The sequence below is a fragment of the Peribacillus sp. NPDC076916 genome (assembly GCF_050269675.1).
Lineage (GTDB): Bacteria > Bacillota > Bacilli > Bacillales > DSM-1321 > Peribacillus > Peribacillus aracenensis.
In genome coordinates this window covers 115344-172316 of the sequence record NZ_JBNNIU010000004.1, presented here as the reverse complement: position 1 = coordinate 172316, position 56973 = coordinate 115344, and the positions used below count along the sequence as shown (strand labels likewise).

At 42.0% G+C, this 56973-nt stretch carries 61 protein-coding genes and 3 riboswitches (2 of these 64 running past the window's edge); of the genes, 45 read left to right on the top strand and 16 right to left on the bottom strand.

Annotation, left to right across the window (positions count from 1 at the left end):
• The 3 genes from ACQKFG_RS14520 to ACQKFG_RS14510 form a co-directional block, all read left to right on the top strand.
• A protein-coding gene (locus ACQKFG_RS14520) for a GerAB/ArcD/ProY family transporter (protein WP_342614785.1) crosses the window boundary here: on the top strand, positions 1–335 show its 3' end. It extends 766 nt beyond the left edge of the window; 335 of the gene's 1101 nt are visible here — the last part of the coding sequence; its start codon lies off the left edge, out of view; its stop codon occupies positions 333–335.
• Positions 332–1414, top strand: a complete 1083-nt coding sequence (locus ACQKFG_RS14515) for a Ger(x)C family spore germination protein (RefSeq protein WP_427560013.1) — start codon at positions 332–334, stop codon at positions 1412–1414. Before ACQKFG_RS14520 ends, ACQKFG_RS14515 begins: the two co-directional genes overlap by 4 nt.
• A gap of 85 nt (positions 1415–1499) precedes the next feature.
• Positions 1500–3179: a glycoside hydrolase family 13 protein gene (locus ACQKFG_RS14510; RefSeq protein ID WP_427560010.1), complete on the top strand. Its 1680-nt coding sequence runs from the start codon at positions 1500–1502 to the stop codon at positions 3177–3179.
• 39 nt (positions 3180–3218) lie between these two features.
• On the opposite strand, the gene ACQKFG_RS14505 is transcribed toward ACQKFG_RS14510, so the two are convergent.
• Both ACQKFG_RS14505 and ACQKFG_RS14500 read right to left on the bottom strand, forming a co-directional pair.
• Positions 3219–4670, bottom strand: a complete 1452-nt coding sequence (locus ACQKFG_RS14505; RefSeq protein ID WP_228467561.1) for an amino acid permease — start codon at positions 4668–4670, stop codon at positions 3219–3221.
• Between the two features lie 95 nt (positions 4671–4765).
• A riboswitch (Lysine riboswitch) is annotated at positions 4766–4951 on the bottom strand.
• Between the two features lie 255 nt (positions 4952–5206).
• Positions 5207–6169 (bottom strand): LacI family DNA-binding transcriptional regulator, encoded by a 963-nt coding sequence (locus tag ACQKFG_RS14500; RefSeq protein WP_192206999.1) that lies wholly within the window; start codon positions 6167–6169, stop codon positions 5207–5209.
• Positions 6170–6834: 665 nt separating this feature from the next.
• On the opposite strand from ACQKFG_RS14500, the gene ACQKFG_RS14495 reads away from it, so the two are divergent.
• The 5 genes from ACQKFG_RS14495 to rodA all read left to right on the top strand — a co-directional run bounded on the left by ACQKFG_RS14495 (position 6835) and on the right by rodA (position 11659).
• The gene (locus ACQKFG_RS14495) at positions 6835–7758 is read left to right on the top strand and encodes a metal ABC transporter solute-binding protein, Zn/Mn family (protein WP_427560005.1); all 924 of its coding nucleotides are present in this window, start codon (positions 6835–6837) and stop codon (positions 7756–7758) included.
• A gap of 12 nt (positions 7759–7770) precedes the next feature.
• On the top strand, positions 7771–8526 hold the full coding sequence (locus ACQKFG_RS14490) for a metal ABC transporter ATP-binding protein (protein ID WP_192206995.1): 756 nt from the start codon (positions 7771–7773) through the stop codon (positions 8524–8526).
• A gap of 7 nt (positions 8527–8533) precedes the next feature.
• The gene (locus ACQKFG_RS14485; RefSeq protein ID WP_427560001.1) at positions 8534–9460 is read left to right on the top strand and encodes a metal ABC transporter permease; all 927 of its coding nucleotides are present in this window, start codon (positions 8534–8536) and stop codon (positions 9458–9460) included.
• Positions 9457–10338 carry a metal ABC transporter permease gene (locus ACQKFG_RS14480; protein ID WP_427559998.1) on the top strand — a complete coding sequence of 294 codons (882 nt, stop codon included), beginning with the start codon at positions 9457–9459 and terminating at the stop codon, positions 10336–10338. Before ACQKFG_RS14485 ends, ACQKFG_RS14480 begins: the two co-directional genes overlap by 4 nt.
• 148 nt (positions 10339–10486) lie before the next feature.
• Positions 10487–11659, top strand: coding sequence for a rod shape-determining protein RodA (rodA, locus tag ACQKFG_RS14475; protein WP_342614779.1), 1173 nt, complete (start codon positions 10487–10489; stop codon positions 11657–11659).
• Between the two features lie 83 nt (positions 11660–11742).
• Here rodA and ACQKFG_RS14470 read toward each other — a convergent pair whose 3' ends face one another.
• Both ACQKFG_RS14470 and ACQKFG_RS14465 read right to left on the bottom strand, forming a co-directional pair.
• A complete protein-coding gene (locus ACQKFG_RS14470) occupies positions 11743–12078 on the bottom strand; it encodes a spore coat protein (RefSeq protein ID WP_192206989.1) in 336 nt (111 codons plus the stop codon).
• Between the two features lie 13 nt (positions 12079–12091).
• A complete protein-coding gene (locus ACQKFG_RS14465) occupies positions 12092–12370 on the bottom strand; it encodes a hypothetical protein (RefSeq protein ID WP_427559994.1) in 279 nt (92 codons plus the stop codon).
• Positions 12371–12519: 149 nt separating this feature from the next.
• On the opposite strand from ACQKFG_RS14465, the gene ACQKFG_RS14460 reads away from it, so the two are divergent.
• Positions 12520–13437 (top strand): proline dehydrogenase family protein, encoded by a 918-nt coding sequence (locus ACQKFG_RS14460; protein WP_427559991.1) that lies wholly within the window; start codon positions 12520–12522, stop codon positions 13435–13437.
• 48 nt (positions 13438–13485) lie between these two features.
• On the opposite strand, the gene ACQKFG_RS14455 is transcribed toward ACQKFG_RS14460, so the two are convergent.
• Positions 13486–13620 carry a YuzL family protein gene (locus ACQKFG_RS14455; protein WP_072273724.1) on the bottom strand — a complete coding sequence of 45 codons (135 nt, stop codon included), beginning with the start codon at positions 13618–13620 and terminating at the stop codon, positions 13486–13488.
• A 205-nt stretch (positions 13621–13825) separates the two neighbouring features.
• On the opposite strand from ACQKFG_RS14455, the gene ACQKFG_RS14450 reads away from it, so the two are divergent.
• The 21 genes from ACQKFG_RS14450 (at position 13826) to ACQKFG_RS14350 (ending at position 36600) form a co-directional block, all read left to right on the top strand.
• On the top strand, positions 13826–16210 hold the full coding sequence (locus ACQKFG_RS14450; RefSeq protein WP_427559988.1) for a 3-hydroxyacyl-CoA dehydrogenase NAD-binding domain-containing protein: 2385 nt from the start codon (positions 13826–13828) through the stop codon (positions 16208–16210).
• A gap of 70 nt (positions 16211–16280) precedes the next feature.
• The gene (locus tag ACQKFG_RS14445) at positions 16281–17459 is read left to right on the top strand and encodes an acetyl-CoA C-acetyltransferase (protein WP_192206981.1); all 1179 of its coding nucleotides are present in this window, start codon (positions 16281–16283) and stop codon (positions 17457–17459) included.
• Positions 17460–17526: 67 nt separating this feature from the next.
• Positions 17527–19314 (top strand): acyl-CoA dehydrogenase family protein, encoded by a 1788-nt coding sequence (locus ACQKFG_RS14440; RefSeq protein ID WP_427559984.1) that lies wholly within the window; start codon positions 17527–17529, stop codon positions 19312–19314.
• Positions 19315–19455: 141 nt separating this feature from the next.
• A complete protein-coding gene (locus tag ACQKFG_RS14435; RefSeq protein ID WP_192206978.1) occupies positions 19456–19812 on the top strand; it encodes an arsenate reductase family protein in 357 nt (118 codons plus the stop codon).
• A 95-nt stretch (positions 19813–19907) separates the two neighbouring features.
• Positions 19908–20291 (top strand): glycine cleavage system protein GcvH, encoded by a 384-nt coding sequence (gene gcvH, locus ACQKFG_RS14430; RefSeq protein WP_034310122.1) that lies wholly within the window; start codon positions 19908–19910, stop codon positions 20289–20291.
• 92 nt (positions 20292–20383) lie between these two features.
• Entirely contained in the window at positions 20384–20749 is a 366-nt protein-coding gene (locus ACQKFG_RS14425) for a toprim domain-containing protein (protein ID WP_048688210.1), read from the top strand.
• Positions 20750–20752: 3 nt separating this feature from the next.
• The gene (locus tag ACQKFG_RS14420; protein WP_427560782.1) at positions 20753–21061 is read left to right on the top strand and encodes a thioredoxin family protein; all 309 of its coding nucleotides are present in this window, start codon (positions 20753–20755) and stop codon (positions 21059–21061) included.
• Between the two features lie 145 nt (positions 21062–21206).
• A riboswitch (SAM riboswitch) is annotated at positions 21207–21313 on the top strand.
• Positions 21314–21412: 99 nt separating this feature from the next.
• Complete coding sequence (locus ACQKFG_RS14415) at positions 21413–22723, top strand: O-acetylhomoserine aminocarboxypropyltransferase/cysteine synthase family protein (protein WP_192206976.1); 1311 nt, start codon at positions 21413–21415, stop codon at positions 22721–22723.
• A 117-nt stretch (positions 22724–22840) separates the two neighbouring features.
• Positions 22841–22953: riboswitch (SAM riboswitch) on the top strand.
• Between the two features lie 153 nt (positions 22954–23106).
• Positions 23107–24141, top strand: coding sequence for a methionine ABC transporter ATP-binding protein (locus tag ACQKFG_RS14410; protein WP_192206974.1), 1035 nt, complete (start codon positions 23107–23109; stop codon positions 24139–24141).
• Complete coding sequence (locus ACQKFG_RS14405; RefSeq protein WP_260285733.1) at positions 24134–24802, top strand: methionine ABC transporter permease; 669 nt, start codon at positions 24134–24136, stop codon at positions 24800–24802. Before ACQKFG_RS14410 ends, ACQKFG_RS14405 begins: the two co-directional genes overlap by 8 nt.
• Before the next feature lie 15 nt (positions 24803–24817).
• Complete coding sequence (locus ACQKFG_RS14400) at positions 24818–25654, top strand: MetQ/NlpA family ABC transporter substrate-binding protein (RefSeq protein WP_427559978.1); 837 nt, start codon at positions 24818–24820, stop codon at positions 25652–25654.
• Between the two features lie 749 nt (positions 25655–26403).
• Positions 26404–27189: a Fe-S cluster assembly ATPase SufC gene (gene sufC, locus ACQKFG_RS14395; protein WP_034310141.1), complete on the top strand. Its 786-nt coding sequence runs from the start codon at positions 26404–26406 to the stop codon at positions 27187–27189.
• A gap of 15 nt (positions 27190–27204) precedes the next feature.
• Complete coding sequence (gene sufD, locus ACQKFG_RS14390; protein ID WP_342614773.1) at positions 27205–28506, top strand: Fe-S cluster assembly protein SufD; 1302 nt, start codon at positions 27205–27207, stop codon at positions 28504–28506.
• Positions 28506–29735: a cysteine desulfurase gene (locus ACQKFG_RS14385; protein WP_141992867.1), complete on the top strand. Its 1230-nt coding sequence runs from the start codon at positions 28506–28508 to the stop codon at positions 29733–29735. The genes sufD and ACQKFG_RS14385 overlap by 1 nt, the downstream gene beginning before the upstream one ends.
• Positions 29725–30153 (top strand): Fe-S cluster assembly sulfur transfer protein SufU, encoded by a 429-nt coding sequence (gene sufU / locus ACQKFG_RS14380; protein ID WP_342614771.1) that lies wholly within the window; start codon positions 29725–29727, stop codon positions 30151–30153. The genes ACQKFG_RS14385 and sufU overlap by 11 nt, the downstream gene beginning before the upstream one ends.
• A 55-nt stretch (positions 30154–30208) precedes the next feature.
• Positions 30209–31606, top strand: coding sequence for a Fe-S cluster assembly protein SufB (gene sufB / locus ACQKFG_RS14375; protein ID WP_076368170.1), 1398 nt, complete (start codon positions 30209–30211; stop codon positions 31604–31606).
• A 193-nt stretch (positions 31607–31799) separates the two neighbouring features.
• Entirely contained in the window at positions 31800–32648 is an 849-nt protein-coding gene (locus ACQKFG_RS14370; protein WP_192206964.1) for a DUF72 domain-containing protein, read from the top strand.
• An 83-nt stretch (positions 32649–32731) separates the two neighbouring features.
• On the top strand, positions 32732–33559 hold the full coding sequence (locus tag ACQKFG_RS14365; protein WP_192206962.1) for a sulfite exporter TauE/SafE family protein: 828 nt from the start codon (positions 32732–32734) through the stop codon (positions 33557–33559).
• A gap of 16 nt (positions 33560–33575) precedes the next feature.
• Positions 33576–34967, top strand: a complete 1392-nt coding sequence (locus tag ACQKFG_RS14360; protein WP_427559972.1) for a bifunctional metallophosphatase/5'-nucleotidase — start codon at positions 33576–33578, stop codon at positions 34965–34967.
• A 55-nt stretch (positions 34968–35022) separates the two neighbouring features.
• Complete coding sequence (locus ACQKFG_RS14355) at positions 35023–35325, top strand: YunC family protein (RefSeq protein ID WP_034310161.1); 303 nt, start codon at positions 35023–35025, stop codon at positions 35323–35325.
• Positions 35326–35502: 177 nt separating this feature from the next.
• Positions 35503–36600, top strand: coding sequence for an HD-GYP domain-containing protein (locus tag ACQKFG_RS14350; protein ID WP_427559969.1), 1098 nt, complete (start codon positions 35503–35505; stop codon positions 36598–36600).
• 22 nt (positions 36601–36622) lie between these two features.
• Here ACQKFG_RS14350 and yunB read toward each other — a convergent pair whose 3' ends face one another.
• Complete coding sequence (yunB, locus tag ACQKFG_RS14345) at positions 36623–37372, bottom strand: sporulation protein YunB (protein ID WP_192206955.1); 750 nt, start codon at positions 37370–37372, stop codon at positions 36623–36625.
• Between the two features lie 90 nt (positions 37373–37462).
• The gene (locus tag ACQKFG_RS14340; RefSeq protein WP_427559965.1) at positions 37463–38452 is read right to left on the bottom strand and encodes a M23 family metallopeptidase; all 990 of its coding nucleotides are present in this window, start codon (positions 38450–38452) and stop codon (positions 37463–37465) included.
• A 187-nt stretch (positions 38453–38639) separates the two neighbouring features.
• On the opposite strand from ACQKFG_RS14340, the gene lipA reads away from it, so the two are divergent.
• On the top strand, positions 38640–39554 hold the full coding sequence (lipA, locus tag ACQKFG_RS14335) for a lipoyl synthase (RefSeq protein ID WP_063234033.1): 915 nt from the start codon (positions 38640–38642) through the stop codon (positions 39552–39554).
• A 38-nt stretch (positions 39555–39592) separates the two neighbouring features.
• On the opposite strand, the gene ACQKFG_RS14330 is transcribed toward lipA, so the two are convergent.
• Complete coding sequence (locus tag ACQKFG_RS14330) at positions 39593–40255, bottom strand: YhcN/YlaJ family sporulation lipoprotein (RefSeq protein ID WP_342614769.1); 663 nt, start codon at positions 40253–40255, stop codon at positions 39593–39595.
• Between the two features lie 113 nt (positions 40256–40368).
• Here ACQKFG_RS14330 and ACQKFG_RS14325 point away from each other — a divergent pair, with 113 nt between their 5' ends.
• Positions 40369–40644: a YutD family protein gene (locus tag ACQKFG_RS14325; RefSeq protein ID WP_076368161.1), complete on the top strand. Its 276-nt coding sequence runs from the start codon at positions 40369–40371 to the stop codon at positions 40642–40644.
• Between the two features lie 31 nt (positions 40645–40675).
• Here the strand turns inward: ACQKFG_RS14325 and ACQKFG_RS14320 are convergent, their stop codons facing one another.
• Entirely contained in the window at positions 40676–40963 is a 288-nt protein-coding gene (locus ACQKFG_RS14320) for a cytosolic protein (protein ID WP_370662568.1), read from the bottom strand.
• 70 nt (positions 40964–41033) lie between these two features.
• The gene (locus ACQKFG_RS14315) at positions 41034–41300 is read right to left on the bottom strand and encodes a DUF3055 domain-containing protein (RefSeq protein WP_098371475.1); all 267 of its coding nucleotides are present in this window, start codon (positions 41298–41300) and stop codon (positions 41034–41036) included.
• A 278-nt stretch (positions 41301–41578) separates the two neighbouring features.
• Between ACQKFG_RS14315 and ACQKFG_RS14310 the strand changes: the two genes are divergently transcribed.
• The 3 genes from ACQKFG_RS14310 to ACQKFG_RS14300 are packed head-to-tail and all read left to right on the top strand — an operon-like array spanning position 41579 to position 42953.
• Positions 41579–41737, top strand: coding sequence for a hypothetical protein (locus ACQKFG_RS14310; protein WP_427559959.1), 159 nt, complete (start codon positions 41579–41581; stop codon positions 41735–41737).
• Positions 41725–42162, top strand: coding sequence for a DUF86 domain-containing protein (locus ACQKFG_RS14305; RefSeq protein WP_427559956.1), 438 nt, complete (start codon positions 41725–41727; stop codon positions 42160–42162). The genes ACQKFG_RS14310 and ACQKFG_RS14305 overlap by 13 nt, the downstream gene beginning before the upstream one ends.
• A 23-nt stretch (positions 42163–42185) precedes the next feature.
• Complete coding sequence (locus ACQKFG_RS14300; RefSeq protein ID WP_427559953.1) at positions 42186–42953, top strand: TIGR01457 family HAD-type hydrolase; 768 nt, start codon at positions 42186–42188, stop codon at positions 42951–42953.
• 58 nt (positions 42954–43011) lie between these two features.
• On the opposite strand, the gene ACQKFG_RS14295 is transcribed toward ACQKFG_RS14300, so the two are convergent.
• Positions 43012–43509, bottom strand: coding sequence for a phosphatidylglycerophosphatase A family protein (locus ACQKFG_RS14295; RefSeq protein ID WP_228467560.1), 498 nt, complete (start codon positions 43507–43509; stop codon positions 43012–43014).
• A 188-nt stretch (positions 43510–43697) separates the two neighbouring features.
• Here ACQKFG_RS14295 and yutH point away from each other — a divergent pair, with 188 nt between their 5' ends.
• The 5 genes from yutH to thrB all read left to right on the top strand — a co-directional run bounded on the left by yutH (position 43698) and on the right by thrB (position 49205).
• Complete coding sequence (gene yutH, locus ACQKFG_RS14290) at positions 43698–44699, top strand: spore coat putative kinase YutH (protein WP_192206943.1); 1002 nt, start codon at positions 43698–43700, stop codon at positions 44697–44699.
• Positions 44700–44802: 103 nt separating this feature from the next.
• A complete protein-coding gene (locus ACQKFG_RS14285; protein WP_427559949.1) occupies positions 44803–45717 on the top strand; it encodes a L,D-transpeptidase family protein in 915 nt (304 codons plus the stop codon).
• Between the two features lie 190 nt (positions 45718–45907).
• Entirely contained in the window at positions 45908–47206 is a 1299-nt protein-coding gene (locus ACQKFG_RS14280) for a homoserine dehydrogenase (protein ID WP_192206941.1), read from the top strand.
• Positions 47203–48264 carry a threonine synthase gene (gene thrC / locus ACQKFG_RS14275; RefSeq protein WP_192206940.1) on the top strand — a complete coding sequence of 354 codons (1062 nt, stop codon included), beginning with the start codon at positions 47203–47205 and terminating at the stop codon, positions 48262–48264. The genes ACQKFG_RS14280 and thrC overlap by 4 nt, the downstream gene beginning before the upstream one ends.
• Positions 48261–49205, top strand: coding sequence for a homoserine kinase (thrB, locus tag ACQKFG_RS14270; protein ID WP_349728799.1), 945 nt, complete (start codon positions 48261–48263; stop codon positions 49203–49205). The genes thrC and thrB overlap by 4 nt, the downstream gene beginning before the upstream one ends.
• 193 nt (positions 49206–49398) lie before the next feature.
• On the opposite strand, the gene ACQKFG_RS14265 is transcribed toward thrB, so the two are convergent.
• Positions 49399–49638: a NifU family protein gene (locus tag ACQKFG_RS14265; protein ID WP_076368151.1), complete on the bottom strand. Its 240-nt coding sequence runs from the start codon at positions 49636–49638 to the stop codon at positions 49399–49401.
• Positions 49639–49804: 166 nt separating this feature from the next.
• On the opposite strand from ACQKFG_RS14265, the gene ACQKFG_RS14260 reads away from it, so the two are divergent.
• Positions 49805–50134 carry a YuzD family protein gene (locus tag ACQKFG_RS14260; protein WP_144549471.1) on the top strand — a complete coding sequence of 110 codons (330 nt, stop codon included), beginning with the start codon at positions 49805–49807 and terminating at the stop codon, positions 50132–50134.
• An 81-nt stretch (positions 50135–50215) separates the two neighbouring features.
• Here ACQKFG_RS14260 and ACQKFG_RS14255 read toward each other — a convergent pair whose 3' ends face one another.
• On the bottom strand, positions 50216–51283 hold the full coding sequence (locus ACQKFG_RS14255) for an NAD(P)/FAD-dependent oxidoreductase (RefSeq protein WP_076368149.1): 1068 nt from the start codon (positions 51281–51283) through the stop codon (positions 50216–50218).
• Positions 51284–51570: 287 nt separating this feature from the next.
• Here ACQKFG_RS14255 and ACQKFG_RS14250 point away from each other — a divergent pair, with 287 nt between their 5' ends.
• Entirely contained in the window at positions 51571–51807 is a 237-nt protein-coding gene (locus ACQKFG_RS14250; protein ID WP_427559942.1) for a YuzB family protein, read from the top strand.
• Between the two features lie 53 nt (positions 51808–51860).
• Here the strand turns inward: ACQKFG_RS14250 and ACQKFG_RS14245 are convergent, their stop codons facing one another.
• Positions 51861–52568, bottom strand: coding sequence for a DUF2225 domain-containing protein (locus ACQKFG_RS14245; protein ID WP_342614766.1), 708 nt, complete (start codon positions 52566–52568; stop codon positions 51861–51863).
• Positions 52569–52780: 212 nt separating this feature from the next.
• On the opposite strand from ACQKFG_RS14245, the gene ACQKFG_RS14240 reads away from it, so the two are divergent.
• Positions 52781–53143, top strand: coding sequence for a HesB/IscA family protein (locus ACQKFG_RS14240; protein WP_241592743.1), 363 nt, complete (start codon positions 52781–52783; stop codon positions 53141–53143).
• 68 nt (positions 53144–53211) lie between these two features.
• Here the strand turns inward: ACQKFG_RS14240 and ACQKFG_RS14235 are convergent, their stop codons facing one another.
• Both ACQKFG_RS14235 and ACQKFG_RS14230 read right to left on the bottom strand, forming a co-directional pair.
• Positions 53212–53853 (bottom strand): SDR family oxidoreductase, encoded by a 642-nt coding sequence (locus tag ACQKFG_RS14235; protein WP_427559939.1) that lies wholly within the window; start codon positions 53851–53853, stop codon positions 53212–53214.
• A gap of 154 nt (positions 53854–54007) precedes the next feature.
• Positions 54008–55000 (bottom strand): NAD(P)/FAD-dependent oxidoreductase, encoded by a 993-nt coding sequence (locus ACQKFG_RS14230; RefSeq protein ID WP_192206934.1) that lies wholly within the window; start codon positions 54998–55000, stop codon positions 54008–54010.
• A gap of 466 nt (positions 55001–55466) precedes the next feature.
• Here ACQKFG_RS14230 and ACQKFG_RS14225 point away from each other — a divergent pair, with 466 nt between their 5' ends.
• Both ACQKFG_RS14225 and ACQKFG_RS14220 read left to right on the top strand, forming a co-directional pair.
• Positions 55467–56681, top strand: a complete 1215-nt coding sequence (locus tag ACQKFG_RS14225; protein WP_192206933.1) for an NAD(P)/FAD-dependent oxidoreductase — start codon at positions 55467–55469, stop codon at positions 56679–56681.
• A 232-nt stretch (positions 56682–56913) separates the two neighbouring features.
• Positions 56914–56973 carry the 5' portion of an NUDIX domain-containing protein gene (locus ACQKFG_RS14220; protein ID WP_427559934.1) on the top strand. 423 nt of this gene lie beyond the right edge of the window, so 60 of the gene's 483 nt are visible here — the first part of the coding sequence; the start codon lies at positions 56914–56916; its stop codon lies beyond the right edge, outside the window.

Below are 56973 nucleotides of genomic sequence, written 5' to 3'. Positions count from 1 at the left end.
TGACGTTATGGAAAATTGTAGACCTTCCATTCATTGAAAGGTTCGAATACATAGGGATTTCCGTTTGGCTGTTCATGGTGCTGCCGAATGTTTGCATAGGGGTCTGGGCAGCGAGCAGGACAGCTAAAAGAGTATTTGGACTAAGGCAAAGAAAGATGTTGGTCTTCATTCTGCTGATCATTTTAGTTTCCTGCATTTTCTTGGATAACCGCTATAGAATCGATAAGTTTAACACGATAAGTTCGGAAATTGGTTTTTATATCATTTATTTGTATCTTCCTCTCTTATTCATATGGCAGTCGATTGTCTATAAAGTCAGGGGGCATAAATCGTGAAAATCCCACTTATCTTGATAATATTGGCAAGTTTCCTGATGACGGCTTGCGGCGTGGAAAAACAAATATTAGAAGATATTTTAATTGCTGAAGTCGTAGGTTATGATGATGCCGAAGGCAAAAAGATCAAAGGTACGGTCGTTGTCAGCGTGCCTCAGCCTGGGAAGGAAGCAAATCTAGGTAAAGAAGTATATGAAGCGGTCTCCCATGATATAAAGGCAGCCCGTCAGCAGAAAAATGCAAAAACGCCATACCCGATTGTCGGTGGTAGACTGACGGTCATTCTCTATGGTGAAGAATTGGCAGGCAATGGGTTGAATGATTATGTCGATACATATAGGCGTGACCCAATGGTGGGAAGGAATTTGTATTTAGCGGTCGTTCATGGCAAAGCGGAGGATGTAGTTAAAATGGAGCCGAAGTTGATTAAAACTCCAGGGGTTCAAGTGAAAGAACTGATCGAACAGAATATAAAGACTAATTTACCTAATGTGGATCTTCACAGGTATTTATATGCGTGTCATGGTAAAGGAATCGATCCGGTCTTGCCCTTATTGGAAACGGCAGGGGACCAAATAAGGGTAAAAGGGATCGCCCTGTTTAAAAAGGATCGTTATATTGGTAAATATATTCCATATGAGGACGGATTTTTATTTAAAGTCCTTACTGAAAACTTTAGGATGGGGAGTTATGAAATTAAATGGAAGGAAAATGATTTTACAGATATCAATAACGTGGAGTCACGTGTCCATTATCATATTTCGGATGCAAATCAAGACCCTAAGGTCAGGATTGAAGTGAAATTAAAAGCGAGTCTGCTGGAGGTCCAAGGCTATGACTTGGGCAAAGAGGTCGACCTGAATAAAATAGAGGCCAGGGCCGAGCATGTCATTGGAAAAAAATTAAATGAGATGGTAGCCATGTTTCAGGAGAACAATATCGATCCGATTGCAATCGGTGATCATGCTAAAAGTAGTACAAGAAATTTCGATCAGGAACATTGGGAGAAGGCATATCCTTATATTTCAATCGAGGTAGATCTGGATATTGAAATGATTCAAACGGGAATAGCTGAATAAAAGGAGAATATTCTGAAGTTTTTCCCTTTATAATAGGGGTATTGGTGTAATGATCATATCAATGCGGCCAAAGAGGGGGAAAGACATGGACAAAGCATGGTGGAAAGAGGCAGTTGTGTATCAAGTGTATCCAAGGAGTTTTATGGATAGTGATGGAGATGGGATAGGGGATATAAACGGGATCTTGTTGAAACTCGATTATTTACAAGAGCTGGGTGTGAACGTGATATGGTTATCCCCTGTTTATCAATCTCCCAATGATGACAATGGGTACGATATCAGTGATTATAAATCGATCATGACTGAATTCGGGACCATGGCTGATTTCGATAGGTTGTTGAAGGCGGTTCATGAACGTGGAATGAAGATCATGATGGACCTGGTGATCAACCATTCTTCTGATGAACATCCGTGGTTCAAGGAATCCCGATCCTCAAAAGATAATCCGAAACGCGATTATTATATTTGGAAACCTGGAAGGAATGGAAAAGAACCAAATAATTGGGAATCCATTTTTAAAGGTTCAGCATGGGAATATGATGAAGGAACCGATGAATATTATTTACATTTATTCAGCAGGAAACAACCGGATTTAAACTGGGAGAACCCTAAGCTCCGTGAAGAGATCTACAGCATCATGACTTGGTGGCTGGATAAGGGTGTCGATGGCTTTCGGATGGATGTCATCAATTTCCTTTCAAAAGATCAAAGCTATTCAGATGGAGCCGTTCATCATGAGAAACAGTATGGCGATGGAAGCCCCTTTTTCCTGAACGGCCCGCGCATACATGAGTTTTTGCAGGAAATCAATCAACGGGCACTTTCTGGACATGACGTGATCACGGTTGGGGAGATGCCAGGCGTCACACCGGAGGAGGCGCAATTGTTCACAGGTAAAGATCGTGGTGAGCTACATATGGTCTTTCAATTCGAACATATGGATTTGGGGAGCGGACCGGCAGGGAAATGGAGTAATGATAAGTGGAAGCTTACCGATTTAAAGCGAATTCTCTCTAAGTGGCAGACTGGTTTGGAGGGGGATGGATGGAACAGTTTATACTGGAACAACCATGATCAGCCCCGGATTGTCTCAAGGTTTGGTGATGATGGAAAGTATCGTATTGAAAGCGCAAAGATGCTTGCAGCTTGCCTTCATATGCTTCAAGGGACACCCTATATATATCAAGGGGAAGAGCTGGGCATGACCAATGTTGCATTTGAGGGCATCGATGATTACTGTGATATCGAAACATTGAATTCATATGAAGAACTCGTCAATTCGCATGGCTGGTCAAAAGAGCGGATGATGTCAGCCATCCACGCCCGAAGCAGGGATAATGCGAGGACACCGTTTCAGTGGAATGACTCCCGGAACGCAGGATTCACGAAAGGGACGCCTTGGATTAAGGTTAATCCCAATTTTCCAGAGATTAATGCAGAAAAAGCCTATAATGATCCGAATTCCATTTTTCATTTTTATAAAAAGCTTATCCAAATACGAAAGAAACATGAAATCGTCGTTTATGGCCGTTTTGAACTGCTATGGCCGGATGATGAACGAATATTTGCCTACACGAGATCGTTTGAAGAAGAAAAGCTGTTGGTGCTATGTAACTTTAAAGAAGAGGATGCCTCCTATACTTTGCCTGAAGAGCTGCATGCATATTCAGCCACAAGGCTGATAGGCAATTATGATCAGGAAGAAGAAGGAATCTCCAGCAAACCTCTGCGTCCATATGAATGCCGTGTTTATCATTTGAAATGAAAAAAGGACCTGTTCTCCTTAGAACAGGTCCTTTACGCATTATTTTGATTTAAGATCACATTCCTCCAGGGGAATGATTTTCGTTTTATGCTTGATTTTATAGCCGAACCATAGGGCGAAAAATAAAATTAAGCCAATGTAGGAAACAAACATTGAATTCCAGTCGATTCCATCGCTGCTGAAAGCTTGATAGCCTTGTCCGATGATAATGATAAGGCAAAGGACGAGTGCGAATATAGGCCCGAATGGGAAGCCTTTTGCCCGGAATGGTAAAGCATTCATATCAAGGCCTTGAGCTGCGTAAGCTTTGCGGAATCGATAATGGGCAACCGCGATCCCGACCCAGGTGACGAATCCCGCCATGCCTGAAGCGTTCAATAACCAGATATAAACGACGCCATCACCGAAAAATGAAGCTAAGAATGCAACGCAGCCTACTAAAGAAGTCACGATAAGTGCATTCACGGGTACTCCTCTTTTATCTAACTTGCCTAGGAATTTCGGTGCTTTCCCATCACGTGCCAAGTCCCATAGCATACGGGTTGAAGCGTACATGCCAGAGTTACCGGCAGAGAGTACGGATGATAGAATGATCGCGTTCATGATGGATGCAGCAAATGCAAGGCCTGCCCGTTCAAATACAAGCGTGAATGGACTTACGGCAACATCTTCACTCAATAAACGTGAATCGGTAAACGGAATGATCATTCCAATTACAAAAATGGCAAGGATATAGAATAAGATGATGCGCCAGAAAACGGATCTGATTGCCTTTGGGATATTTTTTTCTGGATCCTCACTTTCACCAGCAGTCACTCCAAGCAATTCCGTTCCTTGGAATGAAAAGCCGGCAGCCATGAATACGCCCAGGATCGTGAAGAACCCACCGTTAAAGGGACCTTCGCCCATTGTGAAATTTGAAAAACCAATTGGGTCTTTCCCACCCATGATCCCGAGAATGATCAGTACACCCGTGATCAAGAAAATGACGACTGTCACGACTTTGATCATGGCAAACCAGAATTCTGCCTCCCCGAAACCTTTAACTGACATGTAATTGATAAGAAACATAGTGATTAATGCAATGGCACTCCAGATAATTGAAGGGCTATCCGGAAACCAGAACTTCATAATTAAGACAACGGCTGCCAATTCAGCGGCAATGGTGATTGCCCAGTTATACCAGTAGTTCCAACCAATCGCAAAACCGAAAGACGGATCGACGAATTTGGATGCATAGACACGGAATGAACCGGCCACTGGCATGAACGCTGCCATTTCTGCAAGACTTGTCATTAAGTAATAAACCATGATGCCGATGACTGCGTATGCCACCAAGGCACCGCCGGGACCGGCTGAATGAATGGCACCGCCACTTGCTAAAAATAAACCTGTTCCAATCGTTCCACCTAATGAAATCATCATTAAATGACGCGCTTTCAGGCTCCTTTTCAGTTCAGTAGGGCTTGATGCTGATTGTGAATTTGACAATTGATGTTACACTCCTTTTTATTGGAAGGGAACGAAAAATAAAAAACAGCAGTCGAAAAAGATCGACGGCTGTTTATAATAAACCCGTTTATCCTTCCGAAGATAGCTCCCCACGCTTTTTTGAAAAAGCGTGACAGTGGTGTTCCTGTTCGGTAACACCGCCAGCAAGAATATACATGGAATATACCCTTACTTCGGCAATTTATCCTTTCAAACGGAGTCTTGAATTTTCCAGAATCTCGTCCGTTTTACTTTTATAAGCTGCAGCCTCTAACTCATCGGTAAATGAGGAAGTATTCAATTTTCTAAAATCGTTGCGCCAGCTTGTAAGTGACGTCAGACGATAGTTCTCATGAAATTCATGCAATCGCTAATAGATTGCTAGTAATTGAGTAAACTTTACTATATCAAAATTATAAAATAATCTCATGAATATCGCAATGATTATTTTATGTGGTTATTTTTTCCTAGTTAATGAATGATGGCGGCAAGGAAGAATTCAAATGGCTATATACCAAAATAAAGCATGGAGATCATTAAACGGTCCTTCTTTTTATAAGGGCGTAGTCCAGTTTTACATGTTTGACCACCTCAGGATTCTCAAATAGGTCCACAGCCATTTTCCCAATCCATTCCAGCGGCAAGGAAATGGTCGTGATGTCGAGCATTTCACCCAGGCTATCATTATTGAAACCGAGAATGGCCACATCCTCCGGGACCCTTATACCCGATTTCTTAGCGGTGAGAATGAAGCCAGCCGCCGTGTCATCATTCGTGATGATGATGGCTTCAGGTTTATCCATCATCGAATTCCATTCCTGAAACAATTGCTCACCGTCTTTGATGTGATAACTGCCTTCAAACAGCCATTCTTTATTGTTTATCAGTTGATGTTTACTCATGATATCGTTAAAGGCCTTTGTACGATGGGAACTATTTCTGCTCTTTTTACGGCCGAGGCTGTATCCGATTTTCTTATATCCTTTAGCAATCACGTACTCAAGGGCACAGGAGAAAGCTGCATAATGATCAATGCTGATGGATGAGAATTCAGCCTGGGCCGTATCTTCACACAAAATGATTGGTCCGTATTTTTGATATTCCAAAAGGATTTTCATTTCCGAAATCCTTGAACAAACGATAATGCCATCGAGCTGCTTCATTTGCAGCATATTAAAAGCCTCGATTTCCTTCTCTCTGTCATAGTTTGTTTGAAAGATGACGATATGACAGCCAATTGCATTTGCCTGTTTAGTGATTCCGTTAACGATTGCCCCGTAATATGGGTGATTGTTGAAGGGGATGATGATGCCGATAAGATTGGTTTTACCTTTTGAAAGATGAATGGCATTTATGTTTCTCGTATAATTCAAACGATCGATGGCCTCCAAGACGCTCTTTCTTTTATCTGGGCTTACATATGGATGATCATTCAATACACGGGACACTGTTGAGACAGATACACCGGCACATTGAGCTATTTCTTTAATATTTGTCATGGTATCACCGTTTTTTCTTTTTTTATATTGTACAGTATGAAACCCATTTCAGGGCAAGAGAACAGTGTGGGGCTGCTGAAGATTTCTTCAAATAAGGTCTTGTTCTGGTATGGGTTTCATCCTTTAAGATTGTTTTAAGTCTTAGAGGAGGAGGAGACCATGATGTTCCAAACTTTAATCACCCTTTTTGTGCTTTGCGGAATCGAATTGGGATTTGCGTACTTGGCAATTTCCTTGAAAAAATGAGTGGCAATGCACATGGAATGCGTAAAATCAGCGTTTACTCGTGAATTTAGGCACTTTACTCGTAAAATCAGCGCATTTACCCGTGAATTTCACAACGTTCCGAAATAGCCCCCATAGTTTATATTCACCATTAGAACCCCACAATATAAATATAACTTCAGAGTTTGTTTCATGTACGGCATGACCAACTGTCAGGAAGCTCCCCAGTAGAGATTCCTGACAGTTTTTTCATGTGTGAAAGTCATTGTCCTTTTTGAAGTGTTTGAAAAAATAGTTGCACTTTTTTGTATATTTGTGTATAGTATGAAATAAGTTGTATAGAGGAAACTTTTTAGCGTTTACGACAATGTAAAAATTTTTACACTTATTTTTGCACATGGCAAACTATTTTAGAAAGAGGAAAAAGGGAGGGAGTATGGATGGGTTTTCTGAAATCTATTGGGAGCGTGATTGCTGCATTGCTGATTTTAGCGGGGTGTGGCAATGATACGGTTGGAAGTGATAAAGGCAATGGTAAGCTGAATATCATTGCAACAACGGGAATGATTGGAGATTTGGTTGAGAATATCGGCGGTAAACATGTCGAGGTCACCAGTTTAATGGGTCCGGGAGTTGACCCCCATCTATATAAAGCGACACAGGGTGATGTTAAGACACTGGATTCGGCTGATATGATTTTTTATAACGGTGTGCATCTTGAAGGGAAAATGACGGATATATTTGAAATGATGAGCAAGGATAAACCGACGATTGCCGTAACGGAGGGCTTCAAGGAGAACCAACTTCGCAAAGTGAGTGCATCGGAACATGATCCCCACGTATGGTTTGATGTAAAGCTTTGGATCGTTGCGGCGGAGGCAGTGGAGAAAGAATTGATTGCCAATGATCCGGACCATGAAACAGAGTTTCGCGAAAATTATGAAGAGTACGTTCTGCAATTGGAGGAACTCGATAAATATGTTCAAGACGAAATTAATAAAATACCAAAAGATCAGCGGGTGCTCGTTACAGCACATGATGCTTTTGGGTACTACGGTCGGTCATACGGCCTGGACGTAAGAGGGCTCCAAGGGATCAATACATTATCGGAATATGGATCAAAAGATGTGACGGATATGCGGAATTATCTTGTGAAGAACAAAATTAAAGCGATTTTCATTGAGTCAAGCGTACCAAGGAAGGCCATCGAGGCTGTCATTCAAGGAGCAGGTAAGCAGGGTCACAAAGTGGAAATCGGCGGTGAATTGTTTTCGGATGCCATGGGTGAAAAAGGGACGGAAGAAGGAACGTATATCGGAATGGTCCGTCATAATACCGATACAATCGTCCGTGCTTTGAAATAAGGGGGAGAAACTATGAATCTAGCAGCTTTGAAGGTCGAGAATTTAACGATTGCTTATCATAAGAAGCCTGTTATCGAAGATGTCTCATTTGAGGTGCCGGAAGGGAATTTAATCGGGATCATTGGCCCCAATGGAGCAGGGAAGTCCACATTGATAAAGGGGATACTTGAATTGATCCCCAAAATATCAGGGCAAATCACAATAAGGGGTTCTACTTATAAATCGATGAGGAAGAGTATCGGCTATGTTCCACAACGGGAGTCAGTGGATTGGGATTTTCCGACCAACGCACTCGATGTCGTAATGATGGGCAGATATGGTCATCTCGGATGGTTGAAGCGACCAGGAAAGTCCGAAAGGCAGAAGGGGATGGAGTGCCTGGAAAAGGTAGGGATGTCTGAATATGCTAACCGCCAGATCAGCCAGCTATCAGGTGGACAGCAGCAACGGATATTCCTGGCCCGTGCATTGGCACAGGAAGCGGATATTTATTTTATGGATGAACCGTTCGTAGGGGTGGATGCCGCAACAGAGAAAGCAATCATACAATTGCTGATGGAATTGAAGGAAAAAGGCAAAACCGTTCTAGTTGTGCACCATGATCTATCGACCGTGAAGGAATATTTCGACTGGACGATGTTATTGAATAAAAAGGTGATGAAAATAGGTCCGACGGAGGAAGTATTCATTCCAGAACACTTACAGGCAACATATGGAGGACGCTTAGCGATACTATCAGACACGAAATCCGGCCTTTTATTAAAATGAGGTGTACATGATGAACATACTGGATATTATTACTGATCCAAATACAAGGTGGATATTGCTTGGCACGATGTTCCTCGGATTAAGCAGCGGGGTCATCGGCAGCTTTGCCTACCTCAGAAAACAATCTTTGCTTGGCGATACCCTCGCACATGCAGCGTTACCCGGTATCTGTGTCGCCTTCATTTTAACTGGAGTGAAATCCACTTCTTATTTTCTAATAGGTGCGGCCCTAGCTGGCTTAGTGGCTGTCTTCTTGATCAGTGTGCTTACGAGATACAGTAAGATCAAGCAGGATGCGGCCTTGGGAATCGTCTTATCTTCCTTCTTTGGCTTCGGAATTGTCATGCTTACACAGATTCAGCAGAGTGAGTATGGAAACCAGAGTGGATTGGATACCTTTTTATTCGGGCAGACGGCGTCAATGGTCATGTCTGATGTATATATGATGATGACGGTTTCCTTTTTTCTCATTTTCACTTGTACCGTATTTTTTAAAGAATTCAAATTACTGTCCTTCGACCCTGGGTTTGCTAAGGGGATGGGATTACCGGTCGTTTTTCTGGATTATTTCATCATGATGCTGATCGTGGCAGCTGTGGTGATCGGTATCCAGGCTGTAGGTGTCGTATTAATGGCATCTTTACTGATCACGCCTGCGGTTTCTGCGAGGTATTGGACTGAGCGGCTTCATATCATGGTCATCCTGTCTGGCATATTCGGAATGTTGAGCGGTGTGTCTGGAACGTTGATCAGTACTTCGGTCAATGATTTGCCAACAGGACCGTTAATTGTCATATCCGCGACGGTATGGTTTTTCTTTTCCATGCTATTTGCACCTAAACGCGGAGTGCTTTCATCTATATGGAGAAGGGGATCGACGAAAAAGAAATATTCTCTCGAACAGAATAGAAGGAAAGGGAGCCACTCATCATGAATGATTTTTGGATTATTTTAGTCGGAGCATTGGTGGCGAGTGCTTGTAGTGTATTGGGATGTTTTTTGATAGTCAGGAAAATGACGTTGATTGGGGATGCCATCAGTCATTCCGTTTTGCCCGGAATCGTATTAGCATTTTTAATAACCGGGACTCGTGACTCTGTTCCGATGCTGATAGGGGCAGCTGCGCTCGGCTTGCTCACCGTATTCTTGATCCAGCTTTTCCAATCGTCGGGCGTTCAATCTGACGCAGCGATCGGGATTGTATTCACTTCCCTTTTTGCAACGGGGATCGTACTCGTGAGCTTGTTTACGCAACAAATAGATTTTGACCTGGAACATGTCCTTTATGGCGAAATAGCCTATTCTCCCTGGAACACGATGACAATCGCGGGAATCGAAGCTGGACCAAAAGCTGTTTGGATTGTCGGCAGTTGCTTTATCCTGAACCTCATACTGATCTTCCTTTTCTTCAAACAGTTTAAACTCGTGTCATTTGATCCATCACTTGCGGCTGCAATGGGAATTCCTGTACTGTTCTTTCATTACTTATTGATGAGCCTCATTTCACTGACAACTGTAGCTTCTTTTGATAGTGTAGGTTCCATTTTAGTAGTTGGAATGCTCATCATACCCGCGGCGACGGCTTATCTGCTGTCAGACCGTTTAAGCCGCATGATATGGGTCAGTATCGGGGTCGGGGTGCTAAGTTCCGTCATCGGCTACTTTTCAGCCACCATTTTGGATGCCTCGATATCAGGTTGCATGGTGGGATCGGCCGCCATATTATTCGGATTGGCCTTTCTCTTTTCCCCAAGCCATGGATTGGTCAGCAGATTGCTGAAACGAAGAAAATCAAAGGAATCACATGCATAGTTTCCCCTGCCCTACGGGCTTCATGGAAATAACTCCAAGAAGCCTTAAAACAATTCTTCGATATAGTTGTGATTTTATTTGTTTAAAGTATAATGAATAAGTGTATTTATAGATGTATTGCAGGAGCCTTTTTAAGGGAGAGTTAAGTATGGAAGAACAAAATAAATTTTCATCTCGAATAGATTTTTCTTTGGTCACAATATTGCTGTTATTATGCGTTGGAAGTTGCTTAGCAATCTATAGTGCCCAAACGACTGGACAGTACGCTGAAAACTTCTTAATTAAACAAATTTTTTGGTATATAGTGGGGGTTGGAATCGTATTAGGGTTCATCACACTGGATTCGGACCAACTGAAAAAAATTTCTTGGTACGCCTATGGATTCGGATTGTTTTTGCTATTTTTGCTGATCATTATGCCAAGTAGCATCGTACCTAATATAAATGGTGCAAGAAGCTGGTTCAAAATTCCGGGAGTCGGTTCGATTCAGCCATCGGAATTCATGAAGGTTTTCCTGATTTTGGCTCTAGCCAATGTCATATCGAACCACCATCTCAAAAACACGCTGAAAACGATTCAAACGGATATCTGGCTGCTAATTAAAATCGGTCTTGTGACCGGTGCCCCCTTAATGTTAATCATGCAACAGCCGGATTTAGGTACCGCGCTTGTCATCCTGTCCATCATGCTCGGAATGATTTTCATTTCAGGAGTAACATGGAAGATCCTCCTGCCGATCGTTTCGGGAGGAATTGTCGTCGCTTCAACGGTCCTGTACTTTGTCCTTTGGAAGCCAGAGATCCTGGAAAAATATCTAGGGGTAAAATCCTATCAATTCGGCCGTATCTATTCTTGGCTGGATCCGTATAATTATGCCAGCTCCGAAGGGTATCACTTAACCAGGTCCTTACTGGCCATCGGCTCTGGCCAGACCACAGGCAAGGGAATCGGTTCGAGGGAAGTGTATTTGCCTGAGAGCCATTCGGATTTCATTTTCAGCATCATCGGTGAAGAATTCGGCTTCATCGGATCAAGCATCATTATTTCCTTGTTTTTCCTGTTGATTTATCATATTACAAAAACGGGAATGGACACGAAAAATAACTTCTATACATATATCTGTGTTGGTGTTATAAGCATGTTGACGTTCCACGTCTTTCAAAATATCGGCATGACGGTAGGGCTTTTGCCGATTACGGGGATTCCGCTTCCATTCATCAGTTATGGAGGAAGCTCGCTAATGGGGAACATGATGGCCATGGGCTTAATATTCAGCATTCGGTATCACTATAAGAAGTATATGTTTTCAACGGATATCTAAAAATAAAGCCGGCCCCCCATGGGCCGGCTTTACTTGTAGCTCAAAAACAAAAGGAGCAGAACCCCCCCCCCCTCAATGTTTGCTTATTGAATATTCGTTCCAGATGGAAATTGATTTTTATAACCGGAAAATTGTTGATACGATTGGTTTAAGCTTGTTGCTTGCGCCTTTTCTAAACTATACCAGCCTTTTTCGAACATAATGTTATAGAGTTCTCGCTGCATTTCCTGATTTTCTTTGGAAACGGAGAAAATGTCTTGGAATAATGCTTGGTTACTCATCTCATGCAGGGCAACGGAAAGGGAGTTGCAAAAGTACTTTTCAGTTGTGAGCATATCATTTATAAAATCCCTGTCATTCATTTGCGGTGTCTTTGCCACGGGAGATTCAGGATTTTGGACTTTGTTTTCATTGGGCATCAAGAACACTCCTTTACTGGTATTGTTGTTGAACCTGGTTTTGGTCAGGATTCAAATGTTTCAAAATGGTATCGTAATGGCGTTGATGCATGAGTCCGCACCGATTTAACGCATCAATGATTTGCGGGTCCTTGCACTGTGTGGCAAAAAAATGTGCTTTTTTAACCGCATTAAGATTCCATGCAAGCATATCGGTTAAGTATAGGCTATCTTTCACCGAAACCATTTCCGGCGGCTGTTTCATAAAGCCGGTGGATTGCTGTTGGTTATTAAATGAATTTTGCTGTTCCATCATTCTACCTCCTTACTTGTTCTTTAAACGAGCTTAATTTTCCCTTTATGAATTTTTTTATTCTTGATTCTAAATATCTGAAAAATGAATTAAATGGTAAAGTAATCTTGTGCATCTATTTTCCAAAATGATTTGGGAGGGGAATGCAGATGGAAAGAATTTTGAAAAATCTATTCCTTTTTTTATCAAAGAATAAAGGCATGACAAAGGCAGCGAAAAAATACGGGCTGCGGTTTGGAGCATCTCGTTTCGTGGCAGGGGAATCCTTGGATATGGCATGTGAAGTGATTGCAGATCTTAACCGGAAAGGGCTTGCTGTCACCATTGATTATTTAGGTGAATTCATTGAGGATGAACAAGAAGCAAGGAAGATGGCAGATGAGTGCATCGAAGCGATCCGCATGATCGGCACAAATGAACTGGATTCACAGTTATCACTGAAGCTGACCTCGATGGGCCTAGATGTATCTGAACGAGTCGTAATGAATAACATGCGGAGGATATTAGAAGAAGCTAAAGCCCATCATGTTTTCGTGACGCTTGATATGGAAGATTTTCCGCGCTGTCAGCCGACTTTGGATGTATTCAAAAACCTTAAGTCTGAATATAATGAATTGGGGACTGTCATCCAAGCATATCTGTATCGGACTGAGAAGGATATCGAGGAATTGGATGCATACCAGCCGAATCTAAGACTTGTTAAAGGAGCTTATAAAGAACCGAGGGAAGTGGCTTTTCCCGAGAAAAAAGATGTGGATGAGAATTTCAAGAAAATCATCAAGAAGCATATGCAAAATGGCCATTACACAGCCGTTGCCACACATGATGATAAAATCATTGATTATACGAGGGACTTGGTCAAAGATCAGGGAATTCCCCTGGATCGTTTTGAATTTCAAATGTTATATGGCATTCGCACTGAAAAGCAGCTTGAACTTGCTAAAGAAGGATATAAGGTAAGGGTGTATGTTCCATATGGTACGGATTGGTATGGATATTTCATGCGCCGCCTTGCGGAGAGACCGGCCAATATTGCTTTCGTTTTAAAAGGCCTATTCAAGAAATAGATACGAGAGCCGCCTCGGAAAAGAGACGGCTGCTCAAATTAAGAAGGATTATCTTTTGAACTGATTGTTCTGGCTGTTCACTTTATTGATTCCATGTTGACGTTCGGCGCCAGGTCCGGCATTGCCTTTAACGCTTGCTGCGCTCACGGCTGCTTTAGAAGGATTATCTTTACGCTTCATTATATAAGTCACCTCCTGCCCGGTTATTTTTAGCTGAATGGAGGAGAAATAACCTTAAGAACCCGGAGAAAAAAATATTTTTTCCTGTTTAATCATTGCGGAATTTCCAAATATATTCTATATTAGTAATAAGAAAAAATATTCAAATTTTTTTGAATTAAAAATGAATGAGCATTCATTCAATAAAATGCGTAAGGGGGATATAAACTTGGTTCGACAAATACGAAAGGCTGCTGTTCTAGGGTCAGGAGTTATGGGATCAGGGATTGCTGCACACCTTGCTAACATCGGCATTCCGACTTTACTATTGGATATTGTACCTCGTGAACTCACTGAGGACGAAAAGAAAAAGGGACTGACATTAGATAATAAACAAGTGCGTAACCGCATCAGCCAAACTGCGATTACAAAACTTTTAAAACAGAAACCAGCCCCGCTTTCGGTTAAGGGAAACATTGCGTTGATCGAGGCGGGAAACCTGGAAGATGATATAAGTCGTTTAAAGGATGTCGATTGGATCATCGAAGTGGTTGTTGAGAAGCTTGAGGTTAAGCAAAGTGTGTTTGCCCAGGTTGATCAGCATCGTAAACCGGGAAGCATCGTTTCATCGAATACATCCGGAATTTCAATCGAAGCGATGGCAGAAGGCCGTTCGGAGGATTTTCAAAAGCACTTCCTGGGAACCCACTTCTTCAATCCGCCGCGTTATCTTAAATTATTGGAGATCATCCCTACTAAAGCAACTTCACCAGAAGTGCTCGGATTCATGAAACGATTCGGCGAAGATGTACTGGGAAAAGGTGTCGTCGAAGCCAAAGATACCCCTAACTTCATCGCAAACCGCATTGGAACTTATGGATTATTGGTCACTTTGCGTGAAATGCAAAAAGGCGGATACAGTGTTGGTGAGGTCGATTCGGTTACAGGTCCTTTGATTGGGAGGGCTACTAGCGCTACTTTCCGGACACTTGATGTAGTTGGATTGGATACCTTTGCACATGTTGCCAGAAACGTATATGACCAGGTGGATGGAGAAGAAAAAGAGGTTTTCAAAATACCTGATTTCATGAATGAAATGCTTAAAAATGGGTGGCTTGGAAGCAAGTCAGGCCAAGGTTTTTTCTTGAAAAAAGGCAAGGAAATCCTTGAACTGAATCCCGAAACCCTTGAATATGATGCACGAAAACGATTAAAAACGCCTTCCATTGAAATGGCTAAACAGGCCAAGGGATTGGAAAATAAAATGAAAGCGCTTGTTTATAGCGAAGACCGTGCCGGCCAATTACTTTGGAATGTTCTGAATCCGGCACTTGTGTATTCTGCCCAGCTGCTTGGGGACATCGCGGATGACATCGTGGCGATCGATCAAGCGATGAAATGGGGCTTCGGATGGTCCACAGGTCCCTTTGAAACCTGGGATGCGATAGGGATAGAAAAATCGGTAGCCCGAATGGAAGCGGAAGACATCGCCGTTCCACAATGGGTGAAGGATATGCTCGCTAAAGGCTTCACTTCTTTCTATAAAGAAGAAAATGGCATTGTTCACTATTATGATGATGGTGAATATAAAGAACTTGTCGAAAATCCTAAAGTGATCAATCTTAAAGCGACCAAGAAGCAAAAAGGCGTAATCAAGAAAAACAGTGGTGCAAGCTTGATGGATATTGGCGATGGAGTGGCTCTTCTTGAATTCACTTCACCGAATAATGCAATCGGTCTGGATATCATACAAATGATCAATGCGGCGGTCGACGAAGCGGAAGCGAATTTTAAAGGCCTGGTTATCGGAAACCAAGGAAAGAATTTCTGTGTAGGCGCTAATATTGCAATGATGCTGATGGAAGCGCAGGATGACAATATTCTTGAACTCGATATGGTCATCAGCCAATTCCAAAAGGCGATGCTGAAAATTAAGTACAGTGCAGTTCCCGTAGTGGTTGCCCCGTTTAATATGACACTTGGCGGGGGTGCTGAAGTGTCACTTCCGGCAGCGCGCATCCAGGCAACGACTGAAACATATATGGGATTAGTGGAAGCTGGCGTAGGGTTGATCCCAGGCGGCGGCGGAACTAAGGAGCTTTATGTGAAGACGTTGAAGAATATGCCGAAGGGCGTCGACTTCGACTTACAGAAAGTGGCCAACCAAGTATTTGAAACGGTCGCCATGGCAAAAGTTTCGACATCAGCCGAGGAAGCGAGAGAGAATAATTTCCTTAATATAGCTGATGGAATAAGCGTGAATGCGGATCATCAGCTATATGATGCGAAACAGGCGGTACTTTCCATGCATGAACAAGGTTATACAGCTCCAGCCCGCACAAAGATTCCTGTCGTAGGTGAAACTGGATATGCCACACTTCTATTAGGGGCGGAATCCATGCGCCTTTCAGGATTCTTATCAGATCATGACCTTGTCATAGCCAAAGAGCTTGCATACGTCCTGTCAGGAGGAAAACTCCCATTTGGCACGGAAGTAGATGAACAGTATATCTTGAATCTAGAAAAGCAGGCATTCCTAAAACTGATTTCGACTCCGAAATCCCAGGCAAGGATGCAGCACATGCTTGTTAAAGGTAAACCGCTCCGTAATTGATGAATAGATGATATGGCAAAAAACGAAGATTAATAGATCGATAGCTTAAAAATGAGTAAGGGGGATCCTCATGAAAGAAGCGGTAATAGTAGCTGGAGCAAGGACTCCGGTAGGAAGAGCGAAAAAAGGTTCTCTTGCTAGTGTACGTCCTGATGATTTAGGGGCTCTTGTTGTAAAGGAAACGTTAAAGCGGGCAGGGAATTATGAAGGCAACATAGATGACCTGATTATCGGTTGTGCAATGCCTGAAGCGGAGCAAGGATTGAACATGGCGCGTAACATTGGAGCATTGGCAGGATTGCCTTATTCAGTACCGGCCATAACGATTAATCGTTACTGTTCAAGCGGGTTGCAAAGTATCGCTTATGGAGCGGAAAGAATCATGCTCGGCCAAAGTGATACAGTCATTGCAGGCGGAGCGGAGTCCATGAGCCTTTTGCCTATGATGGGCCATGTAACACGTCCGAACGCGAGACTTGCGGAAACGGCACCGGAATATTATATGGGCATGGGACATACTGCTGAAGCCGTTGCGAAAAAATACGGAATTTCCCGTGAAGATCAAGATGCATTTTCTGTTAGAAGTCATCAAAAGGCTGCTAAGGCCATTGCAGAAGGAAAGTTTTCCGATGAGATCGTACCGGTTGAAGTGACCCTCCGTTCAGTGGGACCAGATCTTAAATTAAAGGAAAAGTCATTTGCTTTTACACAGGATGAGGGCGTTCGTCCAGGCACGACTGCTGAAGTGTTGAAAAAACTGAGACCCGCATTCTCTGTTACAGGATCCGTAACAGCAGGGAATTCATCACAAACGAGTGATGGTGCAGCCGCGGTCATGGTCATGGATAGGGAAAAGGCCTCTTCATTAGGGATGAAACCAATGGGTAAGTTCCTTTCCTTTGCTGTAGCAGGAGTACCGCCTGAAATTATGGGCATCGGACCGATTGCAGCCATTCCTAAGGCTTTGAAACTGGCAGGTCTTGAGTTATCGGATATTGGTTTATTTGAATTGAATGAAGCCTTTGCTTCCCAATCCATCCAAATCATTCGTGAGCTCGGATTGAATGAAGAGATTGTCAATGTAAATGGCGGAGCCATCGCTTTAGGCCATCCACTAGGATGTTCGGGAGCAAAATTGACATTAAGCCTGCTTCATGAAATGAAGCGCAGAAACCAACAGTTCGGAGTCGTGACAATGTGCATCGGCGGCGGAATGGGTGCTGCTGGAGTATTTGAATTATTGGCGTAATCCCACGCCTCCCGGAATCTCATGCTTCCGGCGGGCTTACCATCTTAAATACTTAGGAGGAAATAATATGTCAAATCAAACTACAGATAACCTCATTAAAGGCGGAGCTTTTTTAGTAGAAGATATTACGTATGATCAAGTGTTTACACCGGAAGATTATTCTGATGAGCATAAAATGATCGCCAAAACTGCCGAGGATTTCGTAGTGAATGAAATTCTGCCGCAGGTTGAACATTTAGAAAACCATGAATTTGACCGTTCCGTTAAATTACTGAAGCATGCAGGAGAAATCGGTTTACTTGGTGCTGATGTTCCTGAGGAATACAGCGGATTGGGTCTTGATAAAATCAGTTCGGCATTGATCACGGAAAAAATGGCGCTTGCAGGCGGGTTCGGAATTACACATGGTGCACATGTAGGTATCGGATCTTTGCCGATCGTATTATTCGGGAATGAAGAACAAAAGAAAAAATACCTCCCTTTACTGGCGACAGGTGAGAAGATTGCTGCGTATGCCTTAACGGAACCAAGCTCAGGTTCAGATGCCTTGGGAGCAAAAACGACGGCGAAATTGAATCCAGAAGGAACACACTATATTTTAAACGGTGAAAAACAATGGATTACAAATGCAGGTTTTGCAGATGTCTTCTGTGTATACGCCAAAATCGACGGCGAACAATTCTCGGCTTTCATTGTTGAGCGTGATTATAAAGGCGTATCAACTGGCGCTGAAGAAAAGAAAATGGGAATCAAAAGCTCATCAACACGTACATTAATACTTGAAGACGTACATGTACCAGTCGAAAACCTTTTGGGTGTAGCCGGAAAAGGGCATGTCATCGCTTTCAATATCCTGAATATCGGCCGCTATAAATTAGGCGTTGGTGCGGTCGGCGGATCTAAACGTGCTCTTGAGATTACAGCTGCTTATACGAATCAACGTCAACAGTTCAAAACGAAAATTTCCGATTTTAACTTGACGAAAGAAAAACTTGCAACAATGGCCGCTAAAATTTATGCAGCAGAAAGCTCTGTCTATCGTACCGTTGGCCTTTATGATCAGAGACAAAGCAAATTGACGGATGAGCAAGTGAAAGATGGGAAATCAATGGCGGCCGCAGTTGCTGAATATGCCATTGAGTGTTCATTGAATAAATTCTTCGCTTCCGAAGTATTGGATTATGTTACAGATGAAGGCGTACAGCTTCATGGCGGTTATGGTTTCATGCAGGAGTATGAAATTGAAAAAGCATATCGCGATTCCCGTATTAACCGGATCTTTGAAGGTACAAATGAAATCAACCGATTGCTTGTCCCGGGAACTTTCCTGAAAAAAGCACTTAAAGGGGAATTGCCGCTTCTTCAAAAAGCCCAAAGCCTGCAAGAGGAATTAATGATGATGATGCCGGAAGAGCCTGGCGATGAGCCACTGGCACAAGAAAAGATGCTTGTTAGGAACGCTAAGAAAATCGGTATTTTGGCGGCTGGCCTAGCGGCACAGAAATACGGCAAAACTCTTGATCAAGAACAAGAAATCCTCTCAAACATTGCCGATATCGTATCCCTTGCCTATGCAGCTGAATCCGTGGTATTGCGTACGGAGAAAGCTATTGCAGCTACAGGCCTGGAGAAGAACAAACAAAAAGTGCTTTACACTGAAATCTTCGTTCAGGAAGCTTTCAATGAAATAGAACAGCATGCAAAAGAAACGTTAATTGCGGTGGAAACAGGCGATACTCTTCGAATCATGCTTTCGTCGCTCCGCAAGCTGACAAGACACAATCCGATCAATGTCATTGCGAAAAAACGTGAAGCCTCCGTAAAAGTGATCGAAGCGGAAAAATATGCTCTATAAGCAATGAATCAGAATCTGTAAAGGGAATGCCCGTAAAGGCATTCCCTTTATTTCCTTTGATGAAATCGCAACGGAAATTCAAAAGACATTTCGTTGTATTGCGTGCTGAAAACGGGTATTCTATTGATAGGTGGTGAAATGATGGGCTTAACATTATATTGGTACCCAAAATGCGGCACATGCCGTAATGCGAAGAAGTGGCTGGATAATCATGAACTGCAATATGAAGCGATCCATATAGCTGAAAATCCGCCTTCGCGAACAGAAATAGAAAAACTATATAAAATCAGCAATTTGGAATTGAAGAAGTTCTTCAATACCAGCGGTCAAAAATATCGGGAGCTGGGCTTAAAGGATAAGCTGAAAGAAGCTTCTGAAGCAGAGATGCTTGATATATTGTCCACGGATGGAATGCTTCTGAAAAGGCCGATTGTTACAGATGGCACTAAAGTGACGGTAGGTTTCAAAGAAGAGCAATTCGAACAGGTTTGGAACTGAAATTTCACAAAATATTTGGTTAATTCCTTACTTAAACACACTATCTACCTTATAATGAAATAGATAAAATAAGATGTACATATGGAGGGTTAATAATGACGACAACACCAAAAGAACTTCGTTACACTAAAGAACATGAATGGGTCAAAACGGAAGATGGAACAGTGCGCATTGGGATTACAGCTTTCGCACAGTCCGAGCTTGGGGACATCGTATTCGTTGAGCTTCCGGAAATCGGCGATGAATTGAAAGCGAACGAACCATTTGGAAGTGTTGAATCCGTTAAGACAGTTTCTGAGCTTTATGCACCTATCAGTGGCAAGGTTGTTGAAGTAAACGAAGATTTAAGTGACAACCCGGAATATGTAAATGAGTCTCCTTATGAAAAGGCATGGATGGTCGTACTTGAACCATCTAATAGCAGTGATATTGAAAACTTGATGAGCGCTGAAGAGTATGAGAGTTTAATCAACGGTTAAAAAGAAGGAGAGGGGGGACTGAATGGGCCTGCTCTCTTTTTCATTTTATACAGCGGCAGTTGCGCACATAATTCATGAGATGGAGTGATGGCATGGAGTGGGGCGAATTCGATAAAGTGATTATTGTAGAAGGCAGTTCCGATAGAAGAAAAGTTGCCTCCGTTTTAAATGAAGATGTGGAAATAAGATGTACAAATGGGACCATATCATTAACTAAGCTGGATGAATTAGTTGATGAATTGATGGATCGTGATGTTTATCTCCTTTTTGACGCAGATGAATCAGGAGAAAAGCTGCGGAAGCAGTTCCGAAGGGAAATGCCGGAAGCAAACCACCTGTATATTAATAAAATGTACAAAGAAGTGGAAAGCTCACCCGAACATCATATCGCAACTGTGCTACTATCTGCCAATATGAATGTGAAAATGAAATTTTTAAGTCAAAGGGTGAACGACTAATTGATGCAGGAATGGAAAGAAGAAGAGTGTAAGCTTGCTGTTGAAAAAGGGGAAACCTTTTGCTTATATTTATATACGCCTTTATGCGGCACTTGTCAGGTTGCCTCCAAGATGCTGACGATATCCTTGGAGCTGTTCCCGGAATTGAAGGCAGGCAAAATGAATATGAACTATGTCCAAGCAATTGCCGAATCATATGAAATCGAAAGTGTGCCCTGTTTATTGCTTTTCAAAAAAGGAAAGCTGCACAAAAAAATATATGCCTTTCAATCCGTTCCTTATTTGTACGGATTGCTTAAGGAAATCAGCTAAGAAACCAATCAGAACCGTGGTTGGTTTCTTTGTTGCGGACATTTGAATGCGAGATTGGAATTAAACAAAGAATATTCTAACAATTCATTGACTGATTTATTCTAAAATGATATATTTTGAATTAAGTAATGGCAGAATTTAATAGTTCTTATCAAGAGTGGCGGAGGGACTGGCCCGACGAAGCCCGGCAACCGGTATAAATTTTATATACGGTGCTAATTCCAGCAGAGTGTTGGCTCTGGTAGATGAGGTGTGTTCTTGAGACCTCTTCTTGTTGAAGTGGTTTTTTTGTTTATAAAAGGCCAGATATCATAAAATTCCAACTAAATCCATAGAAAAAGGTGAAACCATATGTCAGGGAAAAAGTTGCGTTTTGAAACATTGAGTGTTCATGGCGGTCTGCAAACTGATGAAACAGGTGCCCGTGCCGTTCCTATCTACCAAAGCAATGCATACTTGTTCAAAGACACCGACCATGCAGCGAATTTATTTGGCCTAAAGGAGAATGGCTATATATATACACGGCTTCATAATCCCACGGTCAGCGTTTTTGAAGAAAGAATGGCCTTATTGGAAGGTGGCATCGGCGGATTGGCAACAGCAAGCGGAATGGCTGCCATCTCACTTTCAATCCTGAACATTGCCGGTGCAGGTGATGAGATTGTTTCAGCCTCTACATTATATGGCGGTACGTATAACCTTTTTGAAAATACTCTTCCTAAATATGGGATCAAAGTGAGGTTCGTTTCTCCCGATGACCCTGAAAATTTCAAAAGGGCGATTACGCCAAGAACTAAAGCCATTTTTGCCGAAACGATCGGTAATCCAAGTTTGAGGGTGCTTGATATTGAAGCGGTAGCGAAAATCGCCCATGAAGCCGGCATACCTTTAATCATTGATAATACCTTTGCAACACCATATCTTTGCAGACCAATTGATTTTGGCGCGGACATCGTCATCCATTCCGCTACAAAATGGCTTCTGGGAAATGGAACGACACTAGGCGGTGTCATCGTGGATGGAGGGAAGTTCGATTGGAACTCGCCAAACTACCCTGGCTTCACGGAGCCTGACCCAAGTTATGACGGTCTGGTATATGCCGAGGCAGTTGGACCTGCCGCATTCATAACGAAAGCCCGAGTCCAGTTACTTCGTGATTTAGGCCCTGCGCTAAGTGCCCAAAGTGCATTCCAGTTTACGCTTGGACTTGAAACGCTGCATGTAAGGATGAAAGAGCATCTATCAAACACCAAGTCTGTCATTGAATATTTAAAAAACCATCCTGCCGTGACTTGGGTTTCGCATCCTGGTGATGAGGATCATCCCGATAAGGCCCTTGCGGATAAATATTTGCCTAAGGGAGCTGGATCTGTCGTGACTTTTGGAATACAAGGTAATCGCGAAGCTGGGGCAAAACTTATCAATTCGGTGGAATTATGGTCCCATGTGGCGAATGTAGGGGATGCGAAGAGCTTGATCATCCACCCAGCCAGTACGACCCATCAACAATTGAATGAGGCGGGTCTTGCGAAAGCGGGTGTAAGTGCCGATCAAGTCCGTTTATCAATTGGGATTGAAAATGTAGACGACTTAATAGAAGATTTAGAGCAGGCAATTGAAAAAGCGACGAATATCGTCTCCTTGACTTCCAAAACGCTTTAAGCAAAGTTTCTGTTCATTCTTGAACTAGAAATAATATACATTGCGCTCCTTTTTTATCTATGATAAAATTTCTCCATACTAAAGAACTTAATGATGTACAAATATTCTATATATTAGCTCTTATCAAGAGAGGTGGAGGGATGTGCCCGATGAAACCCGGCAACCGACAAGGAGATTTCCTTGGAAAGGTGCCAATTCACACAAAGTTTAATTACTTTGGAAGATGAGAGAAAGGCCTGTTTCTTCACCTGCCTTTCTGCTCATGCAGAAAGGTTTTTTCAGTTTTAATGGGGAAAACATGTGCATGTTATGAGAAACAGACTAATAATGTAAAGAAATCAACTAAGTTCATAGGTTTTATTGGATAAAAGAGGTGAGGATTAATGATTACATTGACGAAAGTCAGTAAGCTGTTCCGAACAGGAAAAGGAAACAGTGAGACGATCAAGGCTGTAAATAATGTGAATGTTGAAATAAATAAAGGCGAGATTTTCGGTATCATCGGTTACAGTGGAGCCGGGAAAAGTACTTTAATCAGAATGCTCAATGGATTGGAAACTCCTACAGAGGGATCCGTTGTGGTGGCTGAGAAGGAAATTTCAAAAATTAAAGGGGCTCAGCTCCGTAAGGCACGTCAAGAAATCAGCATGATTTTCCAACATTTCAATCTATTATGGTCAAGGACCGTTCAGGATAATATTTCTTTCCCATTGGAAATTGCTGGTGTTTCTAAAGCGGAACGGATCAAGCGTGTGAACGAATTGATCAAGTTAGTCGGACTGGAAGGCAGGGAAAAGGCCTATCCTTCACAATTAAGCGGAGGGCAAAAGCAAAGGGTGGGCATAGCGAGGGCTTTGGCAAATGACCCTAAAGTGCTGCTGTGTGATGAAGCGACATCTGCCTTGGATCCGCAGACTACCGACTCCATACTCGAATTGCTTGTTGACATCAATCAGCGCCTAGGATTGACGATCGTCTTGATAACACATGAAATGCATGTAATACGTAAAATCTGTCATCGCGTCGCCGTGATGGAAAACGGGCAAGTTGTTGAACAGGGTCCTGTCCTGGATGTTTTCAAGAATCCTAAAGAACAAATGACAAAGCGTTTCGTGCAGCAGGTAACGGAACCAGAAGAAACGAAAGAAACGATGGACCATTTGCTCGAACGTTATCCTGCAGGTAAAGTGATTCAATTGACCTTTGTAGGTGATCATGCAGAAAGCCCGTTGATCACCAAGCTTGTGCGTAACTTCGAGTTGGATGTCAATATCGTTCAAGGTAAGATATCCCAAACAAGAAGCGGTTCATATGGAACATTGTTTATCCATCTTGATGGCACTGAGGATGAAATGCTCCGCGCAATCGAATTCATTAAAGCACAGCAGGTAGGCGTGGAGGTGATTACTCATGCTTGAAGAATTATTGCCGAATGTTGATTGGGAAGACATTATTGAAGCAACGAAAGAAACGCTTTACATGACAAGCGTCTCTGTAGTGGCAACCTTTTTTATAGGCATAATATTAGGATTGATCCTGTTCCTGACAGGGAAGGGTAATATGTGGGAAAACCGGGTAGTCAACGGGGTCATGAGTGCAGTCGTTAATATATTCCGTTCCATTCCATTTCTTATTTTGATCGTGCTGCTCATTCCTTTCACTAAAGCACTCGTCGGATCCATGATCGGAGAGAACGCTGCACTGCCGGCACTTATTATCGGTTCCGCCCCATTTTATGCGCGTATGGTTGAAATCGGCCTTCGTGAAATCGATAAAGGTGTAATTGAAGCCGCTAAATCCATGGGGGCAAAAACGAGCACGATCATTTGGAAGGTCCTTCTTCCAGAGTCGATGCCTGCCCTTATTTCCGGGATTACGGTAACATCGATTGCATTGGTTGGATATACCGCAATGGCCGGGGTCATCGGCGCAGGCGGACTTGGTAATCTAGCCTTTTTGGACGGCTATCAAAGAAATCATAATGACGTTACACTTGTGGCGACTATCGTTATTCTAATTATCGTCTTCATAATTCAAATTATTGGAGATGTAATTACATCTAAATTGGATAAAAGATAAAGGGAGATGAATAGGATGAAAAAGTTTTTAGGATTTGCATTAATTTTAGTGTTATCTATCGCTTTGGCTGCTTGTGGAAGTGAAAAGGATAAAAGCGGCAGCGATACGGAAAAAGAATCGAAGAAATTGGTTGTAGGGGCATCCAATGTTCCGCATGCTGAAATCCTTGAAGAAGCTAAGCCGCTTCTTAAAGAAAAAGGAATCGATTTGGAAATCGAAACATTCCAGGACTATGTTTTACCGAATAAGGCGTTGAATGATAAGGAATTGGATGCCAACTATTTTCAACACATACCTTTCTTAGAGTCGGCAATTAAAGAGAATGGATATGATTTCGTCAATGCGGGCGGGATCCACATCGAGCCTATCGGTTTATATTCACAAAAATATAAAAGCATCGATAAACTTCCTGAGGGAGCAACGATCATTTTAAGCAGCTCTGTCGCTGACCATGGGCGTGCTTTATCACTGTTGGAAAAGAATGGCCTCATCAAGTTGAAAGAGGGCGTCGATAAAACGACAGCTACAACGAAAGACATCATTGAAAATAAGAAAAACCTTAAATTCGACGCTGAATATGAAGCGGCATTACTTCCAAAAATTTATGAAAGCGGCGAAGGCGATGCTGTTTTGATCAACTCTAACTATGCAATCGACGCTGGCTTGGACCCATTGAAAGATTCAATTGCGATTGAAGATTCCGAATCACCTTATGTGAATGTCATCGCTGTAAACAAAGGCGATGAAAATAAAGAAGAAATCAAAGCGCTTGTAGAAGTGTTGCATTCTAAAAAAATTCAAGATTTCATCCTTAAGGAATACAAAGGTGCGGTTGTACCGGCGGATAAATAATTCAAGAATGGCGGCCTGATTTAATTCAGGCCGTTTTTTTATGTTTAATCATGAAAGTGAAGGGTATAGAGGTAATGAAGGAATTAAAATGATACACAAATTCGAAAGGATGGTTCACTATCAATACTCTAGATTTAAATGTAACAAGCGAAATGGAAAAGGCGATGCAGTCTTCACATGGGATTGGCTACAGTGAGTACAGTAGAAACTTAGACCTCCGTATCGAGGTTGAGAAAGAACGGGATAGGGAACATGTAAAGTGCAATAAAATGGTCCGAGACCTACAAAGCAAAATTCACGGATAAGCATATAAAAGAGTTCTTTAAAAGATCGGTCTGTAGAGGTAAAATGGAAAGTGGTCCATAAATAAGGGTTTCCTTATTGGATAAACTTACATAGTGCCTGTCAGTCCGATTTTTTCTTTTAAAGAGAACGTTCATACCTTGCAATCGAATTCCTTGAGCATATATTAATAAGGATGATTGCTGAATAATAAGATAATTTTAACAAAAACTAAAATAAGTATAGATATGCAGTAAACAGGCCATATCTGTTAGTATTGTAAGAATAGGAAGGGTTTTAAACATGGCGGAAGTGAAAACCCCTATCTATTTAGTTGATTCCAAATTGGATTTGTTATAAAATTGGAATGAGAATAAAGTGAGAATGCTTTTACGCAAAATTATAGTAAAGAAAGTAATCCTTACTTTCTGGTAATAAAATTGGAATTAGTTCACGGAGGTATTATTATGTCAGCTTCTACATTAACGGTTAAAGATCTTCACGTATCAATTGAAGGTAAAGAGATTTTAAAAGGGGTAAACCTTGAAGTCAAAGGTGGAGAAATCCATGCGATCATGGGACCAAATGGAACTGGTAAATCCACTTTATCATCAGCAATCATGGGTCACCCTAAATATGAAGTGACTAGCGGAAGCATCACATTCGATGGCGAAGATGTATTGGAAATGGAAGTAGACGAGCGCGCTCGTGTAGGCCTATTCCTAGCTATGCAATATCCAAGTGAAATCAGCGGTGTTACAAATGCTGACTTCTTGCGTTCTTCCATTAATGCACGCCGTGAAGAAGGCGATGAGATTTCATTGATGAAATTCATCCGTCAAATGGACCAAAAAATGGAGTTCCTTGAGATGGATGAAGATATGGCGCAACGCTATTTGAATGAAGGATTCTCAGGCGGAGAGAAAAAACGTAACGAGATTCTTCAATTAATGATGATCCAACCTAAAATTGCAATCTTGGATGAAATTGATTCAGGTCTAGATATCGATGCACTTAAAGTCGTTTCAAAAGGAATCAACGAAATGCGCGGAGAAGACTTTGGATGCTTGATCATCACTCACTACCAACGTCTATTAAATTACATCACTCCTGATTTTGTACATGTTATGATGCAAGGACGTGTCGTTAAATCAGGCGGTCCTGAACTTGCTGCCCGTTTGGAAGCGGAAGGTTATGACTGGATTAAACAAGAATTGGGCATTGAAGACGAAACTGTTGGCGAAGAAGCGTAAGTAGGAGGATTTGCAATGACTACAGAAACGAAATTACCGTTTGAACAAGAGGATATAAGCTCCTATTCAACTAAAAATAATGAGCCAGCTTGGTTATCCGAGCTTCGGATTCAAGCGTTTTCTGAATTAGAAAAGCTCCCGATGCCAAAGCCGGATAAAACGAAAATCGATAAATGGAATTTTACTTCATTCCAGACTCATACGGTTGAAAGTGAAGCTTTTGCTTCTTTAGAGGAGCTTCCGGAAGAAATTAAATCCATCATTGAAGAAAATGAAAACTTATACATTCAACGCAATAATACGCCGGCACATATCAATCTGTCAGCAAATGTGAAAGAACAAGGCGTCATTTTCACGGATATTTTAACAGCGGCTCGCGACCATGCTGAGCTCGTGCAAAAATATTTCATGAAAGACGGCGTTAAGATAGATGAACATCGTTTAACGGCGCTTCATGCTGCATTAGTTAATGGGGGAGCATTCCTTTATGTTCCGAAAAATGTAGAAATCAAAGAGCCGATCCAGTCTGTATTCCTATTGGATAATCCAGATGCTACACTTTTCAACCATGTCTTGATCGTAGCGGAAGATAATAGCTCTGTCACATATGTAGAGAACTACTTCTCAAGCGTTGAGTCTAACGAAGGGGTTGCCAACATCGTAACGGAAGTATTTGCAAATGCGAATGCCAAAGTGGAGTACGGAGCGGTCGATACCCTTTCTAAAGGCTTCACGACGTACGTTAACCGCCGTGGGGTGGCAGGGCGTGACGCTCGTATTGAGTGGGCACTTGGCATGATGAACGATGGAAATACGATATCAGATAATACAACATATCTAATGGGCGATGGCTCTCACGGTGATACTAAATCCGTTGTAGTCGGACGCGGGGAACAAAAGCAGAACTTTACGACAGCGATCATTCATTATGGCAAACGCTCTGAGGGCTATATCCTTAAGCACGGTGTCATGAAAGACGCTGCATCCTCCATTTTTAATGGAATTGGGAAAATAGAGCATGGCGCTACAAAGTCAAATGCCGAACAGGAATCACGCGTATTGATGTTAAGTGAAAAAGCACGCGGAGACGCCAATCCAATCCTCTTGATTGATGAAGATGATGTAACGGCTGGCCATGCTGCTTCCGTCGGTCGTGTCGACCCGCTTCAACTGTATTATTTAATGAGCCGTGGTATTACTAAGAAAGAAGCAGAAAGACTTGTCATTCACGGATTCTTGGCCCCTGTTGTTAACCAGCTTCCAATTGAGGGAGTTAAAAAACAATTAGTAGCGGTCATTGAAAGGAAAGTACAGTAATGAACCCATACGAAATTCGTAAGCTTTTTCCGATATTAGATCAAGAAGTCAATGGTCAGCCATTAGTTTATTTAGATAGTGCTGCAACCTCTCAAAAACCGGCTGCAGTGATTGAAGCGATTGAGCAATATTACCGCGGATACAACTCGAATGTTCACCGCGGGGTGCATACACTTGGAACAAAAGCTACGGATGCGTATGAAGGTGCACGTGAAAAGGTACGTAAATTCATTAATGCTTCTTCTACAGAAGAAATCATCTTTACAAGAGGCACAACGACTTCTTTAAATACTGTAGCAAGAAGTTACGGTGGTGCAAATATTAAAGAGGGTGACGAAATCGTCATCTCCTACATGGAGCATCACAGTAATATCATTCCGTGGCAGCAGCTTGCCAAAGAAAAAGGCGCTGTACTGAAGTATATTCCGCTTCAAGAGGATTGCACGATTTCCCTTGATGATGTCAGGGCAACGATTACGGACGCAACGAAAATCGTTTCCATCATGCAGGTTTCGAATGTACTTGGTGTCATCAATCCTGTGAAGGAAATCGCGAAAATTGCCCATGAACACGGTGCTGTAATGGTAGTCGACGGGGCGCAAAGCACGCCGCACCTAAAAGTGGATGTCCGTGATCTGGATTGTGATTTCTTTGCCTTCTCAGGTCATAAAATGGTCGGTCCAACAGGTATCGGCGTATTATATGGCAAAAAAGAACTTCTGGAAAAAATGGAGCCGATTGAATTCGGCGGAGAGATGATTGATTTTGTAGGTTTACAAGAGTCTACATGGAAAGAACTCCCGTGGAAATTCGAAGGCGGTACCCCAATCATTGCCGGCGCCATCGGCCTTGGTGCTGCAATTGATTTCTTGGAAGAAATCGGCTTGGATAATATTGAACGGCATGAACATAAGCTTGCCGCTTATGCAATGGAAAAAATGTCAGCAGTCGAAGGGCTGACCATATTCGGTCCTAAAGATGCAGAAAAGCGTGCGGGTGTAATAACCTTTAATATTAATGACGTACATCCACATGATGTCGCTACCGTTCTTGATGCAGATGGAATTGCTGTCCGCGCCGGTCATCATTGCGCACAGCCATTAATGAAATGGTTGGACGTATCATCGACGGCAAGAGCAAGTTTCTATCTATATAACACGGAAGAAGATATTGATAAGCTCGTATCCGGGCTTGTTAAAACGAAGGAGTATTTCAGTAATGTCTTTTGATAACCTAGATACACTTTACCGACAAGTCATTATGGATCACTATAAGAAACCACGTAATAAGGGCATGCTAGAGGATGGCAGCATGACTATCGATATGAATAATCCAACTTGCGGCGATCGGATTCGTTTAACGATGAAGATTGAAGATGGCAAGGTCAGCGATGTTAAATTCGATGGTGATGGTTGTTCGATATCCATGAGTTCGGCTTCCATGATGACTCAAGCCATCAAGGGCAAAGACGTTGATACTGCCCTAGCGATATCCGAGACTTTTTCCTTAATGATCCAGGGAAAAGAATACGACGATGAGATTGACCTTGGGGATATTGAAGCCCTTCAAGGTGTCTCTAAATTCCCAGCCCGAATCAAGTGTGCTACCTTAGCTTGGAAAGCCATGGAAAAGGGATTGAAGGAATAATTAAATTAAAATGAGCTGTTGTCATTCAGCCATTTGAAATGGAGGAATACGAGCTATGGCAAAGAAAATGCCTGAAATCGGCGATTATAAATATGGCTTTGCGGATAAAGATGTTTCCATCTTCCGTTCAAAGCGTGGTCTGACAAAAGAAATCGTGGAAGAAATTTCTCGAATGAAGGATGAACCGCAATGGATGCTTGATTTCCGTTTGAAATCATTGGAGCATTTTTACAATATGCCAATGCCTCAATGGGGCGGCGACATGCAGAGCCTGAATTTTGATGAAATCACATACTATGTTAAGCCATCAGAGAAATCAGAGAAATCTTGGGATGAAGTTCCTGATGAAATCAAACAGACTTTTGATAAATTGGGAATTCCTGAAGCCGAACAAAAATATCTTGCCGGCGTTTCTGCTCAATACGAATCAGAAGTGGTTTACCATAGCATGAAAGAAGAATTGGAAGACTTGGGTATCGTCTTTAAAGATACGGACTCAGCACTTCGTGAAAATGAAGATATCTTCCGTGAGCACTTTGGAAAAACGATCCCGCCTACTGACAATAAATTCTCTGCATTGAATTCAGCAGTTTGGTCAGGCGGATCTTTCATCTATGTACCAAAAGGCGTAAAAGTGGATACTCCGCTTCAAGCTTATTTCCGGATTAACTCTGAAAACATGGGGCAATTCGAGCGTACGCTTATCATTGTTGATGAAGGCGCATCCGTTCACTATGTCGAAGGTTGTACAGCACCTGTTTATACGACTAACTCCCTTCATAGTGCGGTTGTTGAAATCGTCATCAAAAAAGATGCCTACTGCCGTTACACGACGATCCAAAACTGGGCAAACAACGTGTTTAACCTGGTTACGAAACGTGCGGTTTGTGATGCCAATGCAACAATGGAATGGGTCGATGGTAACATCGGTTCTAAATTGACAATGAAATATCCTGCTGTCATCTTAAAAGGTGAAGGCGCTCGCGGTATGACATTATCGATTGCCATTGCCGGCAAAGGCCAACACCAAGACGCTGGAGCAAAAATGATTCACCTGGCTCCTAATACATCTTCAACGATTGTATCAAAATCAATTTCTAAACAGGGCGGTAAAGTAACATACCGTGGTATCGTTCATTTCGGACGTAAAGCGGATGGAGCTCGTTCCAACATTGAATGTGATACATTAATCATGGATAATCAGTCTACATCTGATACGATCCCTTACAATGAAATCTTGAATGATAATATTTCCCTTGAACACGAAGCGAAGGTTTCCAAAGTATCTGAAGAACAATTGTTCTACTTGATGAGCCGCGGAATTTCTGAGCAAGAAGCAACGGAAATGATCGTAATGGGCTTCATCGAACCATTTACAAAAGAACTTCCAATGGAATATGCGGTTGAAATGAACCGTCTGATCAAGTTCGAAATGGAAGGATCCATCGGGTAATAACCGACTGGCCTGCCTGTAAGGCGATTCAGGATAACCATTCATACAAAAAGCCTGCCGGGTCTGTCTGGCAGGCTTTTTGTTTTTGATTCACGCCCTTATACCAAAGATTAGATATGGCTCCATAAGGGTAAAAAATAATAAAAGAAGAAGTCCAGTAATTGGGGCCTGTCCCAAAGGAGTGATGATGCAGATGATTTATGTTGGTGTGACCGGTTGGGGTGATCATGATAGTTTGTATCATGGCGGTGTGTCCCAGCGTGATAAACTCAAAGAGTACGGTGCTCATTTTCCCGTTGTGGAGGTGGATGCCTCATTCTATGCAGTCCAGCCAAAGAGGAACAGTGAAAAGTGGGTATCCGAGACGCCTGCATCATTCCAGTTTGTCGTTAAAGCCTATCAAGGGATGACTGGACATCAGCGTGGGGAAATCCCATTTGAAAGCAAGAAGGAAATGTTCAAGGCATTTTGCGACTCTCTGGAAGCTTATCAGAAGTCCGGTAAGCTCGCGATGGTCTTATTTCAGTTTCCGCCATGGTTTGATTGTAAACGGGAAAATGTGAATTACCTGCGATGGTGCAAAGCTGAAATGGGCAATATTCCAGTTGCCATTGAATTTCGGAATCAAAGCTGGTACAGGCCCAATGTATTTCAGCAAACTTTGGACTTTATCGAAAAGGAAGGCTGGATCCATACTGTATGCGATGAGCCGCAGGCTGGAGAGGGGTCCATTCCTGTCGTTCTGCATGCCGCCGATAAAGATAAAACCCTGATACGCTTTCATGGCCGTAACCTGCATGGTTGGCAAAGGCCTTCTTCAGGTGATAACTGGCGTGAGGTCAGGTACTTATATAGATATAATCATCAGGAATTGACAGAATGGGTGGAGAAAATCAGGAAATTGGAAAAGGAATCCAAGGAGATATATGTCCTATTCAATAATAACTCTGGCGGAGACGCTGCTGATAATGCCAAACAAATGATTGAGTTGCTTGGTATAGAATATGAAGGACTGGCTCCTAAGCAGCTTGGTTTGTTTTAAGGGGCATTATATAATTAATAAAGAGATGATGTGACAAGCTAGAGAGGTAATATCCTCACAAACAGGTAAAGGCGGATTTCTTCATGGTATGGTTAGTATTAGTTGGGATTGGATTATTAGCGGGAGCAATAGGCGCTCTAGTCGGTCTGGGCGGCGGCATTATCATTGTGCCTTCTCTTTTATATTTAGGTACATCTACGAATATTATTGATGAGCTGACTCCTCAGGTCGCCGTAGGTATTTCAACAGTCATCATGATTTTTACCGGCCTTTCTTCTACTTTATCTTATTTAAAACATAAAGTGGTGGATTATAAGGCCGGCTTAATCTTTTTTATTGGCAGTGCTCCTGGTGGAATAATAGGGGCTTATGTGAATAAAAATCTTAACGCCGAAGCTTTTTCATTGTACTTTGGAATTTTCATGGTTTTCATGGCTATTGTGTTATTAGTGAAAAATCGTTTGAAGCCAATGCTTTTCAAGCCTGGAAAAGGGAAAATTGTAAAGACGTATAAAACTGAAAATGGACATTCATTTTCCTATGGTTACCACCCCCTGTTGGCTGTATTGATTTCTTTTGTCGTGGGATTCTGCTCTGGGTTATTTGGAATTGGCGGTGGGGCCTTAATGGTTCCTGTCATGATGCTTCTATTCTTCTTCCCTCCGCATATGGCTGTAGCGACTTCGATGTTCATGGTATTTCTATCTTCCATCACTAATTCGATTACGCATATTTCCCTTGGAAATGTAAATTGGCCATATGCTTTTGCCCTGATTCCTGGTGCTTGGTTCGGTGCTAAATTGGGCGCATTCATCAATACGCGCCTAAAGAGTGCGACGCTGGAAAATATGTTGAAAATAGTGCTGATAATCATTGGTTTGCGTCTTATATATCAAGGTATTACAGGATAAACGAGGAGGAGAAATGATGTCAGAAATCATCCATTTGTATCACACCAATGATCTCCATAGTCATTTTGAGAATTGGCCTCGTATTGATAAGTTTCTTAAGGAAAGAAGACAACTTCATCAAGAAACGGGAGAAGAAGCGATCATACTGGATATAGGCGATCATGTGGACCGTTGGCATCCATATACAGAAGGTACGTTGGGTAAAGGAAATATTGAACTGTTAAATGAAGCGGGCTACCAATATGTGACCATCGGCAATAATGAAGGAATCACTTTACCTCATGAGGCGTTAGACTCCTTGTATGATCATGCAAAGTTCAAGGTCTTGGCAGCGAATATTTATTACGATGATTATGAAAGGCCGGAATGGGCTCTGCCATATTGGATACATACGACGGTAAAAGGCACCAAAGTTGCCATGATAGGTTTGACAGCCTTTTTTCAAAAGTTTTATTCTGCGATGGGGTGGGAAATAACAGACCCATTCGTGGAGTTAAGGGCACAGCTCGAAAAGGTCAAAAAAGAGGCGGATGTAATCATCATCCTTTCCCACCTGGGCATCCATGATGATGAGAGGATGGCAGAGGATTTTCCGGAGATCGACATCATACTTGGCGCGCACACCCACCATATCCTCCACCAAGGTAAATTGATCAATGATACACTCCTTTGCGGTGCAGGGAAATATGGTTTCTATATTGGACAGGTGGAAATGACCGTCAATCAGGAAAAGAAAATTAGCCAGAAGAGAGCCATTCTTTATGATACCAATGACTTTTTGGAATTGGAGAATGAACGATCATGGATTGAAGAGATATACCAGGCCGGTGGGGAAACGCTAAAACAGGTTGCAGTGGATTTACCCGAAGCACTGGATAATGATTGGTTCAAAGGAAGTCCTTTGACTGAACTCCTTGGGGATGCCCTAAGGGAGTGGACTCAGGCGGATTGTTCCTTTTTGAATGCCGGTCTTCTGCTCGAAGGGCTGCCAAAGGGACCTGTCACAAAAGGGGATATTCACAGAATCTGTCCACACCCCATCAATCCTTGCGTCGTTGAAGTTAATGGGAATGAATTAAAAGAAATCTTAATGCAATCGAGAAATGAGGAGTGGCCTCATGTACAGGTGAAAGGTTTCGGTTTCCGCGGAAAAATCATGGGAGTCATGCATTATGATCAAATTGAATTTAACGTAATGGAGAATGGGATCGTAAAAGGGATATTTATAAAAGGGGAGAAACTGCAGACGGATAAGTCCTATAAACTGGCAATACCTGATATGTTCACGTTTGGGCACTTCTTTCCAAGTATCCAGCGTTCCAATCGCAAGGAATACTTACTACCGGAATTCTTACGGGATATCCTTTTATGGAAGCTGGAAAAAATATACGCAAACACCAAACTCTAAATCACGGTTTCGCCCTTTTTTTCATAAAGTATGGGGAAGAGAGGGGCGAAACCATTTGATTAACATGATACCAATCATTCTTGATAATCATACATTCCTTGCCATTTCTGTCCGACTTCCCAAAACGAATTTACTTGCTGTCGCGTCCGAAAAAGGGTATATAATGTGCGGTGCGTTAGATGTTGGACTGCTGAATGATAAATTGAGAGATCGAAAAATCCTTGCAGGAAGGGCCACAGGAGTTAAATCGATTGAAGAACTATTGGAAGCGCCGCTTGAATCAGTTACCTGGGAGGCTGTGGAAAAGGGCATTCATCCAGGAATGATTGGTAAAGAGGCATTAATCAAAATGATTTGAAAAGGGGGGCTTTCTTTTTTTTGAAGGGGGCCTTATTTTTTTATCAAAGAAAATGCTGATAATTTTTCAATAAATGCGTTCAAACAGATTCATTTATCAAAATATTTTCCGATAATCCTTATAAAGGAAAGAAACGGATTGATTTACAAATATTGAGTGGGGGAATGGAGTACAAGTATGAGGCTAGCTATTACAAAGTCCCTAAGCCCTGGAGCGATGCTCGGTAAAAACATCTATAATGAGCGGGGCCATATCCTATTGTGCGAGGGTCTTACATTAACGCAGAAAATGATCAATCGACTGGTGTCCCTAAATATTCCCTTTGTTTACATTCAAGATTCCAGGACGGATGACATTATTCCCAGGCCTCCAGTGTCAGGTAAACTACGAAAAGAAGCCATTAATACGATTGAAACCACTTTCCTGGACATGAAGAACAAAATGAACCTTGCTGGGTCATTCACGATAGAGCAGGCTAACGTCAAGTTCACTCAAATAGTTCGGAACATCATGGGCGAGCTGAAAAGGAATAAGGAGTTAATGACTTTATTGGCCGACGTTTATACATACGATGACTATATCTTTACTCATTCCTTTAATGTGACCTTATATACCCTGGCGATCGGGATGGAATTGAAAATCAATGATAAGAATCTCGAAATTCTTGGGCTGGGAGCGATTCTACATGATGTCGGCAAAATGCTCGTGCCTTTGGAAATCCTCCATAAACCCGGTAAGCTGACGGAAAAGGAGTTTGAACAAATCCAAAAACATGCCGATTACGGTTTCCATCTAATTAAAAATGTTCATACCGTGTCCCTTTTAGTTGCGAATTGTGCCTATCAGCACCATGAACGGTTAGATGGATCAGGATATCCCCGTGGGATAAAAGGAGATAAAATCCATTATTTCTGCAAGATCATTGCCGTTGCCGATGTGTTTGATGCCGTGACTTCCAACCGGGTTTACCGTAAGGCCATGCTGCCGCATCAAGGATTGGAAGTCCTTTATGCCGGAGTAGGGAAAAAGTTCGACAATACGGTCATCGAGGCTTTCCGCCGGGCGGTTGCCATTTATCCTAATGGTCTATCCGTTGAATTGAATGATGGGAGGAAAGGGGTAGTATCCGCTCAGAACGAGGGGATAGGAGACCGGCCCATGATAAGAATTCTTGAAGAAGATGGGGAGCAAATCAAAGAGCCGTATGAAGTGGACTTGAAAGAAAACCTGCATTTGCTTATCATGAAATGTCTTAATATACAAGAACCAGCCTAACCTCAAGGATAAGCTGGTTTTTTCATTCCTTGTTTTCCTTCATGATGGGAGGTGCCACCGAACCGTTTCCGTTACTAAAATAACTTGGAACATCGCCTTCGATCAGCAGGCTTCCGACTGTCACTTCTTGACTCACCTTGGTCTCCTTTGTGAATGAGGGGATGACGATTTGAATATTGACATCGAAATCCACAATCAATTCATAATAAACATTATTGATGCCTGCGTTTGTCAGTTTTGTCCTCAAATCCGATTCAACATTCCCGATGACCGACATTTTCACTGGGATTTCAGGGCCGTAATTGGAAAGGAGGTTATTCCCGGTCACGACACCAAATGGTATATAATAGACCACACTTTTATATTGTTCATCATTTATTTTGGCTGAACCTGTTTTAAAAGGGTTTCCTTGTTTGATGCCAAGTTTTTTTTGAATATCATTCGTAATGTTAGCCCGCAGTTCACTGTATATGACCGGATTGAAGCTATAGGAAGAGCTGGAGTCCTTACCGCCCTTGGTGCTGGTGATGATTTTGTTCATATCAACCTTCGCTATATTCTCATCGACAGATTCATGAATCGTTTCCGTTGCAATCCGCTTGATTTCATATTCGGCTACACTCATGATCACGGGTTCGATGGATTTGTCCACGTACCAAAGGGTCATGATGCTTGATATGATAAACAGGATAAATGAATAGAGAAATACTTTTCGGGTGGGAAGAGGCCCCTTTTTTCGGAATTTCTTCGTTCGAAATCTTTTTCGGAACACGCTTTAGCCCCCTTTACTAATAACTATGCATCAAGTTTGGGGGTTTATGTTATGTTCGAATCAAAAAAAGCAGCGTAAAATTCACGCCGCTCACTTTTGTTTTTTAGCCAGATCCTTCCTTTCCCATAATCTTAAATAGGGGTAAGGGTCAAAGCTCCATTCTGTTATTCCGTTGTCTTTGTACATTCCGTAATGAAGATGTGGAGGGAATTTTCCGGAAGTTCCTGGAGGGCCGTAACCTGTACTGCCGACACCTCCGATGACTTGTCCTGGCTCGACGATTTGTCCGACTTTCAACCCCTTGGCAAAGCCGCTTAAATGGGCAAAGTAATGATAGGTATTATTTAAATCCCGTATCCCAATCCGCCAACCGCCGAATTTATTCCAGCCTTTCATTTCAATGATCCCATAGCTCGTGGAACGAACGGGAAGGCTATAATCCGCAAAAATATCAGTGCCCTCATGGATTCTCCTTCCGCCCCATCCACGAGCGCTTCCCCATGTATTTAAGTACGTATAATGAGTGCGTACTGGAACCGGGAAGGCCTTTTCATGCAGATCCAACCGGCCATATTTTTTATAGATCTCGGCATTGCCGATAATGATGCTGACGGCTTTATCTCGTTTATAATAATTCCACAAGCCGATCCGGATATTATCTTCATCAGCACCATAAGATTGGAGATGCCTCGAAAACGCATACAATCGATCTGTATCATTCGTGATATCAGCTTTGCCATCACCATTACCATCGTGTCCCAACCCATCAAAAAATGCGATCGTGAGCGGGTTCACGTCGTTTAAATCAGGATTGAGGGCCCCGCTCCACTTTGAAGGCTCAATGTGGATGCCTATTAAACCCTTTGCCGGCTCTAAATCCCTTCGTGCGGCCCTGAGGCTGTGCTCATATTGATCAGCTCCAGCAAGGTAATACCACGGGATTTGAAGGGTGGCCTCCATATTTTTATATAACTCGATCCTCCCGGCATATACATCCGGGGTATCGGCAGCGTCAGCCACTTGGCCTGGTGCATTCAAAATAAACAAACATGTTATGGTAATAAGGAATAATTTTTTCAATGGGGCAGGCTCCTTTCATGACATTTTCCGTATTTAAAAGACATCAGTCCATCCATCTTTTATAGTTTTGCTGATTTAGCTATAAACATGAAAAATAAATAATGGGAAACCAACTATAACTTGTATAAATGCTTTTTTATTGTTAAAGTAGGGTGTGTTAATTTCTATAGAATGGAGTGGCATTTTCATGTCTTCTACAAATAAAGAAATTCTTCGTAAACCAGATTGGTTGAAAATAAAGCTTAATACTAACGAAAATTACCTCGGTTTAAAAAATATGATGCGCGAGAAAAATCTTCATACCGTCTGTGAAGAGGCAAAATGTCCGAATATTCATGAATGCTGGGCAGTGAGAAGGACGGCTACTTTCATGATCTTAGGTGAGATTTGTACAAGGGCATGCCGCTTTTGTGCTGTTACAACCGGACGTCCAAATGAATTGGACTGGGCTGAACCGGAGCGTGTTGCCGATTCCGTTGTTTTGATGAATTTAAAGCATGTCGTCATTACAGCTGTTGCCCGTGATGATTTAAAGGATGGAGGCGCTGAAGTTTTCGCTGAAACCGTCCGTGCCATCCGACGCAAAAATCCTTTTACATCAATTGAAGTATTACCGTCCGATATGGGCGGGGTGTTTGAAAATATCAAGACTTTGATGGATGCTAAACCTGATATCCTGAACCATAATATAGAGACTGTCAGAAGTTTATCCGACCGTGTACGGGCTCAGGCCAAATACGAACGTTCATTGGAGCTTTTAAGAAGAGCCAAGGAACTGTATCCGGAAATCCCGACAAAGTCCAGTTTAATGGTTGGTTTGGGTGAAACGCGGGAGGAAATCCTCGAGACCATGGATGACCTAAGGGCTAATAATGTGGATATCATGACGATCGGCCAGTATTTGCAGCCGACGAAAAAGCATTTAAAGGTGCTGAAATACTACACGCCTGAGGAATTTGCCGAGCTGAAGGAACGTGCATTGGAAAAAGGCTTCAGCCATTGTGAGTCCGGTCCGCTTGTCCGTTCATCCTACCATGCGGATGAACAGGTTAATGCTGCGGCAAAACATAAGCAAAACAAAGGTGAAGAATTATTGAAATAGAGTGAAATAAAGGACCGAAAAAATTCGGTCCTTTTTTATTAACGGTTATCCATTTTTTGATGGATGTTATCGTGATGATCTCTTTTATCGTTAACCATTTCCCCGTTTTCATTTTCTTCGTCACTCATTTTGTGTCCTTGAGGCGACTTCAGCATTCGTTTGATGGTTTGTTCGATCGTATAGTCGATCCCTTTGCTGCCGGATTTCAAAGTAGAGAAGTTCTCGACATCTTGGGCAAGGGTTTGATAATCATCACTGACGTAAACATGATAATAGCGAGGCACGACGGACATGGCAGTGCGTTTAACTTGATCTGCGGTTTCCGTCCGATCCTTGGTATTGGTATCATATACGACAAGCACTTCCTCATCAGTAACGAGGGTAGCGGCATCATTGACATTTGGAATTTGAACACTCAGTTTAGAAATGACATCAGATAGTTGTTCACGGTCAATGGAAGCAGCTTTGTTGGAAATGTTACGGCCATCAATGGTTGCACTATTTGTGCGTGTAAAACCGAAATCATCACTTTTATTGTCATTATTACGATAATCCTCATCATAATATTGAGTTGGATTATTTACGTTTGTTGGGTTACCGGCATTGTTTTTTGCGCCGAGCCCCTGATCTTTTGCTTTATCGGCACATCCGGTCAGTGCAATAATCGAACTTAAACCTATCGTTATTATTGTTTTTTTCATCAATAACACCCCCATAACTTTAGGATGAACATATTTCTCTATTTTTCGCTTAGTAATTGATGGGGAATCAGTTATAATTTAAAGAAGGAATGTATATATGAGAGGTGAAAACAATGATTAACATCAATAACATGACCTATGAAATAATTGAGAATGAAAGGGAAGGCTATAACGAAGAAGCGTTTAAGGCCAGATACAGTGAGATTTTAACGAAGTATGATTATATAGTGGGTGATTGGGGTTATGGGCAATTGAGGCTGCGTGGATTTTTTGACGATAATAATCAGAAAGCTACCTTTGATACGAAAATAAGCACGCTTAGTGAATATTTATATGAATACTGCAATTTTGGCTGTCCTTATTTCGTCGTAAAGAAAATAAAGAAATAAAAAGGCCAGAATTCTCTCTGGCCTTTCCGTGTTAAGAGCTGCCATATCCTTTATATGGAGGCTGTTCATCTTTTTCTGAATCATCATGTGTCGGATGAGCACCAGGATATTTTCGAGGTAAATTTTCGTGCAACGCTTTATTTTCATAATTAAAGGCACTTTGATATCGTTGCCCTTCCTGCCAAGGGGTGTTTTTATTCTGAACTGGTGCATCTTTTGCTATGGCTGATCCAAAAGGCCCTTCGGGAAATTCTTCAGGAATTAAATAATCCCTCTGTTTTTCGACATTGGAAAAATCGTGGTATTCTTCTTTGTCCAAGATAATCCCCCCTCATGTAATCGATCTTACATTCAGTAGGTTTCCCGTTTAAGATAAAAAACTTCAGCTCTCAGACGATTTCCATTAAAAAGTGACGCAGCTCTTCGGCTTCCGCTTCTGATAACTGAAAGGCATGCTCAAGATAGCCTTCCTCTTCTAAATCATCAGGCCCAATAATCGCGAAACGATTACTCTGCATATTTAAAACAAGCTTCTTTCCATAAAAACGATCGGTGGTCGTAATGGCCAGATCGAATCTTGATTCCTCTCCCATGAAGCTTATGAACCGGGTTTTTGAATCAACGACGTCATTGTATAAATAAAAACGATCTTCCATAGTATCATTCCCTTCTTATCTTCACTTTTGTAGTTCCATCATAACAAAGTGACTTCAATAGGGGAACAGACATTTTACGAGGCTTCTGCCTGAGAACCGCTTTGCTCCTCATGAGCCTTAGGAACCTCCGGCAAACATAAGTGTTCATCGATTAAATGAAAATGGTAAGAATATAAATGGGATCGTGAGTTGTTTTTCTTGGAGTTGATCTCGGGAAATGCACCCATAGAAAAGGCAATGTGTAACACACCCGCTTCTGTTAGTTATTGGATGGTACAATGGTTGTGGTTGAAGGAATTGAGAGTAAGGGAGAAGCTATGGTATTATCAAGGAATAAGGTTGGTTCGGCACAGGGTTTTATTATGCCGCTTATTCAACCAATGATTCCCTATATCATCTTAGATCAGAAAGGATCTGGAAAAAAATGTACTTTGTAGACCGCCAAAAGATTGAACAAATATTAGGTTTTCTTGAAAAGCAGCTTGGACTTTTTGAAGGGCATGATAATTGGGATGGAGATCTTTCGGAACTTATCGTTGAAAGGCTCATACAAACTTCCATCGATTCCGTATTGGACGTAGGAAATGCGGTAATTGATGGTTTTATTATGCGTGATCCAGGAAGTTATGAAGATATTATCGATATCCTTCAAGATGAAAAAGTCATTTCTGAAGAAAAAGCGATACAGTTCAAAAAGGTTTTGCCGCTAAGGAAAATGCTGGTTCAAGACTTCATTGAAGTGAATCACGAAGAACTGTATGCCGTATTTTCGGAAAATATCGAGGCATTCAAGCAATTCCCGGATTTGGTGAGGAACTATTTAACAAATGAATTGGGACCTGTATCAGCTTTTAAAAACTAGCAGCGTTAGGAAGGCGAATTCAAATGAAGTCGTATAAAGGATATTTAATTGACTTGGATGGCACCATGTATCGCGGGACTGAACAAATTGCGGAAGCCGCAGGGTTTATTAATGACCTAAGGGAAAGGGATATCCCTTATTTATTCGTCACAAATAATTCATCCCGGACTCCGGCACAGGTGGCTGATAAATTGAGAAGCATCGGCATATCGACGGAAGATGACCAGGTTTTCACGACAAGCATGGCCACTGCCAATTACATAGCTGAACAAAAGAAAGATGCATCGGTTTATGTGGTGGGTGAAGAAGGCATCATCGAGGCTCTTAAGGAAAAAGGAATGAAGCTTGTGGAAGAGCATCCAGACTTTCTGGTAATGGGCATCGACCGCGGGGTCAATTATGAAAAGTTATCAAAAGCCTGTCTTGCTGTAAGAAATGGCGCTGTTTTCATTTCGACCAATGGTGATATTGCCATTCCTACAGAGCAAGGCCTTTTACCGGGGAATGGTGCCTTGACCTCAGTAGTTTCCGTTTCGACCCAGGTACAGCCGATTTTCATCGGAAAACCTGAATCCGTCATAGTCGAGCAAGCACTAAGAGTACTAGGGGTACCTAAAGAAGAGACAATCATGGTTGGAGATAACTATGATACGGATATCCTTGCCGGCATCAATGCAGGGATTGATACACTGCTTGTACATACTGGCGTAACGACAAAAGAACGCTTAAAGCAATATAAGAAGCAGCCGACGCATGTGGTGGACACCCTCGACTTATGGCGCTTCGAATGAAAAAAACCAGGCCTGCGAATGCAGCCCTGGTTTTTTTGTCATGAATATCATTAGTTCACTATTCCGCATTTTCGGTTCTATGGGCAAGCCGGCTTGAAGCGGCAGCTGCAATTGCCCCAACGATATCATCTAAAAAGGTGTTCACCTTACCCGTGCTTTTATCATTTAAATATTTTAAGATACCCGGCTTTTGTTTATCGATGAAACCATAATTGGTAAAGCCGATGGATCCATAAACATTCACAATTGAAAATGCCAATATTTCATCGACCCCATATAGGCCTTCATCTATTTCAATGATGCTCTGCAATGGCTCCTCGAGCAGTTTTTTCTCAGCTAGGATATCCAACTGAATGCCGGTAAGGATGGCATTTTGGACTTCGCGTTTTGAAAGGACCCGTTCGACGTTGTGAAGGCAATCGGACATTTGGAGATTTTCATGGTAGCCTGATTGTAAATACATGACAAGCTCAGCGATATCCTCCAATTTCACTCCTCGGTCAATTAGCCATTTTCGAGCCGTTTTTTCAGACATTGATTGTTCGATATTAGCCATGTCATCACCCATTTCTCTATATTTTAAAGGGAAGGTTCTAATGCAGATAGTTTGATTTGATTAAACGTTTTGATTGGAATTTCTAATAAGGTTTCGATAATCATTCAGAAAACGGGTTATTCCACATATATATAAGAGTATGATGTCCAATATTTCTATTATATCCATTTGATGAAGGGGGCCATTCCATGATAGAAGAAATCATTTTTAATAATTATGGGATACAGGTGGAGCTCCAAGAAACCAATGTCAGGTTTCCAAGCTTCCGTTCAGGAAATATGGTGTACAGTATCGTTCCCATTGAAAATATGGAGCAGGAGGAATTAGTGGAACGTTATAAAATGTCTCAACATCTGATTTCACAAGGTGATCGTCACGTATCCGCCTTTGTCCTTGCCAATCATGGAAGCTATGTTTCGGAAGCGGATGAACAATTATTCGTCCTTCTTGCCAATCAGGCATTGGAAGGTCCGAGAAATTTCAACCCAGGAAGGCGTCTGGCAAGATTCCATCAGCGTGGGAGAACGATTAATGATACGATTCGAACATGTTCAAGGATCGGTAAATGGAAAGAACTCTGGGAACAAAGGATCGATCAGTTAGAAAAGATTTGGCGGGATAAGCTCATCGCCCATCCTGATAACCAGTTTGAAAAATTATTTATAGAAACCTTTCCCTATTATATGGTCCTAGGTGAAAATGCGATTCAATATTTAGTCGACACGGAAATCGATGATACCCCGCAAATTGTCGATAGTGGAACGGTATGTTATGAACGTTTTTTACATGATACGTGGAAAAGCAATAAGTGGATGAAAAATCCGTTCGATTGGGTATTTGACCACGGAACCAGGGATGTCGCGGAATGGGTGAGGGAACATTATTTTCAAAATGTGCACACCCATCAGCGGGGAATTTCCCATTTCTTTCACGAATATCAGTCCATAGAACCGTTCTCCAGCTTTTCGGCCCGGTTATTATATTCAAGGATGCTATTTCCCATTCATTATTTTGAAACGGTGGAAGAGTATTTTTCAAAAACGACGGAATCAAGGTCGAATCAATTGGAGGATAAAATATATTCGATCACGAAATCCTCCCAACAATATGAGTCTTTCCTCAAACATTTTTATGAATTGGCAGAGGTCCCTGCCAAGCAATATGATTTGCCTAAAATTGACTGGATTTAGATAAAACGGGAAAGAAATATGATTCATTCTTACTTACTATGTTATGATGATAACAAGATTTTTTAGAATAATTAGATATTGATCACTACGGAAGGATGGGACCATGAAAAAATTGATGATGGCCGCCTTTATAGCCCTTTTAATCATCCAAACGGCAAATTTTGCGAAAGCTGAAACGAAAACAGGCTGCGAAGCAACTCTATTCAAGATTGTCACGAAGTCTGATGCGGATGTGAAGGAAAAGGCGTCGGCTGCAAGTAAAACGTTAAAAACTTACAAGAAAAATAAAGAATTATCGGCAAGCGGAAGAACCGGTAGTTGGTATAAGGTCTGTCACTCAAATAGGACTGCATATATCAATATGGCAGATGCAAAAGAGGTTTTCAGTTCCGGCGAAAAAGCCATTTTGAAGAAAATCGATGGGAGAAAAGGCGTTAACCAAATTGTATCTGTGACAGGTAAAGCGATGAGTGATACGAAGGTCACGATCCAAACTTATGAGAAGAAACAAGGGGAATGGCGCCGGGCATTGAAGAAGATGGAGGGTGTCATTGGGAAGAATGGCTTCACGAAGAGCAAAAAAGAGGGTGATGGGAAATCCCCGGTCGGGATTTATTCCTTTGGTACGGCCTTTGGAAGCGAAACGAAGCCGGCAGGAGTGAAAATGAGTTATAAGAAAACGACTAAATATGACTACTGGGTTGATGATCAGACATCCACGGATTATAACAAGTGGAAAACCTACAAAGGAAATCCTGCAGTTAAATGGAAGTCTTTCGAAAGGATGAATCATGAACTCTATAAGTATGGGGCAGTCATCAATTATAATACGAATCCCATCGTAAAAGGAAAAGGAAGTGCAATCTTCCTTCATATATGGAGAGGGAGTACAAAACCGACGGCTGGATGTACAGCCACGGCCGAAAAGAATGTCGTCAGTATACTGAAATGGATGGATCCAGTTCAAAAGCCACATATTGTAATGGGCACTAATGATTCATTGAAGAGTGTTAAGTAATAATCATCAAAATGGTTTCCTATAAAAAATTTAGCTTTACCCGTCCTTACTCGTTCAAGGGATGGACGAAAAAAGTTCGTGCATCCATCTTTTCTAACTATTGATAATTATATGAATTAAACTTATAATGTCTACTATACAAATACAAACGTCTTCTTCAGGCAAACAGTTTTTAAGGGGGAACAGAAATATGAAAGCCATCTCGATCGGTTTATTGGGGTTAGGTACAGTTGGATCAGGAGTCGTACAAATCATTGAAAGCCATCAGGACAAGCTCATGCACCAAGTGGGCTGTTCCATATCCATTAAGAAGATACTAGTCAAAGATACGACGAAGGAGAGGCTTATCGAGATCGATAAAGGTATATTAACGGACAATCCTGAGGATATCCTTTCGAATCCCGAGATTGATGTTGTAATAGAAGTGATGGGTGGAATCGAAGAAACACGCGGTTATCTGATAGAGGCAATAAAGAATAAAAAGCATATCGTTACGGCCAATAAAGACCTAATGGCTTTATATGGACCGGAATTGCTGGAATTGGCCACCGAGAATCAATGTGATTTGTTCTATGAAGCAAGTGTTGCAGGGGGAATCCCGATTTTACGCGGACTTGTGGATGGATTATCTTCTGACCGCATCACGAAAATGATGGGAATCGTCAATGGAACGACAAACTTCATTTTAACGAAAATGAGCAAGGAAGGCAGAGCTTATGATGACGTATTGAAGGAAGCTCAGGAACTGGGATTTGCTGAAGCTGATCCGACAGCCGATGTAGGCGGTTTGGATGCGGCCCGTAAAATGGCGATCCTTTCCACACTTGGGTTCTCCATGAATATTGGCTTGAATGATGTTGAGGTACAGGGCATTACCGAGATATCCGAAGAGGATTTGAGATATAGCAAGAAGCTTGGTTATACAATGAAATTGATCGGTGTCGCTTCCAGGGCAGGGGATAGGGTCGAAGTAAGTGTCCAGCCTGCACTGCTTCCTGAAGCACATCCGCTAGCATCGGTAAATAATGAGTATAATGCTGTATACGTTTATGGGGAAGCCGTAGGGGAAACGATGTTTTACGGACCGGGGGCTGGCAGTCTTCCTACTGCGACTGCAGTCGTTTCGGATATGGTGACGGTCATTAAGAATATGAGGCTGGGCGTAAATGGCCGCAGTGCCGTTTCACCTCAGTACCCGAAACAATTGAAAGATGGTACTGAGATTTTCGCTAAATTCTTCATTCGATTACATGTTCAAGATGAAGTCGGCGTTTTAGCCAAAATCACGAATTTATTTGCCGAGCATGGGGTAGGATTCGATAAAATCCTTCAATTGCCCCTGGATGAAAAGGAATCTTCCGAAATCGTATTGGTTACGCATACTGCCACAAAGGCTGCATTTGAGCAAATAATACAGAAACTAAATGATTACAATATGGTAAGAGAAGTGAAAAGCACATACAGAGTTGAAGGAGAGGACATCAAATGAGCTGGCAAGGACTTATAAGCACGTATAAAGATTTTTTACCCGTTAATGAAAACACACCTGCACTAACTCTTTTGGAGGGTAATACTCCTTTAATCAGACTGAATCGATTATCCGAAGAGTGGGGAATCGACTTACATGTAAAGTATGAAGGGGCAAATCCGACTGGATCATTTAAAGACCGCGGAATGGTCATGGCTGTCGCCAAGGCGATAGAAGAGGGCAGCGACACGATCATCTGTGCTTCCACCGGGAATACATCAGCAGCAGCAGCAGCTTATGCGGCCCGTGCCAACCTGCGCTGTATCGTTGTCATCCCGGAAGGTAAAATAGCCATGGGCAAGCTTGCCCAAGCCGTTATGTATGGAGCGGAAATCATCTCGATCGAAGGGAACTTCGACCAAGCTTTAAAAATCGTTCGTTCACTTAGTGAGAGCTCACCGATAACTCTTGTGAATTCGGTCAACCCATACCGGATTGAAGGGCAGAAGACAGCGGCATTCGAAATTTGTGATGCTCTCGGCTCGGCACCGGATATTTTGGCGCTTCCTGTCGGGAATGCAGGTAATATAACTGCTTACTGGAAAGGCTTTAAAGAATATAACGAATCGAAACAAACGGGCCTTCCTGAAATGAGAGGGTTCGAAGCTGAAGGTGCGGCTGCAATTGTCCGGGATAGCATCATTGAAAATCCAGAAACGATTGCAACAGCCATCCGGATTGGAAATCCCGCAAGTTGGAACTTTGCTGTGGAAGCAGCAAATGAATCCAAAGGCAAAATTGATGAGGTGACAGACGAAGAAATTCTGGAGGCCTATCATTTCCTTGCTAAAAAAGAAGGGGTATTCGCAGAACCGGCATCTTGTGCTTCCATTGCAGGTATCTATAAACAACTTAAAAACGGTGAAATCAAAAAAGGAAGTAAGATTGTTGCTGTATTGACTGGAAATGGATTGAAAGATCCGAATGTGGCTGTCGATACAAGTACGATTCAGCCGACATTGCTGCCAATGGACGAAGAAGTCATTTTAGAACATCTGCAGGGTGTGAAGCAGGCATGAGTGCAGAATCGGAGATGTTCTTGATCCGTGTACCAGCAAGTACGGCCAACTTAGGCCCAGGATTCGATTCCATCGGCTTGGCGTTAGGGCTTTACCTGGAAATACACGGATCTTCATCAGATCATTGGGAAGTCGTTCCGCTTTCAGAGGAAATGTCTGTTTTTCCAAGGGATGATCGTAATTATATCGTCCAGATTGCCAAGGAAACGGCGGCTTACTATGGAAAGGAACTATCCCCATGCCGGCTTTTCGTCTCTAGCGAAATTCCGCTGGCGCGGGGTCTTGGAAGCAGTGCCTCTGCCATTGTGGCGGGGATTGAATTGGCGAACATCGTTGGTGAACTGCACTTATCCGATGATGAGAAGAATAGGCATGCTTCCCTCTTTGAAGGGCATCCGGATAATGCGGGGGCATCTGTTTATGGTGGATTGGTCGTGGGCCTTCATACGGATGAAAGAACGGATGTCGTGTCGTTTCCAATCGAGGGAGTTAAGGTGATTGCTGTCATTCCCAATTTTGAATTGCTTACTGAGGATTCAAGAAATGTCCTTCCGAATTCGCTTTCCTATAAAGATGCAATAAGTGGAAGTGCAGCCGCAAATGTTTTGCTGGCGGGTGTTCTATCAAAAGATTGGAAGCTTGTTGGTGAAATGATGCAAAGTGATCGTTTCCATCAACCATATAGAGCGGAGTTAGTCCCTCATTTAGCGCTTATAGAAGAAGTTGTCCTTAATGAAGGCGGATTTGGTGCAGCATTAAGCGGAGCGGGACCAACTGTTTTATGCTTGGCATCGGCAGAAAAAAGTGAAGGATTGCTCACTGGAATGAAGGAAAGGTTTCCGGAATTTCTTGTGAAAGAATTGGAAATCGATAATGATGGCAGTTATACGGCAATCCTTTCAGAACAGGAAAAAAAGGAATTGAAATTTTTGAAATCGTAAGCCATGTTCATTTGCCGTCCAAATAAAAAAGCTGACTCGCGTCAAGCCGTATCAATTCATTTGATAGGGCAAAAGCCGAGTCAGCTTTATTTTTATTACAGCCCGAAAAAATTCCGGCCTGCATGAAAAAGGTTGAACGTTTATAGATGAAGTGATCCTTCATCCATACGCTGCATGTTATTTTAAAGGGCTATTAGAAAACTTGTTCAACTTCCACTACACCGGGAACTTCTTCAAGAAGGGCACGCTCAATCCCAGCTTTTAGCGTAATGGTCGAACTTGGACAGCTTCCGCAGGCGCCTAGTAATCGTAATTTTACAATTCCATCTTCTACGTCAACTAGTTCACAGTCACCGCCATCACGAAGAAGAAACGGACGAAGCTTATCTAGAACCTCTTGAACTTGGACTTCCATTGTTTGTTGGTCGGACATTGCAATCGACTCCTTTCCTAATCATATTATAATGCGAAGGTAATAAAAAATCCAACTGTAACTTTGCGGAAATATAATCTATATTATTCTGGTATGATGGAAACAGGTGAATGTTTCTAAAAAGTATTCAAAATGAAGTATATATACTAAAATGAAGGAGGAAGAGATGGTAATGAAAGAAATCGAAATAGAAGTGTATGGAGCGGAGCAAATTTGCGCGAGTTGTGTGAATCTCCCTTCTTCGAAAGATACTTGCGAGTGGCTAGAAGCCGCTTTAACGAGAAAGTTTCCTGAGCAGAAATTCAAAATATCCTATATAGATATGTATAATCCCCCAGAAACGTTGAAGCAAAAGAGCTTTGCCGCGAAGATGATCGAAGAAGATTTATTTTATCCATTGGTCCTCATTGAAGGCGAGATCATTGCAGAAGGAAATGTGCGTCTCAAAAAAGTGGTGGAAACTATGGAAAAATACGGATATACGATGCAAGTGTGATATATAATGGAAGAAATAAGAAAAACTGACCCATGAGCTGCATGCAGCTCATTGGGCCAGTTTAATGTAGCATGGTTGGAATCAACCGTTATGGTATTTATACATCCAGAGGATGCCTGATTTCATTAGGCGTGCCACTCTGCCTGTGATTGGGCGATTTGCAACAAGACCAAAACCTTGCTTCTTCCCAAGGGAACCTAATGTTCCTTTTAATTTCATTGTAGGGAAGCTTTCCGGAAGTGGTTCATTTGCCCATTTCTTCACAAGAACTTGGACGATTTGCTCTGCTTGGGACTCCGCTAATTGAGCACTTGGCGCATGAGGCAGGCTCGCACAGTCGCCCACGACAAAGATGCTGTCATCATTAGGTAGGAAATGCTGAGGAGTCAGGACAGCTCTTCCTTGACGGTCCTTTTCAATATCCATATCGCGGATGATCTTACTTGGCTGAATTCCAGCTGTCCATACAATGACGTCGCTTTGAACGGCTTCGTCGCCATTATAAAGAAGGTTTGGCTCAACTTTCGTTATATTTGAATGATGGACGATTTCGATTGTATGTTTATCGAACCATGATTCAACAAAGGTGCTTAATCTTTCTGGGAATGCAGATAGAATATGCGGTCCACGGTCGAATAGCTTAACGTTTAAATCTGAACGGCTTTCAATCAATTCACTTGCAAGCTCAACACCACTCAATCCTCCACCAACGATAGAAACGGTTGCACCGGCACCTAAATTATTCAAAGCTGAATATGTGCGGCGTGATTTATCGATTGTTTGGATACTGTAAGTATGTGTGTCTGCACCAGGAATATCGTGGTATTTATCTTCGCAGCCAAGGCCAATGACTAAATCATCATAAACGACAGGATCTTGATTTTCTATAATGACTTGTTTATTTTCCATATCGATGGAAAGTACTTCTCCGTATACGTTCTTCAAGCGAGGATGTTCAGGAAATGCAACACGGATGTGCTGATCTGGAATGGTACCTGCTGCTAAAGCATAATATTCCGTTTTTAAGCAGTGATAAGGATTACGGTCGATAAGCGTGATGCTCACATTTTCAGGAAGCTGATTAGGCAGCAATCTTTGCAACATGCGCATACCACCATACCCGCCACCAAGTATGACTAGATTCTTCATATGATTTTTCCCCTTTATTTGATCTCTTGAAAATTTGACTAGCTTTTAACGATAGGATTCCCCCAAATGGTCCCCTTTAAAGTGTAAATAAATATATATACCCCAATTAGTAACAAGAATAAAAAAATTAGATAATTTTCTTTTTTTACGTACCCCGACAAAAGTATAACGAATATAAAAGGAAATCACAACCGATATCTTGAAATCGGATGATTTTTTATGCGTAAATATTGACTGTTTATGGGAAAAGTAATAAGATGGTTTGTTAGTAACTGTGAGGTGAAACAATGTACCCGATTATTGAATTTTGTATAAGCAATCTGGCCAGTGGCGCTCAGGAGGCTCTGGAAAGATTAGAGCAGGATCCGAATTTAGATATCATAGAATATGGTTGTCTGGGATATTGCGGTAGGTGCTCCAGTAACTTATATGCACTTGTAAACGGTGAAGTGGTTTTTGGTGACACTACGGATGAATTGGTGGATAAAATATATAAGTACATTGATGAATATGAAATGTTCTAATCATCAACGGCGAATAAAAAAGCTGTTCCTCAATGGAACAGCCTTTTTAATTTTCAGTTATGCAGCATCGGACGGGATGTTTCATGTTTCTGCTTGAGTTCCTGAAAGCGATCCCTGGCCATCTGGATGATGGAGGCTTCCCGGGCATTTTTTTGTCTTTCGAACACTAATGAAAAATACTTGATGGCTGCCTTTTCATTTCCTATCCTTCTAGAAATGTCGCCAGCGAGATAGAGGAGCCTTGCTTCAGATACCTGGGTGCCGCTGAAGTCCCCTGTTGAATAGGATGCTTCATACTCCTTCAGGGCGAACCTCAAAAATCTTTCTTCTTGTTCCTTGGTTTGGTTGATCCTGTATAACCAGGCTATCCGTAAACAGATTCCGGCAAGGATAATATGTTTTTCCTTTTTTAAAGCTCCGCAATAACTCGCCAACTTGTATGTATTGATCGCATCTTTAATGGATCTCTCCTTGCTGAAATGATGTGGAACCCACTGGGAGCTGACTTTTTCCATAATGGTTTCCATTGTCGTTGGGGGGAAGTACCGGGAGAAATCCTCGGAATAAGAAAAGCCGCAGTGAGGGCAAACAAAAATATTATAGTAAAGTGTGTTAACGGTTGAATCTTCATAAATGGGGTGAAAGTCCGTGTCATACTTAGCTACTTTTACAAAACGCGACCGTACCTTTTTAGTGGTTGATTTTTGCTTGCATAAAAGGCATTCCATGCTTTTGTCATATAGAGGATGTATACCTTCCATGGTGATTACCCCCTTTATTGTAATTTGGGATTGGGTCCAATAGATTGGTTCATTATACCCATTAATCTTATTATAAACTAATTTTTGTTGGTAAAATAGGTGGAGGAATATGAATTTTTCCAAGCTGGAAAATTGAGCGTGGGAATTTCTTTGGTATATACTATAAAGAGGAATAGTTCTATCTCACATATCAGAAGAAGGAGGGATTTATTGTGAGTGAAGTTGTTCAAATAACGGAAGCTGCCGCTTTTCAGATAAAAGAAATGATGAAACATAATGGCGAAGAGGGTTCATTTTTAAGAGTCGCCGTTAAAGGCGGAGGTTGCAGCGGATTGTCCTACGGAATGGGTTTTGAACAAGAGCCTGGGGAAAAAGATAGCCAGCTGGAACAGTTTGAAATCAAGATCCTTGTTGATGCCGAGGATGCAGATATATTGAATGGAACGGTAATTGATTATAAACAAACGATGATGGGCGGAGGCTTTACGATCGAAAACCCAAATGCTATCGCTTCATGCGGTTGCGGGTCTTCCTTTAAAACGGCAAAAAACGCCGGTACGCCGGAGAACTGCTAAGAAACTCCAAAGCATAAAAAAAGGGAGCACTTTAACAAGTGCTCCCTTTTTTATGCTTATTTACTGCCTTACATATTGTAAAGGGCCTCTTTGATTGGGAGGGTGCCGCTGAAAATCTCGAATGTTTTATTGAATGTTTTTTCCTCTGTGACTGATTGGGCAAGAACGGCGGCGACATCGGCCCTTGGAATGGATTTATTAGTATGATCCACTTTCTCATCCGCAAAGATTTTTCCGATGGCTTGTTCATTTGTCAAAGCAGCCGGCCGGACAATCGTGTAGGTCAGTCCGCTTGCTTTTAAATGTTCATCGGCATCATGCTTTGCTTCGAGATAATGGCGCATTCCTTCTTGGGCTTGTTCCGGATCATCGGAACCGACAGAGCTTAACATGACAAACCGCTCGATACCCTTCTTCTTGGCCGCATCAACCAGTTTAATGGCCCCATTCTTATCCACAGCTGTCGTTTTATCCGGACCTGTTTTTGGTCCAGATCCGGCGGCAAAAATGATGGCTTCCATGTTATCCACTGCTTTATCCACATTTCCCTCTAAATCGGCAAGGATTGGATGTCCGCCGAGTTCTTTTATCGTTTGAGCCTGTTCCTCTTTCCGGATCATCCCGTATACATTCATTTGCGGATTTTTTGATAATTCCCTAATGATCTGTTTCCCGGTCGTTCCGTTGGCTCCTGCAATTAAAATATTCATATATATGCATTCCCCTTTCTTGGCTTATCACACTCTTTACCCTTAGAATGACAATGATAAGCACTGTGGATAACTAATGGAAATAAGTTATCCACAATCATCGAATTGGGGACAACAAAAAACCCGGCTGTGAAAGCCGGGTTTTTGCGTGATTTTAAAACATGGAAGAGCTGTGCATCGGCTGGACTTTTGCTTTTGGGTCAATATATTGTTTGGCGTGATTGACGGCAGTGGGAGCCTCACCAAAACCACTTGCAATCAATTTTACTTTGCCATCATATGTTGCAATATCACCTGCTGCATAAATTCCAGGGATATTCGTTTCCATTCTGGAATTCACCAAAATACTGTTCTTCTGGATATCGAGTCCCCATTCCTTAATGGGACCAAGGGAAGAAACGAAGCCGTAGTTGACGATGACTGCATCTACCTCCATCGTCTCTGTATCTTCACCATTTGTATCCTTGATGACTATTGTATGGATGCGTCCGTCTGTACCAATCAACTCTGAAGGTATGTAAGGAGTCTTTATTTCAACTTTTGAATTCTTAAGTGTTTCTACACTATGTTCGTGGGCACGGAATTTATCCCTTCTGTGTATGATGCTCACTTTCTCGGCGATTGGCTCCAGCATCAGGGCCCAGTCCACCGCCGAATCTCCACCTCCGAAAACCACCACTTTTTTGCCGGCAAAATGATTGAGGTCATCGATGAAATAGTGAAGGTTACTGCTTTCATATTTTTTTGCATCATCAATCTCGATGCGGCGGGGTTGGAAAGCCCCATTTCCAGCTGTGATGATAATTGTTTTGGAGTAATGGATTTCTTTATCAGTCGTTAACTTGAAAACTCCATCGGCTTGCTTTTCCACTTCTTGAACGGCCTGCTCCAAGACAACATCCTGTTCGAACTTTGCCATTTGTTCTTTCAAATTATTCACTAGCTCCTGTGCGCGCACTTTGGGGAAACCGGCGATATCATAGATGAATTTTTCAGGATAAAGGGCAGACAATTGTCCGCCTAATTGTGGTAGGCTCTCGATGATTTTTACGGATGCCTGTCTCATTCCCCCATAAAATGCAGTGAATAATCCAACTGGGCCTCCGCCAATGATGGTAATATCATAAACTTTTTCATTAACTTCCAACGTTATCCCTCCGATATACTAGGTTTGCTGAAATTTATTCTCTTATTTTAACATAGATGATCTTTTAAAAAACGGGTAAAGTTAGAAAAGTGGGAAAGTTTCGACTATATATGGGCGGTTTTACGATGAATGTTCTTCATTCTCTTTCAAAAGTGGGTAAAATTACTCTTTAAGCATTTCGTATAAATATGGTTCGGAACTGGGTGAAAAGTAATGCTTTTCGGCTTAATTTTAACCCGAAATAGTTCGGTTTGTTACTTGAAAAAGGTATGGAAAAAGACTAATATTTACTTAGACATCATTTGGTAAAATTTTTATGAATTTTTTATGACATTTATGAAGTGTTACGTGAAATACGTCACAAATGTATAAGAGTGCTTTTTATAATGGAAATTAATAAGATAGACAATATATTTTAGTTATGGAAAGCACCACAAGAAAATATCGTAAAGGTGGACGAATACTTTTGAAAAAGCCAACTATCGTTGTTTTGGGAGCAGGTTATGGTGGATTGATGACTGTTACTCGCTTACAGAAGGCATTAGGTCAAAATGAAGCAGAAATCGTATTAGTTAACAAAAATGATTACCACTATGAAACAACATGGCTACATGAAGCATCCGCTGGAACTCTACATCATGATCGTGTGCGCTATCCAATCAAAAGTGTCATTAACAGCAAAGTTAAATTCATCCAGGACTCTGTTTTGGAAGTGAAAACAGAAAACAAAAAAGTCATCCTTGAAAACGGCGAAATTTCTTATGATTACTTAGTGATTGGACTTGGACCTGAATCGGAAACATTCGGAATCCAAGGGCTAAAAGAATATGCTTTCTCTATCTCCAACGTGAACACTGCACGAAAAATCCGTGACCATATCCAATTGCAATTCGCTACGTACAGTACTGAGGTCGAGAAGAATGATGACCGCTTGACGATCGTTGTTGGAGGAGCAGGATTTACGGGTATCGAATTCCTTGGCGAATTGGCTAACCGTGTCCCTCAACTATGTAAAGAGTACGACATCGATTTCCAAAAGGTCCGTATGTACTGTGTGGAGGCAGCACCAGCGGTCCTTCCTGGCTTTGATCCGGAATTGGTGGATTATGCAGTATCTTACCTTGAGAAAAAAGGTGTGGAATTCAAGATCGGTACACCGATCAAGGGGGCGACTCCCGAAGGCATCATCGTGGCAAAAGGCGAAGATGAAGTGGAAGAAATCAAAGCGGGCACCGTTGTCTGGGCAGCTGGCGTACGTGGAAATTCCGTGATAGAGGCTTCCGGTTTTGAGGCTATGCGCGGACGCATCAAAGTGAACCTTGACATGCGGGCACCGGGTCATGACGATATTTTCATCGTGGGGGATTGCGCTTTGATCATCAACGAGGAAATTAATCGTCCATATCCACCTACTGCCCAAATCGCCATGCAGCAAGGTGAGGTCATTGCGAAGAACCTGACTAAATTGGTTCGTAATGAAAGCGACCTTGAAACGTTCACTTTCGAAAACAAAGGAACGGTATGTTCACTTGGTGAAGACAACGCGATTGGTGTTGTCTTCGGCAAGAAAGTTACAGGTAAGACTGCATCATTCATGAAGAAAATGGTTGATAACAGAGCATTGTTATTGATTGGCGGAGCTTCCCTTGTTGCTAAAAAAGGTAAATTCAACGTCCTTTAATTTTTTCGATATATAAATAATGGCCATTTGGGGATTGTCCCTGAATGGCTTTTTCATTGGAATCTCATCCTTCGATGAGCGTGTCATAGTGGAGTATGCTCCTTTCTTATGTGGAATATGATGGGGATAAGGATGGCGAAGCTGCATCAAGAAAGTCCTTACCTTTGGTACCATATGTTCTTCTGCTGTTTGGAGGTTATACTGATTATAATGAATGTGGGGGAAGTGGATTTTGGTGGAACGATGCAAAAATGTTTGGCTGGCAGTGTCCGGCCTTGTGATATCTGATAAA

Bases quoted from the DNA above. Each gene is read 5' to 3' on its own strand.
- ACQKFG_RS14510 (WP_427560010.1), top strand. From the start codon at position 1,500: ATGGACAAAGCATGGTGGAAAGAGGCAGTTGTGTATCAAGTGTATCCA.
- ACQKFG_RS14500 (WP_192206999.1), bottom strand. From the start codon at position 6,169: ATGACAAATATTAAAGAAATAGCTCAATGTGCCGGTGTATCTGTCTCA.
- ACQKFG_RS14495 (WP_427560005.1), top strand. From the start codon at position 6,835: ATGGGTTTTCTGAAATCTATTGGGAGCGTGATTGCTGCATTGCTGATT.
- ACQKFG_RS14490 (WP_192206995.1), top strand. From the start codon at position 7,771: ATGAATCTAGCAGCTTTGAAGGTCGAGAATTTAACGATTGCTTATCAT.
- ACQKFG_RS14485 (WP_427560001.1), top strand. From the start codon at position 8,534: ATGATGAACATACTGGATATTATTACTGATCCAAATACAAGGTGGATA.
- ACQKFG_RS14480 (WP_427559998.1), top strand. From the start codon at position 9,457: ATGAATGATTTTTGGATTATTTTAGTCGGAGCATTGGTGGCGAGTGCT.
- rodA (WP_342614779.1), top strand. From the start codon at position 10,487: ATGGAAGAACAAAATAAATTTTCATCTCGAATAGATTTTTCTTTGGTC.
- ACQKFG_RS14470 (WP_192206989.1), bottom strand. From the start codon at position 12,078: ATGCCCAATGAAAACAAAGTCCAAAATCCTGAATCTCCCGTGGCAAAG.
- ACQKFG_RS14465 (WP_427559994.1), bottom strand. From the start codon at position 12,370: ATGGAACAGCAAAATTCATTTAATAACCAACAGCAATCCACCGGCTTT.
- ACQKFG_RS14460 (WP_427559991.1), top strand. From the start codon at position 12,520: ATGGAAAGAATTTTGAAAAATCTATTCCTTTTTTTATCAAAGAATAAA.
- ACQKFG_RS14445 (WP_192206981.1), top strand. From the start codon at position 16,281: ATGAAAGAAGCGGTAATAGTAGCTGGAGCAAGGACTCCGGTAGGAAGA.
- ACQKFG_RS14440 (WP_427559984.1), top strand. From the start codon at position 17,527: ATGTCAAATCAAACTACAGATAACCTCATTAAAGGCGGAGCTTTTTTA.
- ACQKFG_RS14435 (WP_192206978.1), top strand. From the start codon at position 19,456: ATGGGCTTAACATTATATTGGTACCCAAAATGCGGCACATGCCGTAAT.
- gcvH (WP_034310122.1), top strand. From the start codon at position 19,908: ATGACGACAACACCAAAAGAACTTCGTTACACTAAAGAACATGAATGG.
- ACQKFG_RS14425 (WP_048688210.1), top strand. From the start codon at position 20,384: ATGGAGTGGGGCGAATTCGATAAAGTGATTATTGTAGAAGGCAGTTCC.
- ACQKFG_RS14420 (WP_427560782.1), top strand. From the start codon at position 20,753: ATGCAGGAATGGAAAGAAGAAGAGTGTAAGCTTGCTGTTGAAAAAGGG.
- ACQKFG_RS14415 (WP_192206976.1), top strand. From the start codon at position 21,413: ATGTCAGGGAAAAAGTTGCGTTTTGAAACATTGAGTGTTCATGGCGGT.
- ACQKFG_RS14410 (WP_192206974.1), top strand. From the start codon at position 23,107: ATGATTACATTGACGAAAGTCAGTAAGCTGTTCCGAACAGGAAAAGGA.
- ACQKFG_RS14405 (WP_260285733.1), top strand. From the start codon at position 24,134: ATGCTTGAAGAATTATTGCCGAATGTTGATTGGGAAGACATTATTGAA.
- ACQKFG_RS14400 (WP_427559978.1), top strand. From the start codon at position 24,818: ATGAAAAAGTTTTTAGGATTTGCATTAATTTTAGTGTTATCTATCGCT.
- sufC (WP_034310141.1), top strand. From the start codon at position 26,404: ATGTCAGCTTCTACATTAACGGTTAAAGATCTTCACGTATCAATTGAA.
- sufD (WP_342614773.1), top strand. From the start codon at position 27,205: ATGACTACAGAAACGAAATTACCGTTTGAACAAGAGGATATAAGCTCC.
- ACQKFG_RS14385 (WP_141992867.1), top strand. From the start codon at position 28,506: ATGAACCCATACGAAATTCGTAAGCTTTTTCCGATATTAGATCAAGAA.
- sufU (WP_342614771.1), top strand. From the start codon at position 29,725: ATGTCTTTTGATAACCTAGATACACTTTACCGACAAGTCATTATGGAT.
- sufB (WP_076368170.1), top strand. From the start codon at position 30,209: ATGGCAAAGAAAATGCCTGAAATCGGCGATTATAAATATGGCTTTGCG.
- ACQKFG_RS14370 (WP_192206964.1), top strand. From the start codon at position 31,800: ATGATTTATGTTGGTGTGACCGGTTGGGGTGATCATGATAGTTTGTAT.
- ACQKFG_RS14365 (WP_192206962.1), top strand. From the start codon at position 32,732: ATGGTATGGTTAGTATTAGTTGGGATTGGATTATTAGCGGGAGCAATA.
- ACQKFG_RS14360 (WP_427559972.1), top strand. From the start codon at position 33,576: ATGTCAGAAATCATCCATTTGTATCACACCAATGATCTCCATAGTCAT.
- ACQKFG_RS14350 (WP_427559969.1), top strand. From the start codon at position 35,503: ATGAGGCTAGCTATTACAAAGTCCCTAAGCCCTGGAGCGATGCTCGGT.
- lipA (WP_063234033.1), top strand. From the start codon at position 38,640: ATGTCTTCTACAAATAAAGAAATTCTTCGTAAACCAGATTGGTTGAAA.
- ACQKFG_RS14330 (WP_342614769.1), bottom strand. From the start codon at position 40,255: ATGAAAAAAACAATAATAACGATAGGTTTAAGTTCGATTATTGCACTG.
- ACQKFG_RS14325 (WP_076368161.1), top strand. From the start codon at position 40,369: ATGATTAACATCAATAACATGACCTATGAAATAATTGAGAATGAAAGG.
- ACQKFG_RS14315 (WP_098371475.1), bottom strand. From the start codon at position 41,300: ATGGAAGATCGTTTTTATTTATACAATGACGTCGTTGATTCAAAAACC.
- ACQKFG_RS14310 (WP_427559959.1), top strand. From the start codon at position 41,579: ATGGTTGTGGTTGAAGGAATTGAGAGTAAGGGAGAAGCTATGGTATTA.
- ACQKFG_RS14305 (WP_427559956.1), top strand. From the start codon at position 41,725: ATGTACTTTGTAGACCGCCAAAAGATTGAACAAATATTAGGTTTTCTT.
- ACQKFG_RS14300 (WP_427559953.1), top strand. From the start codon at position 42,186: ATGAAGTCGTATAAAGGATATTTAATTGACTTGGATGGCACCATGTAT.
- ACQKFG_RS14295 (WP_228467560.1), bottom strand. From the start codon at position 43,509: ATGGCTAATATCGAACAATCAATGTCTGAAAAAACGGCTCGAAAATGG.
- yutH (WP_192206943.1), top strand. From the start codon at position 43,698: ATGATAGAAGAAATCATTTTTAATAATTATGGGATACAGGTGGAGCTC.
- ACQKFG_RS14285 (WP_427559949.1), top strand. From the start codon at position 44,803: ATGAAAAAATTGATGATGGCCGCCTTTATAGCCCTTTTAATCATCCAA.
- ACQKFG_RS14280 (WP_192206941.1), top strand. From the start codon at position 45,908: ATGAAAGCCATCTCGATCGGTTTATTGGGGTTAGGTACAGTTGGATCA.
- thrC (WP_192206940.1), top strand. From the start codon at position 47,203: ATGAGCTGGCAAGGACTTATAAGCACGTATAAAGATTTTTTACCCGTT.
- thrB (WP_349728799.1), top strand. From the start codon at position 48,261: ATGAGTGCAGAATCGGAGATGTTCTTGATCCGTGTACCAGCAAGTACG.
- ACQKFG_RS14265 (WP_076368151.1), bottom strand. From the start codon at position 49,638: ATGTCCGACCAACAAACAATGGAAGTCCAAGTTCAAGAGGTTCTAGAT.
- ACQKFG_RS14260 (WP_144549471.1), top strand. From the start codon at position 49,805: ATGGTAATGAAAGAAATCGAAATAGAAGTGTATGGAGCGGAGCAAATT.
- ACQKFG_RS14255 (WP_076368149.1), bottom strand. From the start codon at position 51,283: ATGAAGAATCTAGTCATACTTGGTGGCGGGTATGGTGGTATGCGCATG.
- ACQKFG_RS14250 (WP_427559942.1), top strand. From the start codon at position 51,571: ATGTACCCGATTATTGAATTTTGTATAAGCAATCTGGCCAGTGGCGCT.
- ACQKFG_RS14245 (WP_342614766.1), bottom strand. From the start codon at position 52,568: ATGGAAGGTATACATCCTCTATATGACAAAAGCATGGAATGCCTTTTA.
- ACQKFG_RS14235 (WP_427559939.1), bottom strand. From the start codon at position 53,853: ATGAATATTTTAATTGCAGGAGCCAACGGAACGACCGGGAAACAGATC.